The organism is Streptomyces coryli (assembly GCF_011044975.1).
GTDB lineage: Bacteria > Actinomycetota > Actinomycetes > Streptomycetales > Streptomycetaceae > Streptomyces > Streptomyces coryli.
Map to the genome: position 1 here is coordinate 1 of NZ_JAAKZV010000018.1, position 57671 is coordinate 57671.

Sequence of the window (57671 nt, forward strand, 5' to 3'; positions counted from 1 at the left end):
GGGTATTGCGGGCGCTGCGGGTGTTGGGGGTCCTGCGGGCGCACCGGGCGCCCGGAGCGCGCCGGGCGCGACGACCATCCCGCCCGTGCCGTCCGCCCCGCCCGTGATCGGCTTCCTTCAGGGCCCGGCCGGCGACGCCAGCCCCCGTTCGCTGCGCCGTGCGCGGGACTTCGCCGAGGTGGCGCGGTTCGGCGCGGTGCTGGCCGGGCCGATCCTGCGCGCCCTGCACGACGACGCCCGGCCGCTGCCGCCCGGGGCGGCTCCGCAGGTGCTGCGCGACACCGTCGAACTGCCCGTGCGCCCTCGTCCCACCGCCGCCGACGCCGCGCGCGAACTCGCCACCGCCGAGGCCGGGTTCCAGCCCCTGGCCGACACTCCCCAGACGCCGGCCGCACGGATCGCGGCCACCCGGCTGGACGGCGCCCGCCGCCAGGTCCGCATGGCGGAGGCGGAGCTGCCGGACACGCTTGAGCTGCCGATCAGCGTGGTCACCTTCGGCGGCCTCGCCTGGGTGCACCTGCCGGTGGAGCTGACCGCCGCCCTCGCCGAACGCATCCTCAAGGCCGGCGACCCGGCCGCCGGCACGCGCGTGGTGGGCTACAGCGACGGCTATTTCGGTTACGTGACCGAGCCGGAAGCGCACGAGCTGGATACGTACGAGGCCCTGAGCAGTCTCTTCACCCCCGAGGCCGGCGAGCGGCTGGTCGCCGCCGCGACGGCGCTGCTGGAGCGAGCGGTCCGCGACCGGCCGCGGCTAGGATGATCCGCTGCAAGGTCATCGTCGTCCGCTGGAGAGATTCCGCATGGTCACCGTGGGTGTCGTCGGGCCGCACGACCTGACGGCGTCGACCTGCAAGGTTGTGGAGGCCACGCCCGGCGTCACGCCCGTCGCCCTCCCGTACCGCGCGGAGACGCAGGCCGCGGACGTCGTACGCGATGCACCGGCGGATGTGGACGTGTGGCTGTTCACGGGCGTCATGCCGTACGAGGCGGCAGCGGCGGCCGGGCTGCTCGACCGGCCGGCCGCTTACGTCGCCTACTCGGGCGCGACCCTCCTCAACGCGGTCATTCAGCTGATGCGGGACGGTCTCGACCCGTCCTCATTCAGCATCGACATCCTCGAAGCCGCGCAGGTGGAGGAGACCCTGAAGGAGGCGGGCATCGGCACGGCGGGCGTCCGCGTCCTGCCGTATCGCCGCGGGCTGACCGCCGCCGACATCGTGGCGTTCCACCGGGAGTGCGCGGCGGACGGTGCCGGGGCCGCCATCACGTGTCTGCGGTCCGCCTACGGCACGCTGCGGAACGAGACCACGGCGATCCGGCTGGCGCCGTCGATCCACTCGGTCCGCTACGCGCTGCAGCAGCTGCTCGTCGCGGTGGGCGAGGCGCGCTCCGGCGACGCGCAGGTGGCGGTCGGGCTGTGCGAGGCGCCGGCGGGGGCCGAGGAGGATCTGCGGCGCGAGGCGGCCGGGCTCGGCGGGACCGTGGTGCCCGCGGGGGACGGCCGATTCCTGATCTTCACCACCCGGGGGCCGCTGGAGGCCGCGGCCGCGGGCTTCACGGAACTGCCGATGGTCGCGCAACTCGGCGCGGCCCACGGGCGGATCCGGCTCGGCTTCGGGGTCGGGGCTACGGCAGCCGAGGCCGAGACGCTAGCCCGGCGCGCGCTCGGCCGGGCCGGGAGCCTGGAGAGGTCGGCGGCGGTGGTCTCGCTGCGCAACGACATCGACCTCACGCTGTCGGGCGCCGCCGCGCGTTCCCAGAAACGGCCCTCCCTGTCGCTGCTGAGTGAGCGCGCGGGACTGTCGAAGGCCACCCTCGTGCGGCTGCAGGAGATGCTCGCCGCGCAGGACGAACCGACGGTCACCACCCGCTCGGTCGCCGCCGCGCTGGGCGTACAGCAGCGGACCGCGCGCCGGCTGCTCAATCGCCTGGAGCGGGCGGGTGCCGCCCGTCCGACCGGGCGGCAGGGCCTCGAGGGCAGCGGCCGTCCGCTGGTTACGTACCGGCTGCATCTTTAGATCTTGACTTCACTGCGTGCCGCGTGTTGGCTAATTACGGTCCTAGCCGAAATTAAGCGCGAGGGGTGTCGAGTGATCGAAGAGACGACTGCCGCAGCGGACTTGGCCGACACCTATGCCGCGACCGCGCTGGCCCAGCTCGGCCGCGTGGTCGAGCTGCAGCGCGACGCCATCGCCGCCGGGGGAGCGGCCATCGCCGGGGCCCTTGCCTCGGGCGGCATCCTGCATGCGTACGGGACGGGGCACTCGCGCAGCGTGGCACTTGAGCTGGTCGCGCGGGCCGGCGGCCTGATCCCCACCAATCTGCTCGCCATCAAGGACCTGGTGCTGTGGGGCGACCGGCCGCCGGAATCGATCCGCGATCCGAAGCTGGAGCGCGAATCCGGCGTCGCCGAGGCCGTGCTCGGTCTGCACGACGTGCGGGCAGGCGATGTCATGGTCATCGCGTCCAACTCCGGGCTCAACCCCGCCATTGTCGAGATGGCGCGGCTGGTGCGGGACCGGTCGGTGCCGGTGATCGCCATCGGCTCGGTCGAGCACAGCCGGACGATGGCCAGTCGGGATGCTTCGGGGACGTCGCTCTTCGACAATGCGGATGTCGTCGTGGACACCCTCACGCCGGCGGGGGACGCGGTCGTCCCTCTGCCGAGCGGCGGGTACGCCTGCGGTACGTCGACGCTGAGCGCTGTGCTTGCCGCCCAGTTGCTGGTCGCCCGCGCGATCGAGGAGCTCGAGCGGAAGGGCGTGCACATCCCCGTCTACCGCTCGATGAACACCAGCGGCGCCGACGCCCCGAACGCGGAGGCGGAGCGCGCGTGGGCCGGGCGGCTGCGGCCGGTCGAGGCCTGAGCGCTGGTGGACGAAAGGATCGTAGTCGCCGTCGACCAGGGCAAGTCGGGTACGCGCGCCGCTGCTTGCGCAGGTGACGGCGAGCGTCGCCAGGCTGTTGCCGCCGGCGCTGAGCCCGGCACCACCGGGGTCCACGGCGTTGTCGCCGCGGTCGCGGGGCTTCGGCTTCCGCGTCGTCCACCCGACGTGGTGGCCGTCGGCACCACTGCGGCACCCGCGGGTCCTGACGAGCGCGGCGAGCTGGCCCGGCTGCTACGGCACAGGCTGGGCGCGCGCCGGGTCCTCGTCGCCGAGGATTCCGTTACGGCCCATCTCGGCGCCCTCGGCGGGGCGCCCGGGGTCGTGGTGTCCGCCGGGACGGGCGCCGTTGCGATGTGGTCGGACGGCCAACGGTGCGTCCGCGTGGACGGGTTGGGTCCGATTCTGGGGGATCACGGCAGTGGTGCGGACATCGGGCGCGCCGGCCTGCGCGCGGCCTTCTCCGCCGCCGAGGGCCGCGGCCCCGCGACCGCCCTGGTGGAGCCGGCGCGGCAGCACCTAGGCGGGCTCGGCCTGGACGGCGCCCGGCGGCTGCACGCGTCCTCCAGCCCCACCGAACTCGTCTCGGCCTTCGCGATCGCCGTGCTACGCGCCGCCGGGGAAGGCGACGCGGTGGCCGCCGAGATCGCCGCCCGCGCCGCCGACGCTCTCGCCACCAGCGCGGCACTGGCCGCGGAGCCCGGCCTGGCCGCCGACCCCGCACCCGCGCGCCCGCGGTGCTGCGCCGTAGGACGTCTCATGCGCAGCGAGGCGCTCGCCGCCGCCTTCACCCGGCGGGCCACCGAGTTGGGCCTCACCGTGGCCGCCCCCCACGCCGACGCCCTCGCCGGCGCCATGCTGCTCGCCACGAACGGCCCCGGCCCGGCCTTCGCTGACCTCGTGGGGGCGGCCGGCCACTGAACTCCCCCCCCCCCGTCCGGGCGCCGGCGACCCCGGGGTATCGAGGGCTGCCGCGGATGCGCGGGGCCGCCGCCTTCTGCTTCACCGCCGCCGCAGCGCCAGCTAGTACCACTTCACCTCGAGCAGCTTCCCGCCCTGGACGTAGAACTTGTTCGGTCCCGGTGACACGGCCGCGAAGGACGTTTTGTAGTTCGGGCCCGTGTCGGTGAGGGTGTCCGGATCGATGCGCCTCGTCATCCCGTTGGTCGTGTAGATGGCGTTGTCGCCGGGGTCGTACGCCATGTTCACCGCTCGCGGCTGGAAGTTGGTCACGGTGTCCCAGGCGTACGGGAACTGCTCCACCGAGCGGAGCAGTTTCCCGGAGGCCGGGTCCAGCTCGAAGACCGTGCCGTAGGACTGGCCGAAGAGCCGGCCCTGGCCGTCGAAGGTGAGGCCGGCGATGCCCTGCTCCTTCGGGAGTGGCGTGGACCGCCAGCGGACCTCGCCGGATGCCGCGTCCAGGGCGAAGGCCTGGCCGGGGTGCTTGGAGCCGTCGGCGTTGCAGCAGCCGAGGGTGCCGCCGTAGACGGTGCCGTCGCGGTAGGTCAGCGCGGAGATCTGGTTCGCGCCCGTGGCCAGGCCCGAGGTCCAGGTGCGCTTCTCGCCCGTCGCCGGGTCGTAGAGGGTGACCGCGCCGTTGGCCTGGCTGTTCTTGGGGGAGGTGCCCACGGCGACGTAGCGGCCGGCGCTGACGACCGTCCATGGTCGTTCCTGGCCCTCGGACTTGAGGTCAAACAGGAGCTTGGGGTTGGTGGCCCCGTAAGGCTTGGCCGGGTCGTACTCCCAGAGCTGGGCGTTCGGGTAGACCCCGAAGTACATCTTCCCGTCGTGCGCGCCCATCCCCTCGATCTGGTGGGCGTACGGGTGGGTCTGCCACTTGGTGGTCGCCGGGTCGTACACGGCCAGGCCGCCCTGGAAGTAGCCGCCCGCGTAGATCCGCCCGTCCGGGCCCTTCGCGAGGGACCGTGGTGCGGTCGGCGTCCCCCTCAGGCCATCCAGATGGCCGAAGGTGCCGGTCTTCGTCACGGTGTCGTAGCGCCAGAGATCGCCGCCCGACGTGGCGCCGACGATGGTCTCGTGGCCGGTCGCCGGATCGGTCACCCGGCCCAGGCCCTTTCCGGCGCCGAGGCCGCCCTTGTCGGCCTGTTCGGTGCCGCCCTTGAAGCCGGTCCCGGTCAGGACACCGCGCTTCGGGTCGTAGCGCTTCAGCTCGCCCGAGTCGACGAGGTATACCTGGCCCTGATCATCCGCGGAGGTGATCGTCTGGCCGCCGTAGCCCGCGATCTTGTGCTCCCACTCCAGGGTCTTGAGGTTGAGCACCCACCCGACCGAGGCGGAGGTGCCGCCGGAGAAGAGGACGTAGAGATAGCCGCCCTCGTTCTCGAGCTGGTAGGCGTACTTGTCGGTGGGCATGCCCGGTGGCGGCGGGATCTCGACGCGCTTTCCGCTCTTCGGGTCGACCTGCCACAGGGCGGTGTTCGGGCCCAGGCCCGCGTAGATCTTGCCCTCCGCGTGTTCCACGGAGCGTACGTAGCCGTACTTCGCGCCCCAGTCCCCGTAGTCGCGGTACTTCCGGGTGCTCGGGTCCCACGAGAAGAGCTTCCCGCCCGGCAGCGGCGCCGGACCGAAGAACTCGCTGGTCCCGAAGTAGAAGACGCCCTGTTCGTCGGTGTCGCCCTCCCAGGTGAAGCTGGTCCGCGGGGACGGCCGTCCCAGGTCCTCGATCTTCTCTGCCTGCCAGGGCAGCCGGTAGACGTGGCCGAAGCCGTACGAGCTGACGAACACCGTGCCCCGCTTGTCGACGGACACGCCCCACGCGCCCTGGGCGCCGGTGTCCGGCGGCTGCTCGGTCGAGGAGGAGTCGGGGACGTGGAGCGGGATCATGCGCAGGACCTTCGAGGAGAACGTGTCGATCTCCGCGAGATAGGCGGGCTTGCCGCTCACCGTGAGATAGGTCCGCACCGAGCCATCCGGCATCCGGGCGGTCTCGCCGCCCGCCGCGGTGGTGGAGGTGAGCGGGATCTCGCCGCGGTCCCACGTTTCGGGCGCCGCCGCCGAGGCCGGGGGTGGTGCCCCGACGCCGGTGACGGCGAGTGCTGCCACCAGCATCGTCATCACGATGAGCAATCGTCGCCACCGGATCATCGTTCGCTCCATCCTGGAATGAGAAGCCGAAGAAGTCGGAAAACTCAGAAGTCGCCGAGCCCGCGCAGGAAATCGATCCGCTCCATGGCGTGGAGCGCCCCGCCGCCCTCGTGCTCGTTGAAGGGGTAGACCCGGATGTCCGCCGGCCCGGCGTAGTGGTGGTACGCCGCGTACACCGTCGACGGCGGGACCACCGGGTCCATCAGCGCCACCGAGAACAACGCCGGCGCCGTCGCCCGCGCCGCGAAGTTCATGCCGTCGAAATAGCTCAGCGTCCGGAACGTCTCCTCCGCCAACTCCGGCCGCTTGCGCAGGAACTGGGCCACCTCAAGGAACGGCACCCGGTCGGAGACCAGCGCCCCGCGCCGGTGGTCGCACAGGAACGGCACATCGGGGAGCACCGCGTCCAGCCCCGCCACCAGCCCGGACACCGCCAGCGCCAGACCGCCGCCCTGGCTCGGTCCCGCCGCCGCGAGCAGCTCCGCGCCCACCAGGTCGCGGGCCGCGTCCACCGCCCGTACCGCATCGGTGATCAGACGCCGCAGATAGTGCGCCTCCGGATCGTGCGCGCCCTGCGTCATGAACCCGGGCTCGTGCGGCCCGGAGGACACGGGGGAGATGTCCCCCGTGTCCCCGCGGGAGTGCCCGCGCGCGTCGACCACGAAGTGCGCGAGCCCGCAGGCCGCGTACAGCAGATGCTCGTGTACGCGGCCGCGGCCCACGCCGTACCCCTGGAACTCCACCACGCACCAGCGGGCCGCCCGCCCCCGCGGCAGCACCAGCCAGCCCCGGACCGGCTCGCCCGCCCACCCGGCGAAGGTCACGTCGTACGTGTCGACGGCGCGGACGCCTACGTCGACGCGGACGGCCTTCGGCGGGTCGGTGACCGTACGGGCCGCGTCCAGGGTCTTGGCCCAGAACGCGTCGAAGTCCGGCTCGTGGGTGAGCGCGGGACGGTAGCGTTCCAGCTGGTCCAGGGGCAGGTCGAGCATCGGCATCAGCCGCTACGCCACCTTCCACGCCAGCAGTTCGGCGTCCTTGGCGAAGAGCAGCTCGCCCGCGTTGTAGACCATCCGCAGGGCGGGCTGGTCGAACAGCGGCTGCCACTTGCGGCTGTTGGTGTCCACCTTGATCACGTGCTTCCCGCCGACGTGCGCGTACAGCGTGCTGCCGTCGTCGGCCAGGGCGAGCTGGCCGGCGCCGCCGCCGTCGCCCTCGGTGGTGTTGAGGGTGTGCAGCGTGCGGCCCGTCTCCGGGTCGAGCCGCAGCACGTCGCCGTCCACGATCGCCCAGAGGCGGCCGGCCTCGTCCCGGGTGATGGCCGAGATGGTCTTGGCCTTCGCCGACGGGTTGACCTCCCAGAGCTTCTTGCCGGTGGCCACGTCGTAGGCGAAGACGGTGGCCTTGTCCTGGGTGGGCGGGGTGGTCGAGATGCCGCCGGCGACCGTGGTGGTGCCGTAGACGACGCCGTCGCCCGCGGTGAGGGAGGTGATGCCCTCGTCCTTGACGAACTGGTCGAGGACCTTCTCCTGCTTGCCGGTCTTCTCGTCCAGCACGGCGAGGCTGCCGCCCAGGGTGTCGCCGGAGGGGGTGGACCCGGTCACGATCTTCCCCGCGGTCACCGCCAGGCCCTGCAGCCGGCTCTGGGTGTGGGAGTGCAGGTCGAGGAGCTTGGCCGGGTTCTCCGTGCCGCTCGGCGGCTCATCGCTGTACTCCGAGCTGTACCAGGGCTTTGCCGGGTCGTGACGGTAGACCCGGGCGTCGGGGTAGGCGCCGATGAGCAGGCCGTTCGAGGTCGGCAGCAGCGACTCGATCTGGCTGAAGCGCTCGTACGTCGCCTTGCCGTCCGCCGTCGATACGGTCGCGAGGCCGCCCTGCAGGAACCCGCCCGCGTAGACCTTGCCCTTGCCCGCGGAGGCGAGCGCGAGGATCTGGGTCGGCTGCCCTGGCACGCTGCTGCGCACCGTTGCGGACTTCCCGGTCTCTGGGTTGTAGCGGAACATCAGGCCGCGCCACGTCAGCCCGACGATGCTGTCGCCCGGGAAGCCGTCGCCCTCGACCGGCGCCCAGCCGATGCCGCGGGTGTTCACGATCCGGCCGTACGACTTCAGGCCGGTGCGCTGCTGGGCCTGCGTCTCGGGGTTGTAGCCGATGAGCTCCGCGGAGCCCGCCTCGAACTGCCGGTAGAACCAGACCCGTCCGTCCGGGCCCGGCGGGGAGACGTCGAGGCCTGCCGCGCCCTCCACCGTGTCCGTCCAGGCGCCCTTGGTGAGGTCGTAGACCCGCAGCGGTCCTGGGAAGGTGCCTTCGCGGGCGTAGAGGAAGTTGCCGTGGGCGCGCAGGTCGTTGACGATCTTCCCCTTGGGCTCCGTCATCCCGGGCGGCGCGGGCAGCTGGCGCTTCGCGCCGGTGGCCGGGTCGAGTTCGGTGACCTTCCAGGAGGAGTACGCGCCCGCGTAGATCTTGCCGTTCGCGTACGCGATGCTCTTCACATAGGTCTCGCCCGCCGCCATGGCGCCGAAGTCCTTGAACTGCTTCGTCTCCGGGTTCCAGCTGAAGACCTTGCCGCCGGGCGAGGTGCCGCCGTAGACGGTGCCGTCCGGTGCGATGACGATGCCCCACACGTAGGTCTCGCCCGCGATCGGGACGCCCAGGTCCTCGGCCTTGGTGGCGCCCGGCGCCAGCCGGAAGAGCTTGCCGTCGCCGTACGTGCCCGCGTAGACCGTGCCGTCCTTCGCCTGCTCCACGCCGTACGCCCCGGAGGAGCCGGGGAGCGGCACGTTCAGCAGCGGCTTGCCCGAGGTGGGGTCGACCGCGCTGAGGGAAGCGGGGGTGCCGGAGGTGGCCGTCCAGATCACCTTCTTGCCGTCGGCCATCGTGCCGACGGTGCCGCCCAGGTGGAGGACGTCCTTCAGCGGCGTCCCCAGGGAACGCGGGCCTTCGGGGGCCGCGGCGTCGCCGGCGGATGCGGACTGCAGGCCGGTCGCGGCGAGCACGGCGACCAGCGCCGCGATCACCGCCAGGAGCATCGTTCTCGGTTGCCGCACAGGGCTTCCTCTCTCAATGGGGGGGGTACTGGCGTGGGTCAGCTGGGGACGGCGAAGAGATGCGTCATCGCCGAGGTGTGGTTGGGGGTGTCGCCGGACTGGCCGGTGGAGTCGGTGAGCCCGGACGCCGCGCCGCCGACCGAGCCGATGTCGCCGCCGGTGTGGGTGGTCGTCACCTGGGCGTGCACCTTGTCGCAGCCGGGGGCCAGCGTCACGATCGTGTAGAGCGGGATGGCGGCGTGGTTCACGCCGCGGGGCACCGACTCCGTCGTGGTCGCGGCGGGGGCGCTCCCGCAGCCCGTACCGCCCGACGTGGTGGCGGTGAGCGTGAACTTGGCCGCGGAGTAGTTGGCGGTGCACGGCTCCGTGCCCGCGCAGCGGTGGTACTCCACGTCGGCGATGACGGCGAGCTTGGAGTAGCCCGGCGGCAGGGTGCGGTCGAGGACCGGCGCGGTGGTGGTGCCGGTGACCGGGAGGTTGCCCTCGGGGAGGGACTTCTGCAGGGCGAGGCCGCTCGCGTCCTCGCCGACCGAGGTGTCGGCGAAGCGCAGATTGCCCGAGACGGTCTCCTTGGCCACGTAGGCGGAGGTCGACGCGGTGCGCAGGTAGAGCGTGCAGTTCAGGGTGCCTGAACTGGTCGCGGAGACCAGGAAGCGGGTGATGATGTTGATGTCCCGGTGGGCCGGGTCGCCGGTCGACGGGAGTACGTTCTCGCCCATCACGACGTTCGAGCTGCCGGCGCCCGAGCAGCGGACCTCGTTGTCGACGAGGTTGACCTGGTCGGCGGCGTAGGCGCGCAACTCCGAGTACACGTAGGCCGTCTGGCCCGCGGTCACGGTGGTGCTGATGGTCGCCATCGGGACGACCTTCTGGGTCGCGGGCGTCCCCACCGGAGGCGCCTTCGGGATGTCCATGATCACGGTCGGGCCGAAGTCCTGCGAGGTGGCGGCGTCGGCCGTGCCGGTGCCCATCAGGACGCCGGCGAACGCGGCGAGGGCGGCGGTCGAGGCCACCACGAGCCGTCTGAACCGGGCGTGCGTTTTCATGATTCCTCCGGGAGTCTCCGATTTACGGAACGAACACCGCACCCACGCTCTGGTTATTGGCCTCGATCTTGAAGGAGTTGAAGTCCGCGTTCGCCGTGGTCCGGGTGTACGAGACGAAGTCGCGCGAGCCGCAGGACGTGTCGACGGGGACGTCGGTCAGCCAGGTGTTGATGCGGTAGTGATGCACGGTGGTGGTGACGGTGGTCCCGGCCAGCGGACCGTTGGTGGTGGTGCGGCAGACCGAGCCGTCGGCCTTGAGCTGGTTGAGCACCAGCTGCGTGCCTACGTAGGACCGGGTGCCGTCCATCCGGGCGCCCAGGGACCGTGAGCAGAGGCCCTTGTCGGGGCCGTAGCAGACGGTGATGCTGACATCCCCGATCGCCTGGACCTTCGTCGCCGAGGTAGGCGCGGTGAAGGAGACGGGGTTCGCGTTCACCGAGCTGTTGACCAGTTGGCTGGTGCTGAAGGTCTGCTGGACGGCGGCGATGTCGTCGTTGACGTCCTGCAGATACGAGGCCGCCAGCACCGTGATCGCCCCGGCGGCGTCGGCGGCGTGGTTGACGAACTGCGCGTACACGGAGCAGGTCAGCGCCGTGTCGGCGGGCGCGGTGACGAAGCCGCGGGTGAGCATGGCGGTGCGGGTGTTCGCGAGCACGTTCTGGCCGCTGACCAGTTGGGCGTGGTTCGTGGTCTCGCCGGGCCGCCGGCAGTAGATCATGTGCGAGACCTCGGTGACCTGCGCCGCGTCGTCCACGTGCAGCTTGCTGCTCAGATAGCGGGTCGACCCCGCCGGCACCGTGACCTGGCCGCCCAGGGAGCGGGTGGTCTTGGCGCCGGACGGGGTGCTGGACGGGTCGCTCGCGTAGCGGCCGGGCGCCGAGATCGGCACGGCGGCTGCGGCCCGGGCGTCGCCCGGCGCCATCGACATCGATACGGCAAGTGCCAGCGCACCAGCCAGTGAAGCCCTGATCAGTGCCGTCCTCATGTGGGCGCTCCCAGCGTCTTCCACTATTACGGACCGGACCGTAATTCCGAAAGAAAATAGGGTGGCCGGGGGATCACGTCAAGGGAGGCGGGAGACGGGCTTCAGCGCGTGAGGCGCGGGAGCACGTCCTTGCCGAAGGTCTCGATCGCGCGCAGGGCGTCGGCCTGCGGCATGCCCGGCGGCTGGATGCGCAGGATGACGCCGTCCGCGCCCATGTCCGCGTAGCCGCCGAGGCGTTCGGCGCACTCGTCCGGCGAGCCGATCACGCCGCGGGCCTCGATGTCGTCCCACTGCTGGGCATAGCGCGCGGCGTCCGCCGACGTGCGCTTCCAGTCGCCGTACGCGTCGTAGAGCCCGCGCAGCGGCTCCTCCAGGGCCTTACGGGCGTCCTGCGAGGTCGGGGCGGCGTACCCCTCGCGGCAGACGATCACCTCGGCGCCGAGGGTGTCGGGGCCGCGCTCGTAGCCGCGGTACTCGGCGATCTTCTCGGGAAGTTCGGCGTCGAGCTCGTTGAACGAGGTCGTCCAGCCGTCGCACATTCGCGCCGTGCGGGCGAGGGCGGCGGAGACCCGGCCGCCGTTCCAGATCCGCGGGCGCGGGGACTGGGCCGGGCGGGGCGAGAGGAAGGCGTCGGTGAGCGTGGTGAAGCGGCCTTCGTGGCTGACCGACTCCTCGGTCCACAGCCGCTTGACCAGGTCGAGGCACTCCGTGAAGCGGGCGACGCGGTCGCGCGGCTCGGTGCCGTACAGCGCGAACTCCTCCGGGCGGTAGCCCAGCACGAAGCCGGCCGTGAGGCGGCCGCCGGAGAGCACGTCGATGTGGGCGAGGGTCTCGGCCAGCCAGGCCGGGTGGTAGACCGGGGCGATCAGCCCGGCCGTCGCCAGGCCGATGCGGTCGGTGTGGGCCGCCAGCCAGGTGAGCGAGGTCAGCGCCTCGTGGTAGCCGGGGCGGTGCAGGTGGCGCTCGCCGAGCACCACCCAGTCGAAGCCCGCCTCCTCCGCCAGCCTGGCCTGCTCCACCGCGTCGGCCAGCTGGGGTCGGTCGGACTGGTCGGCGTAGAGGTTCACATACAGGCCGAGTCGCATGTGGTGGGCGCCTTTCTCTTTACGGTCCGGGCCGAAAAGGCTAGCGTGCGGGGGGCAGTTGAGGAAGAGCCTTTGGGCGGAGATCGGAAAAGGGACGGGCGCATGGCACAGGAACTGATCAGCCGGCTGCGCGGCACGACGCTGCCCGCGGTGCTCACGCCGATGCGCGCGGACGGCGCCGTCGACTTCGACGCCCTCGACGCGTACGCGGCCGCCCTCGCGGCCAAGCCCATCGGCGGCGTGGCGGTATGGGCGCACACCGGCCGCGGCCTGTACCTGAGCGAGAGCGACCGGGCCACGGTGTTGCGCGCCTGGCGGGCGGCGACCACCCGCCCGGTGATCGCCGGCGTCGGGGTGCCGCGGGACGCGCGGCCGTCCGCGGACTCCGCCGAGTCCGCCATCGAGGAGTCGGTCGAGGCCACGGTGCGGATGGCGGTGTCCGCGGCGGCGCTGGGCGCGGACGCTGTGATGGTCTACCCGCTCGCCTCCTTCACCGCGCTCGCCGACGGCCACGAGCGCGCGGTCGCGCTGCACGAGCGGGTCGCCGCCGAGAGCGGACTGCCGGTGCTGGGCTTCTATCTGCACGGCGAGGCGGGCGGCTACGCGTACCCGCCCGAGCTCATCCACGACCTGCTCACCCTCCCGAGCGCCCTCGGCGTCAAACTCGCCACCCTGGACCGGGCCATGGCCTGCCAGGACGCGATCCGCGCCGCGGAGCCCACCGGGCGCCTCGTCGTGACCGGCGAGGACCGGATGTTCGGCCCGTCGCTGATGTGGGGCGCCGACACCGCGCTGGTCGGCATCGCGGCGGCGCAGGTGGAGCTGACGACGGCGGTGCTGGACGCCTGGACGGCACGCGACGACACCGGCTTCGCACGAGCGTCGAACCGCCTGGACCGCTTCGCGGAGGCCACCTTCTACGCCCCGATCGAGGGCTATGTGCAGCGGATGCTGTGGGCGGCGGTGTGGGAGGGCCTGATCCCGGAGGCGGCGGCGCACGACCCGTACGGCCCGCGCCCCGCGGCGGGGGAGCGGCAGCGGGTGGTGGACGTACTGGAGGAGCTGGCGAAGGAGGCGTGAGGGGTGGCCTCCCGGGGTCAGTCCAGGCAGAATTCGTTGCCCTCGGGGTCGGTCATCCAGATGTGCCCCGCGCCCAGCGGCGGCTCCGGCTCGTAGCGCCGGACCCGCTTCGCGCCCAGGGCGACGAGGCGGTCGCACTCGGCCTCCAGCGCCGCCATCCGCTCCTCGCCCTGCAGGCCGGGGGCGGCGCGGACGTCGAGGTGTACGCGGTTCTTGGCGGTCTTGTCCTCCGGGACCTGCTGGAAGAACAGCCGCGGGCCCTGGCCTTCCGGGTCCTCGACGGCCGAGCGGGTGTTGCGCCGGCCCTCGGGGACGCCCATCTTGGCGAGGAAGTCGTTCCAGGCGGCCAGCGGGTCGGCGCCCTCGGGCAGGTCGACGCCGGGCGGCCCTGGGATGACGTAATCCAGCGCATCGCGCCAGAATCTCGACAGGGCCGCCGGGTCGTGGGCGTCGAAGGTGATCTGGACGTGGCGGCTCATCGGATGCTCCGTTCGCAGCGGGTTTCTGGCCTGGTCTCAGCCTGCCACCGTTTGCGGACAGTCCCGGTCCTCGTTCACTCCGACACGGGCAGCCCGAACAACTCCGCCGCGTTCCGCCACAGCACCCGCTCCAGCTCCGCCGGCGTGAAGTCCGCGTCCCGGACCACGCCCAGCGCCACGCACGGGTCGACCAGCGTCGAGTCCGTGCCGAAGAGCAGCCGCTCCACCGGGACTCCGGCCTTACGGGCGTACGCCACCCGCCCGGCGTCAGCGACCGTGCGGCAGTGCTCCAGATACAGCTGATCGCAGTCCGCCGCCGCGTGCGCCGCCTCCTGCCAGGCGTCGCCGCCCGCGTGGCCGACGATGATCCGCAGCCGCGGCAGGTCCGCGAGCAGGCCTGGCAGCAGCGCCACATCGGTGCCCCACGTGTGCAGCAGCAGCGGCACCCCCGCCTCGTCGAGCATGGCGAAGGCCTCGCGCATCTGCGGTGAGCCGATCGCCCGGCCCGGGTAGGTGGTGTGGATCTTCGCCCCGACGAAGCGTCCCGTGTCCAGGCAGCGCCGCAGGTCCGCCGCGCTCTCCTCGATCCGGTTCGGGTTGACCACCGCGTAGCCACGCAGCCGCGGCTCGCCGGCCAGCACCTCGCGCAGCGCCGCGTTGCCGCCCACCGCGTCGTACGTCACCGCCTCCGAGGCCGACACCACCTGCAGGTCGATGCCGTAGCGGTCCATCAGCTCGAGATTCAGCCGGGCCCCGGCCACGTCCATGTGGAACGGCCACGGGCCCCAGTGCGCGTGCACATCGATGATCGGCATCAGGCGAGCAGCTCCTCGACGTTGCCGCCCGCGATCGCCGCGCGGTCGGCCGCGGAGATACGGGCGTAGCGCAGCCGCAGCGTCTGCGGCGAGATGTCCATGAAGGGCGTACGGGATCCGAAGACCAGGTGCCGCGCGCCCACGCTCTCCACCACGCGCTCCACCGAGTCGGGTGCGGAGAGCATCCGCGTCGTCGCGCGGAAGCCCGGCTCGCGGCGGGCGAGCAGCAGGAAGTCGGCGAGGAAGTAGGCGTGCAGGTCGAGGAAGACCACCTGCGCGCCGCGGTCCGCCAGCGCCGGGCCGTAACGGCGCACATCGCCGTCGTGCAGCAGCACCAGGCCGCGCGCGACGGCCAGCTCGACGACGTGCCGGTAGCCGGGGGAGTCGGGCTCCGGAGCGCCCTGTTCCGCCGTGAACAGCCGCAGGAAGCGCACCCCCGCGGCCGCGAGCGCGTCGAGCTGCGGCTCGGCGGCGAGGGCGTCGCGCAGGTCGACGGTGCCGACGGGGAGCAGGTCCGGGTGGCCGGCGAGGTCCTTGAGCGTCTGCGCGTTGCCCGCGGCCGCGTCGAAGAGGGCGCCGCGGGTGGAGAGGGCGAGGCCGCGCTCGACGGGGGAGTGGGCCAGGCGGTCGCGGACGGCAGCGAGGTCCAGGTCGTACGGGTGGCGGGGCCAGGGGCCGTAGAGGACGTCGACGTCGAAGCGGACGTGCTCCTCGGGGCTCGGTGTGAGCCACGGGTAGGCGGTCATGCGGCGTGCACCCGGCGGATCGCCTCGGCGATGTCCGCCACGTCGTCGGGGGTGTAGGCCTCGTTCCAGGGCAGGACCAGCAGCGTCCGGTCGATCAGCCGCTCGGCCTGCGGGCAGAGCCCGTCCGGGTAGCCGCTGAAGACCGGGTTCGCGTACAGCGGCCGCTCCAGATAGCCCGGCATGGCGGGTACGCCCTCGGCGGCGAGGCCCTTCGCCCAGCGGGCGTTGTCGTCGACCAGGAGCGGGAAGAGCCACCACGCGTGGCCGTCGGGGCGCGGCGGCAGGGTCACGCCGTCCAGGTCGGCCAGGGCGGCGGCGAGCTGTTCGGCGCGCTCACGCCGCACCCGGACCACCTCGGCGACCTTGCCGAGCTGCGCCCGCGCCACCGCCGCGGCGAGCTCGGTGATCCGGTAGTTCAGGCCGGGCTCGCGGTGGATACGGCCCTCGGTGCGGTCCCAGCCCTTGTCGGCGAAGAGCCGCATCCGGCGGGCGAGTTCGGGGTCGTCCGTGATGGCGAGGCCGCCGTCGCCCGCGGTGATGTGCTTGTACTGCTGCAGCGAGAAGCAGGCGATGTCGCCCGTGGTGCCGAGGAGCCGGCCGTCCCCGTCCTCGCCCAGCCACGCCTGCGCGCAGTCCTCGATGAGCAGCAGCCCATGCGCGTCGCAGATCTGCCGCAGCCGGGCGGTGTCCGCGGCGCCGCCGAAGAGGTGCACGGCGATGACGGCGCGGGTGCGTGGGGTGATCGCCGCCTCGACGGCCTCCGGGTCGAGATTGCCGTCCTCCGCCCGTACGTCGGCGAAGACCACCCGGCCACCCTGAGCCAGCACCGGGCCGACCGTGCCGAAGTCCGAGATGGGGGTGGTGATGACCTCGTCGCCGGGGCCGATCCGGGCGGCGGCGACGGCCAGGTGCAGCGCGGCGGTGCCGGAGCTGCACGCCACCGCGGCCTGCCGCCCGTAGAGCTGCGCCATCTCCTCCTCCAGCGCCCGGCCCTCCCCGCCGAACGTGCTGCACAGCACGCCGGAGTCGAGCACCCGGAGCACGGCCGCGCGCTCCTCGGCGCCGATCGTCCGGCCTCCGGGTTCGAGCACCGTGGGCAGTGGCGTGTCCCGTACGGGCATGGCGGCAGGTCCTCTCGACGCGGCGCGATTATGGCCTGGACCGAAAAGTAAGCGCCGTGGTTGCGGACCGTCAAGGTCTCGATCGCCCGTCTCTCGCGTCTCAGCTGCCCAAACCCCGCTTCTTCGCGCCGAGATGAGCATCCGGCCCTTGTTACCGCAGGTTCCGCCAGTTACGGTCTAGGCCGTAACTAGGTCATCGGGCCGGGCTATGCACCCCCGGCCGCAGTGTCAGGAGCCGCGCTTGAGAATCGCCTCGGTCCGTACGCGCGTCGTTTCGGCGCCGTATCTGCGTCCCTTTGTCATCAGCAGCGGCACCAGTCCGCAACTCGTCAGCCTCGTCGTCGAGGTGGAGAGCGCGGACGGCCTCTCGGGTTTCGGCGAGGCCTCGCCGATGACCGCGTTCACCGGCGACACCATGGCCGGGCTGCGGGCGGCCATCGACGACCATCTGGCCCCCGCGCTGACCGGCCTCGACCCCCGCGATCTGGCGGGCGCGCATGCCGCGATGGACGCGGCGATACGCGGCCAGCACCTGGCCAAATCCGCGCTCGACATGGCGCTGCACGACCTGGCCGGACGCAGCACGGGGTGGCCGGTGCACCTGCTGCTCGGCGGACGGGTCAGGGAGAGCGTGCCGACCGCGTGGGTGGTGGGCCTCGGGACGCTGGAGGAGATGACGGCGGAGGCCGTCGAGTACGCGGGCAAGGGCTTCACGCACATCAAGGTGAAGGGCGGTGTGGACCCGGCGCTGGACGTGGAGTTGGTACGGGCCGTACGCGACGGGCTGCCCGCGGGCGTGGAGCTCTCCCTCGACGCCAACGAGGGCTATGACTACGGCACCGCCGCCCGCACCCTTCGGGCGATGGCGGACGCGGGCCTCGACCTGATCGAGCAGCCGCTGCCGCACTGGGACGTGGCCGGCCTCGCCCGGCTGCGCGGCCAGACCGGGGTGCGGGTGATGGCGGACGAGAGCATGCAGTCGCCGCACGACGCGCTGGAGCTCATCCGCCGGGACGCGGTGGACGTCCTGAACATCAAGATCCTCAAGGTCGGCGGCCTCTACCGGGCCCGCCAGATCGCCGCCCTGGCCGAAGCCGCAGGCCTGGCCGTGAAGATCGGCACCATGCCGGAACTGGGCATCGCCACCCTCGCCGCGGTGCACCTCGCGGCCGCCCTCCCGCACGCGACCGTCCCCGCCGACCTGGTGGGCCCGCTGCTGGTGGACCAGGAGCCGCTCGCCCCGACCGCGTTCGCCGCCGCGACCGGCGGGTGGGTGAAGGTGCCGACGGGGGCCGGGCTCGGGCACGAGCTGGGCTAGGGCACGAGCTGGGCTGGGGAGCGATGGCTTTCAGCCACGCGGGTCCGCGGGGGAGCGGTGCCGGCCGCCGCTTCCGGCGCGGGCCGTGCGCTGCTGCCTCCACCTCGCGGTGACGCGGTGGTCGCCGGGCCCTCACCGGCCCCGCCCGGACCGTTCACAAGCCACGTGGCGCAACACCCCATCGACCTGTGCGAGTTCCGCTTGTTTCCATGGTGATCACCGGCGCAGTGATCAGACGAGACAGGGGGAAATTTCGTATGCCCGTGATGAAGCGTGCCCTGGCCACCACCGCGAGCGCGGCGGTGCTGCTGGGCTGGGCAGGGACGGCACCGGCCCAGGCCGACGGCGGCGATACGGACGGGGTGGAGCGCATCGCCGAGCGGATCGAGCGGGTCGCGCCCGAGGCCGGCCAGGACCTCCTCGGGGCCCGTACGGAAGCGGGCCGGGGGCTGGCGGCGCGCGGCGACGGCCTGAACATCGATCTGCCCGACCACAGCCGGGGCACCCTCACGCTCGCCCGCCCGGGGACCGGTGGCGCGAAGCTGGCGCTCGGCATGCCCCAGGAGGCGGAGCAGCGTCCCGCGCAGGTCGCGGACGACGGCACCGTCGCCTACCCCGACGCGCTGCCGCACACCGACCTGGCCGTGCAGCCGATGGAGCGCAGCGCGCGGGTGCAGACGGTGCTCAAGAGCGCTGGGGCGCCCGAGGAGTTCACCTTCCCGGTGGACGTGCCGGACGGCGGCCGGCTCGCCCCCGGCAAGGACGGCAGCGTCGCGGTGCTGGACGCCCGCGGCAAGCCGGTGGGCGGGATCGAGGCGCCGTGGGCCAAGGACGCCGACGGCAAGGCGGTGCCCACCGAATACCGCGTCGAGGGCGACCGGCTGATCCAGACCGTACGGCACCGGGGCGCCGCCTATCCCGTGGTCGCCGACCCGTGGATGGGCCAGGATCTGATCCAGGACGCCAAGCTGGTGTGGGTGCACGCCGTGCAGAAGTTCACGCTGCAGATCACGCCCACCAACTTCATGCGGGCGCAGCAGTCCGACTACTTCATCGCCCAGGCCGCCTGGGAGGAGCTGCTGGCGAAGTACCAGCAGCCGCTCGGCATCCACCGCAACCACGGCGGCCTGTGGGACCAGTTCCTCTGCCACCACCAGTTCGCCGCCTTCGCGGGCAACACCTGGAACATCGAGGACTGGCGCCCCGACATCAGCTACCCGGGCACGATCCTGGCCCAGTGCAACCCGGAGTAGTCAGCCGTCGACCAGCCGCCCGCTCACAGCTGCACGCGATACACCGTCCGCGGGCGGCCGACCGGCTCCTGGCGGGCGCTGCCCACGGGGACGGCGACGCCCGCCCGTTCCAGCCGCTTGAGGATGCGGCGGGCGGTGCGTTGCTGCACCGACAGGTGCTCGGCTACGGCCTGGGCCGTGACTCCGTCCTCGGAGCCGGTGTCCTCGACCAGTTCGCGCAGGCGGCCGAGGGTCTGGGCGTTCAGGCCGACGCGGCGGGCGAGCATCGCGAGGCTTTCGGGGCCCGGCGCCGGGCGGTCGCCCGGGCCGCCGCTCTCCGCCTCGATGACGATGTCGACGTCGTCCTGCATCGACACCACGCCGGCGACGGCGCCGACCGAGCGGGCCCGGTTCACCGCCCGTCGGGCGAGGGACTCGGCCTCCGCGGCCGTACGTCCCAGGCCGAAGCCCACATGCGCGGTGTCGTGCCGGGCGGCGAGCGCGTCGAGCAGCGGCAGCCGGGTGAAGCGTTCGCTGGCGTTCTCCAGCACGCCGCGGGTGGTGACGACCAGCCGCTGGCCGTCCGGGAGGTCGGCGAGGCTGCCGCCCAGCACCGCCAGGTCCGCGGCGAGTTCGGTATCGGCGGCCGGGATGTCGATGATGCCCAGCGCCACCTGCGCGTCGCCGCTGTGCGCGGCCGACGCGGCGAGCACCAGCGCCTGCAGGGTGGCGCGGATGGAGTGCCGGGAGGGCGCGAGGCGCACCGTGTGCATCTCGCTGTCGAGGGTGTGGAAGGCCGAGCCGAGGCAGGTGACCGCCACCTGGGTGCGCTTCTTCTCCCGGGCGCCGCGGTGGAATTCGACCAGATCGTCCCCGGTGAGACCGGGACGGTACGGCTGCACGTGCACATGCTCCGTCGGCAGCTTGGCCTCGGTCAGCGTCTCCATCACCTCGGACCGCAGCAGCGTGTCGATGGAGATGCGGGAGACGTCGTGGCCGAGCCGCAGCAGCTCCACCAGCGCGCGCAGCAAGGTGGCGCCGCTGTACGGGACATACATCGCGGGGCGGTCCAGCAGCCCCTCCGCCGCCGCGCGGGAGTGCGGCACGACGCCGGTGAACAGCAGCGCGTCGGCGTCCGACCTGGCCTTGCGCACCACCTCGACGGCGTCGTCCTCATGCCGGTACGGCCACGGCACCAGCCGCTCCGTGCCGGCGGCCCCGACGGCCAGGACCTTCTGCACGAGGTCCTCGGGACCGACCACCCCCACCGTGAGCACGCTCACCCCTTGATCCCAGACATGACGACGCCTTCCTGAACGTACCGCTGACCGACCAGATAGGCGAAGAAGATGGGCACAAGCGCGACCACGGATCCGGCCAACAGCTGGTTGAGTGGCACCTGTTGCTGGTTCAGCGAGGCGATGCCGGTGGTCAGCGTACGCATGTCCGTGCCCTGCGCGATGACCAGCGGCCACAGGAAGTCGTTCCAGTGCCACAGGAAGACGAAGATCCCGAGGGTGGCGAGGATCGGCTTGGTGAGCGGCAGCACGATGGACACGTAGACCCGCCACTCCGAGCAGCCGTCGAGGCGGGCTGCCTCGAAGAGCTCGTCCGGCAGCGCCTGGATGAACTGCCGCATCAGGAAAACGGCCTGGGCGTTGGCGAGGGTCGGCACGATCAGACCCCAGTACGTGTCCACGCCGCCGGCCTCGGCGATCAGGATGAAGGTGGGCACCAGCGTGACGTGGTACGGCACCATCACCATCGCGATGAAGGACCAGAAGAGCGGCTCCTTGCCGGGGAAGCGCTTCTTGGCGAAGGCATAGCCGGCCATCGAGGCGAGCAGCAGCACCAGCACCACGGAGACCACCGAGTACACGGCGGTGTTCAGCGTCCAGCGCAGGATGTCCTGGGCGCCGAGGATGTCGGAGTACGCGCCGCCGTCCAGGTCCCAGGGGGTGAGGCTGCCCGGGAAGCTGATCGCCTGCGCCGGCTTCAGCGACAGCACGACCATCGCGTAGAAAGGGAAGACGGCGACCAGCGAGCCGAGGGTGAGCAGCACGCCGCGGCCGGTCGTGCGCAGTCGCTTCCCGCGCCGGGCCCGGCGGCGGTCGGCGTCGGCGGAGCTGTCCACGCCCTGCCCGACCGTCGTGGGGCGGGATGCGGTGGTCACGGTCATTTGTCCCTCCCCAGGAGCAGCCGCTGGATGAGCGCCACCACCAGCGTCATGATGAACAGCGCGACGCCGATGGCACCGGCATAGCCGAGGTCGAAGTACTTGAACCCCTGCTCGTAGAGGTCGAATACGAGGGTGAAGCTGGCGTGCGCGGGACCGCCGCCGGTCATCGTGTAGATGGCGTCGAAGGCCTGGAAGGACATCGTCGTCTCGATCACAGCGAGGAAGAACAGCGCCGGGCGCAGCTGCGGCAGCACCACGTGGCGGAAGCGCTGCCAGGCGCCGGCCCCGTCGACGGTGGCGGCCTCCTCCAGCTCGCGCGGCACGTTCTGCAGCGCGGCGAGCAGGATCAGCATGCCGTAGCCGAACCGGGACCAGACCCCGACCAGCGCCAGTGCCGGGATGACCATGGTGGAGCTCTCCAGCCAGGGCGTGCCGCCCAGGCCGATCCAGCCGAGCATGGTGGTCCACGGCCCCTCGGCCGAGAACAGCCAGCGGAAGATCGCGCCGGCCAGCACCAGGCTGGTGATCACCGGCAGGAAGAACACGGACCGGAAGAACCGCACCCCGCGGAAGGCGCGCCGCGTCAGCAGCGCCATGCCGAGCGCGGCGGCGACGGTGACCGGCACCGCGATCAGCGAGTAGACCAGGGTGACCCGGAGGGCCGACCAGAAGACCGGGTCCTCCCACAGCCGGCGGAAGTTGTCGAGGCCCTTCCACTCGGCGGTGCCGCCGATGGTGTAGTCGAAGAACCCGAGCACCCCGCCGGCCACCGCGGGGCCGAAGCGGAAGACGAGGAAGAGCACGAGACACGGCAGTACGAACAGCAGGCCCGCCATGGCGTCGTGGCGGGCGAGCACGGACCGGCGCCGGCGGGGCGGCGCCGATCCGTGCTTGCGTGCGGTGAGCTGGGTGGCCATCAGCCGGTGATCCCCTTCGCGGCCTTCTCCGCGTCCTCGAGGGCCTTCGCCGGCGACTTCTTGCCGGTGAGCGCTGCCTGGATCTCCGGGGAGAGCACGCCCATCACGTCCCGGGCCTTCTCGTACAGCGGGCCGACATTGACCTTGTTCAGGGACTTCTCCATCTGCCCGTTCACCGGGTCGCCGGCGTACAGCTCATTGCCGTCGAGCGGGGAGAAGAAGCCGGACTTCTTGTCGTAGTCGTCCATGGTCTTCTTGGCCGTGACGAAGTTGATCCACTTCGCCGCCGCGTCCTTGTCCCCGGCCTTCTTGAACATCGACAGCGAGCCCACGGTGCCGTACGCCACCTGCTGGTCGTCCTTCAGCGGTCCGACGACGTGAATGTTCTCCTTGCCCCAGAACTTCTCCACCTCGATGGGGACGTGCTGCCAGGTGCAGCCGACCTTGTTCCGGCCGATCCTGGTCTGCTCGATGTTGAGGTTGGCCTTGGTCAGCGCCGACTTCTCGGTGTAGCCGTCGTCGGCGAGCGTGCGCAGGAACTTCAGGGCCTTGACGCCCTGCGGGCTGTTGAACGCGACGGACTTGCCGTCCTTGCTGAAGACGTCCCCGCCCGCCTGCCACAGCAGCGGGTAGTAGGTCATGTTCAGGGTGGCGGTGGCGTCGCCGTTGTACGTGATGATGTCGAAGCCCTTGGCCTTGAACTTCGGCGCCAGCTTCAGCAGGTCGTCCCAGGTGGCGGGGAAGTCCTTCTCGCCCACCGCGTCGAAGACCTTCTTGTTGCAGATCAGCGGGTTGCTGCTCATCAGCAGCGGGGCGCCCATGAGCTGGTCGTCCACGGTGGCCGCCTTGAGGGCGGCGGGGCGGTACGCCTGCTTCGCCTCGGGGGAGATGTGCTCGTCGTACGGCTCGATGTTCGGCGCGTACTTGGGGAGCTGGTCGGGGATCAGATAGCCGACGTCGGGGCCCTTGCCGCCCGCCATCGCGGTGGTCAGCTTCTCATCGCGGTTGGCCCAGGGCAGGATCTCGACCTTGACGTCGACCTTGGGGTTCTCCTTCTCGAACTCCTTCTCCGCCGCGTCCCAGAAGGCGCGGTGCTGCTTCTCGTCGATGATCACCGGATACGTCCACATGGTCACCGTGGACTTGCCCCCGGCTCCTCCGGAGCCACCACACCCGGCCAGCAGGGTGCCCGCAACCGCCAGCGCACCGACGGCTATCACCTTTCTGTGCCACATGTCTGCTTCCTCGCCCTCTCGCGCCGCGACGACCCCGGCGTCCACCGTCCAACGTTTCGGTCTGGACCTTAATTGGCAAGGAGTCTGATGCTGGTCCGTAACTACTGTCAATGGCCTACTTCAATCTGACGGGTCGTCAGTCTTGTAAGTTGCCGGCGCCCCGGTTACGTTCCGCAGCGTCCCGTCGAGAGAGGTGGTCGGTCATGGCCGAAGTCAGTGCCGAAGCACGCATCGAGGCGCCCGCCGAGAAGGTCTGGAGCACGATCACGGACTTCTCCGTGTACGCCGACTGGAGCGTGACGCACACGGGGTTCCCGAAGGGCGTGCCCGCCGACCTGGCGGAGGGCGACACATACGCGGAGAGCATGAAGCTGATGGGCTTCCCCGCGGACGTCGTCTGGACCGTGGCGGAGCTGGTGGAGGGCCGCACCTTCGCGACCACGGGGAAGGGCCCCATGGGCGTCAAGATCAAGAACCGCTACACGCTCACGCCCGACGGCGAGGCCACCACGGTCCGCATCGACGGCGAGTTCAGCGGCGGCACGGTGGCGATGATGGCGGGCAAGCTCAAGGAGTCCGCGACCGCGGCCATGAACGAGTCGCTGACCAAACTGAACGGCCTGGTGGCCTGACGGCCCGAGCCATGTTCCTTTCGCTGGGGCTCCCCACCCACCTGGTCGACGCCGGCGCCGATCTGATCAGTGCCGAGGCGGTCATGGAGATGGCCCGCGCCGCCGAGGCGGCCGGGTTCGACGCGGTGTTCGTCACCGACCACCCCTTCCCCGACGACGGGTGGCTGGCCCACGGCGGGCACCACACCGTGGACCCGCTGGTGTCGCTGTCCTTCGCGGCCGCCGCGACGTCCACGCTGCGGCTGCACACGAACCTGTTCGTGCCCGCGTACCGGAACCCGTTCGCGGCCGCGAAGGCGATCTCGTCGCTCGACGCGCTGTCCGGCGGGCGGGTGATCCTGGGTGTGGGAGCGGGCTATCTGGAGGGGGAGTTCGCGGCGCTCGGCGCGGACTTCGCGGCCCGTAACGACCGGCTCGACGAGGCGCTGCGGGCCATGCGGGCCGCGTGGACCGGCGAGTCCGTGGTGTTCGAGGGGTCCGGATACGCGGCGGCCGGGAACACCATGCTGCCGCGGCCGGCGCAGCCCCGTATCCCCGTCTGGATCGGCGGCAACAGCAAGCGCGCGATCCGCCGCGTGGTCGACCTGGGCGACGGCTGGCTGCCGATGCCGGCGCCCGCCAAGGCGTCCAGGACGCTGAAGACGCCCGGCATCGAGTCGCTGGACGACCTGCGCTCCCGGCTCGACTACCTGCGGGAATACGCTGAATCGGTGGGCCGGACCGACCCCGTCGACGTCACCTTCATGCCGCGCAGCCTGAACATGTTCTCCGGCGCGAGCATCGACGCCGACGCGGTGGTCGAGGACCTCGCGGAGCAGTCCGCCGCCGGCGTCACCGGCGTCACCCTCACGCTCCCCGCCACCACCCGCGCCGCCTTCCTCGACCAGGCCGCCCTCTTCGGCGAAGGCGTCATCCCGCGGCTGAAGTAGCCCGCACCGGCAGCACCACCGCCGACGGATGCTCCGGGTCGTGGAACACCCGCTGGTCGGCCGCGCGCAGCGTGACCGCTGTGGCGCGCGGCTCGCCGGTGCCCGGATTGCGGTTGTAACGGGGAAAGGCGCCGCTGGACACCTGGACCCTGATGCGGTGACCGCGCTTGAAGACATGGGCCGTCGGCCACAGCCGCAGCGAGGCGCGGGTGATCTCGTCGGCGCCGGACAGGCCGACCAGACCGTCGCACACATTGCGCGAGCGGCCCTTGGCGTCCACGTCGCACAGCCGGACGAAGACATCGGCGTACGGCAGGCTGGAGCGGAACCACACCTCGGCCTCGACCTCGCCGATCACCTCCGTGTCCGCATCCAGCACGGCCGTCGTGTACGTCAGCACGTCCGCCCGCGCCTCCAGCCGCGTGTTGACCTTCCGGCCGCCACGGCCCGGGGCGAAGCGCACGCCGCCGACGGCGGGCGTGGGGTCCGCCGGGTCGTAGCGATAGCGGTCCGGGCCTGAAGGGCCGGGCTCGGCGGTGGCGAGCCCGCCGCCCTCCTGGAGGTGGAAGCGCCGCGGGGCGTAACCGGCGGGCGGCCAGCTCTCGAAGCCCCGCCACGCCTCCGCGCCCATCACGTACAGGCGCACCGGCTCGCGCTCCTGTGGCCGCTCGCCGCGCGCGTGCGGCAGCCCGAACTCCAGGGTCTGGCGCGCACCTTCGGCCTGCACGCCCACGGCGGTGTGCGCCCACGGGCCGACCGTCAGCCACGCCTCGCGGCCCGCCGCGCGCAGTGCCCGATAGTCGCGCAGCTGACCGGGCAGAAAGATGTCGAACCAGCCCGCCACCGAGCTCACCGGCACGCTCGCGGCGGCCACCCGCGCCTGCTGGTCGACCCCGTCCCAGTGCGGGTCCTCGGCGCCATGGCTGAGGATGTTCTGGATGTACGGTGAGGGGCTGCCGATCGCCGCCCGGTCGGCTTCCTCGAGCGGCGTGGTGAACTGGGCCCGGTGCGCCCGCCGCGCCCCGAGGAGCTGCCGGAGCAGGGCCCCCTTGCGCTCCTGCCCCGACACCATCACGCCCCAGGCGAACGGCGTTTCCAGCTCGAAGGCGTCCTCGCGCAGGAACGCGAGGGTCAGCGCCGCCTCGGTGACCACCGGGACCATGGCCCTCACCTGCGGGGGCAGTTGGTCGGCGACCGCCCACTGGACGTAGCCGAGGTAACTGCTGCCGGTGAGCACGACCGAGTCGCCGCACCAGGGCTGCTTCACCAGCCAGTCGAGCGTGGCGAGGCCGTCCTCGCGCTCGTTGCGCATCGGCTTGAAGGCGCCGCCGGAGCCGAAGGTGCCGCGGACGCTCTGCACGACCACCTGGAAGCCGCGCTCGGCCAGCGGCAGGGCGGCGAGCGTCGACCGGCGCCCGCGGCCGTACGGCGTGCGGATCAGCGCGGTCGGCAGCCCGTCGCCGCCATGCCGCGGCGCCCACCGCTCGGCGTACAGCACGGTCCCGTCGGGCATCGGCACCGGCAGATGGGGGTGCACCACCACATCCCTGGTCAGCGGCGGGCCGAGCCGCAGCAGCCGCTGGAACAGCCGGCTGCCCCGGCCCACCCGCCGTACCGCCGGGGGCCGGGCGCTGTCATCGGCATCTGACATACCGTCAGGATACCGGTGACAGCTTGCTCGCCACCCCCTTCAGACGGTGGAAGCGTTCCTCGCGCTTCCGGGTCGCCGCGTCCAGGCCGTCCAGCAGGCGCTGGGAGCGGCGCTCCAGGTCGAGTTCGTCGATGATCCGGTCCACCTCCGTGAGCAGCGCGCCGTACAGCTGCCAGTGCGGCGGATGGTCCCTGGCCTGGTCGAGCAGCAGTCCGGCGACCCGGGCGCGGCAGGCGTCGGCCGCGGCCAGCTCCTCGGCGAGCCGGGTCTCGGCGGTCTCGGCGCTGTGCGTGGCGGGGGTGGTCACCAGGAGCGCGAAGTTCTCGATGGCGGCGGCGAGATGCTCGTACAGCTCCCGCTGCTCCGCCGCGAGGTCCGGCGGGAAGAGCGGCTCGGCGCCGCGCTGCCGGGCCAGGTCGGTCATCGTACGGGCGAGGACCCGCAGCACCACCGTGCAGATCTCCAGGGTGTCCAGGCCGGTGCGCAACACGACGCGGTGCAGCAGGCCCTCGCGGACCCGGGGGTTGAGCCGCAGGCTGTCCTCCGCGCGGCGCAGGGCCGCGTCCACGTCGGCGACCTCGTGGTCGAGTTGCCGGGCTTCGTGCAGCCGGGCGGCGGCGTCGGCGACCGGCTGGGGCGCGTCGAGCCCGGCGGCGATCGACCGCAGGAGCGCGCGCATCCGGCCGGCCAGGTCGGTGATGGCGGTGCCGGCGTCGCGGGTCCATACCGGCGGGGCGATGAGGAAGTTGAAGATCAGGCCGACCACGGCGCCGGTGAGCGTCTCCACCACCCGGTTCCACGCGGTGTTGGTCACCTGGCTCACGCCGAGCACCAGCATCGCGCTGATCGCCACCTCCGGCACGAACTCGCTGACCCGGACGTAGTGCCCGACGATCAGTGACGCGAGGATGATCAGCGCGAGGCTCCACCACGTCAGCCCCACCAGCGCGCTGAAGCCGACGGCCAGCAGGACCCCGGCCACCACGGCGTTGACCCTGCGGATGCCGGTGGTCAGCGTCGCGTACAGCGTCACCTGGACCACGAGCAGCGCGGTCAGCGGCGCGGTGAGCGGGGCGGGTCCGGTGGTGAGGTGCAGCGCGATCACGTAGGCGATGACCGCGGCGACGGTGGACCGGAGCGTCTGCACCACCCTCGGCTCGCGACGCCGCAGGAGGACCTCGGCCACCTCCCGTATGCGAGGCACGCACGCCTCCTTCGCCTCAGACTGCTCCCTTCCGGCTCCCCCGTCGCGGGGGAGTCGAAAAGCGGACTGATCCCCGCATTACCGGGAACCCGTCGCACAGAGAGGCCGGACACGGCCGCGAGCACAGAATCGAGGCGCAGCAGTCATGGAACGCAGGCTGATCCGCAAGGGACGGCCGCACATCGAGGAGAGCGACGGCTGGATCCGCTTCCAGCCCGAGGCGGAGCGGGTGTCGGACACCGACGGTCCGATGGGTTACGACCCGCAGATCCCGCACGACGCCACGGATGCGGAGGCGCACATCATCCGCAGCGTCAACTGAGTCCCCGCAGCCGGGCCGCGACCCGTCACCCCGGGGGCGACGGGCCGCGGCACCGTCCGCTACCCGGCCCGGGTGCAGTGGAAGACGCCCCAGGTCAGATGCCCGTTGCGGCCCCCTTCCACCCAGTGTCCGAGGCCCTTCTTCATCTGTGTCAGGTAGTCGGAGCTGACCTTGCGGTTCAGGCCCTCCGCCTCCTGCCGTTCCGTTTCCTCCAGCACCCGCCCGTAATGCGCGACGAGCTGCTCGCGGTGCTCCTCGAAGCCGGCGCCGACGAGCGTGAAGCCGAGCTGCGGCAGCAGGCCGAGGTAGAAGCCGGGCGAGCCCATGTCGTCGAGGTGGATGCGGTCGAGGATCGGCTGCAGCACCCCCGGCGGGCAGTCGTCGGTCGCCATCGGGTCGGTGAAGACCAGGCTGCCGCCGGGCCGCAGCACCCGCGCCGCCTCCCGCAGCACCCGCTCGCGGTCGCCGCTGTGCAGGAAGGCGTCCTGCGACCAGACGACGTCGACGCTGCCGTCCGGATACGGGATCTCCTCGAAGGCCCCGTCCACCACCTCGATACGGTCGGTCAGGCCGCGCGCCGCGTTCAGCTCGCGGTGCCGCCGGTTCTCCACCTCGCTGAGGTTGAGTGCCCGCACCTGGCAGCCGTACGTGCCCGCCAGATGCCGCGCCGCGCCGCCGAAGCCGGCGCCGAGGTCGAGGACCACGCTGTCCTCGGTGAGCTTCAGCCGGGCCGCCATGCGGTCGACGGTGCGCCGGCTGGCGGCGGCGATGGGTTCGTCCGGGCTCTCGTAGATGCCGATGTGGATGTCCTCGCCGCCCCACACGGTGGCGTAGAACGTGTCGGCGTCCGGGGAGTTGTAGTAGCTGCGGGCCGTCCCGGCCGCGCCCGCATGCTGCGTCGACTGATCGGCTTCCATGCGGTACTCCTTCTCGGCGACGTGGACGAAGAAGTCCGGCTGGTCGTCCCGGTAGGTGTGCTGGAAGTCGCCGTACGTGTCGACCCGCTGGAAGCCCACCTCGCGCATCAGCCGGCGGGTGTAGTCCTTGCGCAGCGGATACATGTTGAGGTGGTACACCGACTCGTCCGGGAACCGGTACCGCATCCGGCACAGCCCGTCGTCGACGTACTCGGGCGCCACCGCGACGTCCTCGCCGCAGTAGTAGTACGTGTGCTTGCTGCTGTAGCCGTCGTCCAGGATCGCGTCGTAATTGCGCTGGTCGAGGACCAGGATGCCGTCGTGCTTGAGCATCGCGTAGAACTCGGCGAGCGCCTTGCGGCGGTCGCGTTCGTCGAAGAGGTGCGTGAAGGAGTTGCCGAGGCAGACGATCGCGTCGTACTCGCCGTGCACATCCCGGTTGAGCCAGCGCCAGTCGGCCTGGACGACGCGCAGGATGTGGCCGCCGTGCTGCCGCCCGTTCTCGAAGGCCATCGACAGCATGTTGGCGCTGCCGTCGGCGCTGACGGTCTCGAAGCCCGCCTGAAGTAACTGCACCGAGTGATAGCCGGTGCCGGTCGCGACGTCCAGGACACTGCGGACGCCGCGCTTGCGGAGCAGGTCGATGAAGAAGTTGCCCTCGCTCTCCGCTCTCTTCTCCCAGTCGATGAGGGAGTCCCACTTCTCCACGAAGCTCGGTATGTACTCGTGTGCGTAGTGGTCGGTCTCCCTGACCTCCACGGGGTTGCCCCCGAACCCTTGAGCTGTCTGCGCTGTCTGCGCTGTGATGACGAGCCTCCGATCTGCCGGTGCCAGTGGGGCAATAGCTCTCCGAAGCGGCGCGATGTATGCGTGAACTTCCGTATACAAGTCGTACTGACGGCGATCTTGACGTGGTCATGCCCTCGCGGATACGGTCCGCGGCAGTGCAACGTTAGAAAGCGCTTGCCGGACGTTCGCCAACCCTCTTGGGACAGAGGAGAGAACGGATGCCGAAGCACACCACCGGCCTGGCCGCGGGCCTGGCACTGCTGGTCACCGCCCTGCTGGCGGGACCGGTCCAGGCGGCGGACAGCGCGGGCACGCAGCGCGTGCTGCCCGGGCTGAAGCCGGACCTCGTCGCCCACTACGACTTCGGGCATCCCGTACCGGGAGCCCCCGCCGAGGAGCAGGACCAGGGCTTCTCCGGTACGGACATCCAACTCGTCGGCGGCGGCCCGGCGATGCGCGTGCCCGACGCCGCCCACCCGGGCGCGGGGAACGCGCTGCAGACCGCCCAGATCAACCCCGGCGCCGCCGGGAACGACGACTGGAAGGCCGGTCTCTACGCCCCCGGCGGAGTGCCCACCCTGAACGCCTTCAACGCGGCCAAGGGCACCACCGTCATGGGCTGGTTCAAGATGACCGGCGACAACCCCGCCCCCGACTCCAACACCCCCGACCCCGACGACCGCTACGGCGCCATCGGCCTCACCGGCGTCCTGGCCGGCAACTCCGACGGCCACGGCGTCCGCGCGCTGCTGGAGCTGATCGAGGTCGAGGGCGAGCTCCGTGTGGTGGCCCTCGGCCGCCGCCTCGACGACGGCGCCTCGCAGACCTTCGCCGCCGCCGCCGACTGGCGCAGCGTGCTGCCGCAGGACGAGTGGGTCCACCTCGCCGCGACCTTCGACTACAGCGACGGCTCGATGGCGCTCTTCCGCAACGGCGAGCGCCTGGACGGCTTCTACGCCACGCCCGGCGACCCGTGGGAGGTCGAGGGCCCTGGCGACCACCGCGCCTCGCCCACCGACCCCGCCGGCATCAAGATCGGCGGCAGCTTCCCGCAGAACACCCGCGAGCGGAACCCCTGCAACTGCCGCATGGACGACCTGATGTTCCTGGACCGCGCCGTGTCCGCGGCCGAGGTCCGGCAGCAGCACCGGATGATGACCTCGCAGCAGCCCTGACGGCGGCCCACCCCACCCCCGTCACAGCCCTCGATGAACGGAGTGCCCTCGTGCCCTCACGCCTTGGCGGGAGACTGCGTTCTCTCGTCCTCGCGCTCGCCCTGGCCCTGCCCACGGCCCTGCTGACCGCGCCGCCGGCGCAGGCCGCGGCCGCCGACCCGATCCTGCCGAAGCCCGTCCAGTCGGGCATCGGCCTGGAGGTCGAGGAGTACGCCCAGTTCCCGAAGTCGGAGCCGACGCCCCCGCCGACCGACCCGCGGCTGATGCGGCACGCCCGTATCAACGCGCTGGACGAGCTGCCGGACGGCTCGGGCAGGCTGGCCGTGCCCGATCTGAACGGCAAGCTGTACCTGGTCAAGGACGGCAAGCCGCAACCCTACCTCGACGTCGGCGCGACCTTCGCCCCGGCGTTCTTCTCCGGGCGTGGGCTGGGCCAGGGCTTCGGATACGCGGCCTTCCACCCGGACTTCAAGCAGAACGGCATCTTCTACACGGTGCACACCGAGCTCGCCTCGAAGTCCGGCAAGCAGCCCGATCTGACGCCGCAGAAACCGGACGCCGAGTACCAGGGCATCATCACCGAGTGGACCGCGAAGGACCCCGCCGCGGACACCTTCGACGGCACCCGCCGCGAGCTGCTCAGGATCGGCTTCAACGGCCAGATCCACGGCATCCAGCAGATCGGCTTCAACCCCACCGCCAGGCCCGGCTCCGCCGACCACGGCAAGCTCTACGCGGCTGTCGGCGACGGCGGCATCGGCTACAAGAACACCGACCCGCAGAATCTCGCCCTCCCGCACGGCAAGATCCTCCGCATCGACCCGCGCGGCAGCGACAGCTCGAACGGCAAGTACGGCGTTCCGGCGGACAACCCGTTCACGCAGAAGCCCGGCGCGCTCGGCGAGATCTTCGCGTACGGGATGCGGGACCCGCACCGCTTCAGCTGGGATACGGGCGGGCAGCACCGGATGTTCCTCGGACACATCGGGCAGCACGCGGTGGAGTCGGTGTACGAGGTGCGGGCCGGGGACAACCTCGGCTGGAGCGAGCGGGAGGGCCCGTTCGTCTACGACAAGGCGCCGGCCGACCCTTGCGACACGTACAAGCCGCTGCCGGCCGACGACGAGAAGTACGGCTACACGTATCCGGTCGCCGCGTACGACCACGACCCGCCGCCCGGCTGGGACTGCAAGTCCGACATCGGCCGGGCGATCTCCGGCGGCTTCGTCTACCGCGGCGACAAGGCGCCGGAGCTGCGCGGCAAATACCTCTTCGGCGACCTCGTCGACGGCCGGGTCTTCTACACCGAGTCCGACGAGATGGACCGCGACGCCGCCCCGGAGAAGATGGCGCAGATCCACCAGCTGATGCTCTACGACAAGGCGTCCGGCAAGCGTGTCACCGCCCAGGACCTGGCCGGGGACAAGCGCGTCGACCTGCGCTTCGGCAAGGACGCCGCGGGCGAGCTCTTTCTGATCGCCAAGGCGAACGGGAAGGTATGGCGGGTCACCGGCACCCGCGAGTTCGCCGGCTGCGAGACCGGCGGCACCACGGTCACGGATGTCATGGGCGCTGGGAACTGGGCGCCGGTCACCCCGGCCAAGTGGCAGTTCCCGGGCGACGAGGCCATCCTCGCCGAAGCGGGCGCCGAGCGGCCTGGCCCGCGCCGGCCGTACGAATACGCGGTGCTGACCGCCGGGCCGCGCTTCGGCGCCATGACATGGCGGGGGCAGGTGCGGCTCGATACGCCGGTGGATGTGTCCAACCGGGATGTGGTGGTGATCTTCGGCTATCGCTCGGACACGGAGTTCTATTACGCGCATCTCTCGCAGGACAACACGATCCTGCCGCACAACGGCATCTTCAAGGTCAACAACGCCGACCGGGAGCGCATCGACCACCAGTGGACCGGCTATCACGGCGCGGACCCGGCCATCGACGATGCCGAGTGGCACGACGTGGCGGTGAAGCACTGCGCCGCCACCGGTGAGATCGGGGTGTACGTGGACGGCGCGAAGGATCCGCTGATGACGGCGACGGACACGACGTTCGGGTCCGGCCGGGTGGGCTTCGGCTCGTTCGACAACGTCGGCAGGCTGCGCGGTCTGTCGGTGACGGGGGAGCCCGCCACGAGCTGACGCACGCATGCGACAGGGCCGGTCCGGGGACAACGGACCGGCCCTGCCTCGCATCCCCCTGGCCTACTCCTGGATGATCTTGAAGGTCTCGGTCTTGTTCTCGATGTCCACGGCGTTGTCCGACAGGGTCAGCCCCTTGAAGGTGGCTTCGCCGACCGCCGGGCCCTGGCCCGCCTCGGGCATCGGGTTGGCCCAGATGCCGAAGCCCGACTTCTCGTCGAACTCGTCACCGGACTTCTTCGCCCCGGAGATCGTGACGTTCGACAGGACCGTGTCCTCCACCGGGTTCTCCGGCTGCGAGCCCGTGTACTTCGTCTGGAACATGATCCCGCTGTACGTCGGGTCCTTGATGTCGACGTTGTCCACCCGGATGGCCCGGAACGGCTTGGACGCGGAGAACATCCAGATGCCCGGGAAGGTCTGCGCACCCCAGAAGTGGCCGCCCGCCCGGTCGACGGAGATGTCCGAGAAGTTCGTCTCCCCGGGCCCGAAGCCGTTCATCGGATAGCCGAAGTCCAGCGACGAGATGGTGATGCCCGAGTAGACCAGCGTGTCGGCGATCTTGATGTTACGGAAGGTGTTGGTGTTGCCGCCGTACACCGCGAGCCCCGCCGCCCGCCAGGTGAGCTTGCTGGTCAGGTTCTCGTAGACATTGCCGGTCTGGTCGCCGCCGCCCGAGTCGGTCGCGGAGAAGAGGGCGTACGAGTCGTCGCCGGTGGCGCGGGTCTCGTTGTTGGAGACCAGGTTGTCCGAGGAGCCGTTGGTCATGTTCAGGCCGTCCGCGAAGGTGTTGCGGATGCGGTTGTCCTTGAGCGTCATCTTGTCCGTGTTGGCGCCCCAGTAGAGGCAGAGCATGTGCTCGGCCCAGATGTTCTCGATGGTGATGCCCGAGGTGTTCTGGAAGTCGAAGACCTTGCCGGGGCCGTCGATACGGGAGTTGTAGTTGCCGAAGTAGGCGAAGCCGGAGAAGACCGAGCCGTTGGCGGCCTGGTCGGCGCGGAAGCCGATGTCGGTGTTGGTCTGCCCCGAGGGCGCGTGGAAGCGGGTGAACCACGGGCCCGCGCCGATCACCTTGACCGGCTTGCCGAAGACCTGGAACTTACTGGAGGTCTCGTAGTCGCCCGGCGGCAGGTAGACGCCCTCGACGCCGGCCTCCATGCGGGCCTTGTCCAGGGCGTTCTGGACGTCCTGGTGGGTGGTGCCGGCCGGCTCGACGTACTTCGCCGGGTCCGGGTTGTCCTTGGCCGCGGCCTGCTCGAAGTCGACGAAGTCGATGGCGTACTTCGCGGCGTTGTCGCCGTCCTTCTGCAGCCGGATCTTCGCGCCCGCCGGGACGGTCTTGCCGAGGGCGACGTGCGCCTCGTCGTAGATGTGCCGGGGGTCGCCCGCGCCCGGGTCATTGCCGGGGGAGGCCTCCGCGCCGTACAGCCAGGCGTACTTGGAGGTCAGGTCGAGCGCCTTGGTCTTCTCGCCGTCCACGTAGACATTGAGGGTGGCGTCCGTGCCGTCCGGGATGGAGAACCGGGTCACCAGCGTGTTGGTCTCGACGGGAGTCGTGAACTCCACGTACTGCCCGGTCTCATTGAGCGTGACGGCCTTGCGCCCCGACGCCTCACCCGCGAGATCGCCGATCTTGCGGTTCGGGCCGACCACCTCCGCGCCGCCGCCCGGGTCGCCGGCCTCGGCCTCGACCGTCGTGTACGGCATGGTCGCACCGCGCTCCGCGGCCTTGGTGTCCGCGCTCTTCGCCGCGAGCCGCGCCCCGCTCTTCTTCGGGGTGAAGGCCGCCTCGCCGGAGCCCGCGTCCCCGGCGCGGACGGTACGGGTGACCGCGTCGCTGTCCGCGGACTGGTTGCCGGCCTTGTCCCGGGCCCGTACCGCATAGTCGACCTTCGCGGCGTCCGCGCCGGCGGCCGTGGTGTCCTTCCAGGTCCTGGTCTTCGCGGGCAGGCTGGCCCGGAGCTCGCCGTCGGCGTAGACGTCGTACCCGACGGCGCCCTCGGCGCGGTCCCAGCTGAGCGTGCGGCCCCTGAGCTCCGTGCCGCCCGGTGCCTCGGGCGGGGCGGCGTCGCCGGTGTCGGCCGCGTAGGCGGACAGCTCGCCCACCTTCTCGGCGCCGTTGACGCGCAGATAGCGCACCGGGGCGCCGTCCAGCGGGAAAGTGGCCTTGCCCTTGCGGGACTTGAGGTCCGAGAGCTCGCTGAAGTCCTCGCCGTTCGTCGAGCCCTCGAGGCGTACGGTCTGCGCCGCGCCCGGCAGCCGCACCTCGGCGCGGTCCAGGCGGCGGGTGGCGCCGAGGTCCGCGGTGACCCAGCCCTGCTTGCTGCTGCCGGTGGCGTACGTGGCGGCGTCGCCGTCGTGGGCGCGGTCCGCCCCCTCGCCGGTGATCTCCAGCTCCAGCGCGCCCGAGTCCTCGGCGCCCTGGGCCGTCATCACCTGCAGTCCGGTCAGCAGCATGCCCGCCCCGAGCGTTGCCGCCAGGGCGGGCCGCCACGCCCGGGAGCGGCGGCGATGGGAACGATATGTCGTGCGCATGACAGTCCCTTCTTCGTGGGGGTGCGGTCCGGCCGCCGGCCCATGGGGACCTGCAGTCGGACCGCTTTGTCCTGCGGTGGCGGTGCCGCGGGGATGTATACCGCCGGCCGGCAGGAGTCGAGCGGCGCCCACTCAACCACCGGCCTCATCTGGCCGCAAGATGTTGAGCATTCATTGCAAAAAATCGATTGCCAGGGTGGTTCAAAGGGGCTCAGCTGTTGACACGGCGGTCATCTGCCAGAAATATCCAGGCAGCTTCACGCAAGACGCGAATGATCGCTCCCCAACTTCAGATTGCAGCGGAGGGCTCCGCATGAGCCGCATGAGATGGAAGCAACGCATCAGATCCGGCCTGGTCGGCACCTTGCTGGCCGGCCTGGCGGCGACGGGGCTCACTCCCGGCGTCGCGCAGGCCGCGGCCGAGGATCCGAACCTGGCCCTGGGCAAGCCGGCGAGCGCCAGCGGCTCGCACCCCGGCTACCCGGCCCCCAACATCACGGACGGCAGCCAGCAGACCTACTGGGAAGGCCCGGCGGGTGAGTTCCCGCGCTGGGTGCAGACCGACCTGGGCAGCACCGCGACGGTCGACGAGGTGGTCCTCAAGCTGCCCACCACCTGGGAGGCGCGCACCCAGACCCTGAGCATCCAGGGCAGCACGGACGGCGACACGTTCACCACGCTCTCCGCCGCCGCGGCCCACGAGTTCCGCCCGGACCGCTCCGGCAGCGTCACCATCGGCTTCCCGGCCGCGAAGGCCCGCTATATACGGGTGAACATCACCAAGAACACGGGCTGGAACGCGGCGCAGCTCTCCGAGCTGGAGGTGCGCGGCGAGGGCGGCGGCCCGGGCGATCCGCCGCTGGAGGGTACGAACCTGGCCCGCGGCAAGCCGATCGAGGCCTCGTCCCACACCCAGAACTATGTGGCGGCGGGCGCCAACGACGATGACGTGAAGACCTATTGGGAAGCGGCGGGCCAGTCCGCGAGCCTCACGGTGAAGCTGGGCGCGAGCGCCAGTCTCGAGGGCGTCGTGGTCAAGCTCAACCCCGACCCGGCCTGGTCGGCGCGCACCCAGGAGTTCACGGTCCTCGGCCGCGAGTCGTCCGGCGCCGAGTTCAAGACCATCAAGGCGCGGCAGTCGTACGCCTTCAGCCCGTCCTCGAACCAGAACACCGTGTCCGTACCGGTCAGCGGCGTGTACGAGGACGTGCGGCTGCAGTTCCACGCCAACTCCGGCGCCCCGGGCGGCCAGGTCGCCGAGCTGCAGGTCATCGGCGCCGCGGCGCCCGCGCCCGACCTGACGGTGACCACGCTGGACTGGACGCCGGAGAAGCCCTCGGCGGAGGACGAGATCACGGTGAAGGCGACCGTCCGTAACTCCGGCAACGCCGCCTCGCAGGCCACCGCCATGGAGGCCAGCCTGGGCGGCACGGTCGCCGGCAGCGCCTCCGTACCCGCTCTGGCCGCCGGCGCCACCGCCGACGTCGAGGTGCGCGTCGGCAAACGACCGGCGGGCAGCTACACCGTCTCCGCGGTCGCCGACCCCAACGACACCATCGACGAATCGGACGACACCAACAACAGCCGCACTGCCGACGCCAAGCTCGTCGTGGAGCGCAGTCCCGGCCCCGACCTGGAGCCCACCGGCATCACCACCAGCCCGGAGCACCCGGCCACCGGCACCAAGGTCACCTTCAAGGTGTCCGTACGCAACAACGGCACCAGCCAGGCCGCCGCCGGCACGGTCACCCGCCTCACGGTGAACGGCAGCGCCCTCCAGGGCACCGCCCCGGCCGTCCCCGCCGGCGGGTCCGCCACCGTGGACATCACCGGCGACTGGACCGCCACCAGTGGCGGCGCCACGCTCACCGCGAACGCGGACGCGACCGGCGCGCTCGCCGAGACCGACGAGACCAACAACGTCTTCACCCGCTCCGTCGTCATCGGCCGCGGCGCCGCGGTGCCGTACACCGAGTACGAGGCCGAGGACGGCGACTACAAGGGCACGCTGCTGAAGGCCGACGCCAAGCGCGAGTTCGGGCACACCAACTTCGACACCGAGTCCTCGGGCCGCTCGTCGGTGCGGCTGAACCAGACCGGCGAATATGTGGAGTTCACCTCCAAGGCGTCGGCCAACTCCATCGTCGTCCGCAACTCCATCCCGGACGCCCCGGGCGGCGGCGGCCAGGACGCCACCATCAGCCTGTACGCGGACGGCAAGTTCGTACGGAAGCTGGACCTGTCGTCCAAGCACAGCTGGCTGTACGGCACCACCGACGACCCGGAGGGGCTGACCAACCGGCCCGGCGGCGACGCCCGCCGGCTCTTCGACGAGTCGCACGCGCTGCTCGCCCAGTCGTATCCGGCGGGCACCAAGTTCCGGCTGCAGCGGGACAGCGGCGACACGGCCGCGTTCTACGTCCTCGACCTGGTCGACCTGGAGCAGGTCGCGCCCGCCGCGGCCAAGCCGGACGGCTGCACGTCGATCACCGAGTACGGGGCGGTGCCGAACGACGGCATCGACGACACCGACGCCATCCAGCGGGCGGTGACCGCCGACCAGAACGGCGACATCGGCTGTGTCTGGATCCCGGCGGGTCAGTGGCGGCAGGAGAGGAAGATCCTCACCCAGGACCCGAAGTACCCGGCCAACCCGTACAACCAGGTCGGCATCCGCAATGTCACCGTCAAGGGCGCCGGGATGTGGCACTCCCAGCTCTACACCCTCACCGAGCCGCAGAACGCGGGCACCATCAACCACCCGCACGAGGGCAACTTCGGCTTCGACATCGACGACAACACCCAGATCTCCGACATCGCCATCTTCGGCTCCGGCCGGATCCGCGGCGGCGACGGCAACGCGGAGGGCGGCGTCGGCCTCAGCGGCCGGTTCGGCAAGGACACCAAGATCAAGAATGTCTGGATCGAGCACGCCAACGTCGGCGCCTGGGTCGGCCGCGACTACGGCAACATCCCGGCGCTGTGGGGCCCGGGCGAGAACCTGGAGTTCAGCGGCATGCGCATCCGCAACACATACGCGGACGGCGTGAACTTCACCAACGGCACCCACCACTCGACGGTCTACAACTCGTCGTTCCGCAACACGGGCGACGACGCCCTCGCCGTATGGGCGAGCAAGCACGTCAAGGACACGTCGACGGACATCGGCCGTAACAACAGCTTCAAGAACAACACCGTCCAGCTGCCGTGGCGGGCGAACGGCATCGCGATCTACGGAGGCAAGGACAACTCGATCGAGAACAACCTGATCTCCGACACGATGACCTACCCCGGCATCATGCTGGCCACGGACCACGACCCGGTCCCGTTCTCCGGCCAGACGCTGATCTCGGGCAACGGTCTCTACCGGACCGGCGGCGCCTTCTGGGGTGAGGCGCAGGAGTTCGGCGCCATCACGCTCTTCCCGCAGGGCCCGGACATCCCGGGCGTCACGATCAAGGACACCGAGATCCACGACTCGACGTACGACGGCATCCAGTTCAAGAACGGAGGCGGCGCGGTGCCGGGCGCCAAGATCGAGAACGTCCGCATCGACAAGTGCAACAACGGCGGCGCGGGCATTCTCGCCATGGGCGGCGCCCGCGGCAGCGCCACGCTGTCGAACGTGGACATCACCAACTGCGAGGACGCCGACGGCGTCGTCGTCGAACCCGGTTCGGGCTTCGTGATCAACCGCTCGTAGCGGAGTGACACCCGCCCCCGCCCGGCGCCTCCCACGAGGCGCCGGGCGGGCGCGTACCGCAGACTTGGCGCCATGCATTCCTACGGGCGCCTGCAGGTGCGAACCGACGACCTCAGCCCGGCCAGGTGGCTGATCCGGAGCAGGACGGAGGACGGGTTCGGCACCGTAGCGGGCGTGAGCGCGCCCGGCTTCGACGCCTACGCGCGCGTGCTGCACCCGGCCGCGCTGGACGAGCGGCCGGTGCCGTGGGCGGAGGTGGCGGCCGCGTACGGCAAACCGCTGACGGCCCTCAGTAACTGGCACGAGCTGATCGGCATGGGCCGCGACTACGTCAACGCCCAGCAGTACGGCCTGCCCGGCGTCTGGGACGAGCATCCGGTGGAGGGCCCCACGCCGCCCGCGCTCGCGCGGCAGCTGATGCCGGTACTGGCCCGGCACACCGCTGCCGCCGACCGCTGCTGGTTCGGGGTGTGGCACGGCTACGGCACCTGGGACTTCACCGGCGTGCCCGTCTTCAAGACCCCCGGCCGGGACGAGGTGCTGCTGTCCGGCCCGCTCGCCGACGCCGACTCGCCGGAGGCGCTGCACGCCTCCGGCTGGGTGGAGCTGCCCGATCTGTGGTGGCCGGACGACCGCGCCTGGTGCCTCGGCGGCGATGTGGATCTCGTCAGCACCTATATCGGCGGCACCGAGGCGCTGATTGCCGACCTGCTGGAGACTCGCGGCCTGGAGGCCTTTAAGGTGTGCGCCGACGACCGCGTCGGCTGACAGTCTCCGCAGAAGGGCTGGACCCACCTATGAGCACCCCCAGCGCACCCGCCATCGTCGGTGTGATCGGTGGCGGCCGGATGGGCGCCGGCATCGTGCAGTCCTTCGCCGCCGCCGGATCGCGGGTCACCGTCGTGGAGAGCGACAAGGACGCCGCGGCGGCCGCGGTCGAGCGGGTCGCCACCGGCCTTTCGCGAGCCCGGGAGCGGGGGAATCTCGCGGAGCCGGCCGAGGACATCCTCGCCCGCATCGACACCGTCGACTCCCCGCAGGGCCTGCCCACCGACGCCGACCTGGTCGTCGAGGCCGTGCCCGAGGACGCCGCGCTCAAGGCCCGGGTGCTCGCCGCGGCGGAGGCGGCCGTCGGCGACGCGACCGTGCTCGCCACCAACACCAGCTCCCTGTCCGTCAGCGACCTCGCCGCCGCACTGCGCCGGCCCGCCCGCTTCGTCGGCATGCACTTCTTCAATCCGGTCCCGGTCTCCGAGCTCGTCGAGATCGTCGTCGCGCCGGAGACCGCCGACGAGACCGTACGGGCCGCGCTGGACTACACCCACGCGCTCGGCAAGAAGGACGTCGTCGTCAAGGACTCCCCGGGCTTCGCCAGCAGCCGGCTCGGCGTCGCGCTCGGACTCGAGGCCATCCGCATGGTCGAGGAGGGCGTCGCCGAGGCCGAGGCGATCGACGACGCCATGCGGCTCGGGTACAAGCACCCCATGGGCCCGCTGCGCCTGACCGACCTCGTCGGGCTCGATGTGCGCCTCGCCATCGCCGAGCATCTGCGGGTCACGCTCGGCGAACGCTTCGCCCCGCCGCAGCTGCTGCGCGACAAGGTGGCCAGGGGAGAGCTGGGGCGGAAGAGCGGGCAGGGGTTCTACGCCTGGGAGTGAGCGCGCGCGACCGTTGACGCGGGCGTGAGCGGCCTCTTACGTTCAACATCATTCCGTGCGGTGAACGGAGGGGTGTTGAAGGCAGCTTCGGACGTCGTGGTCGTCGGGGCGGGCGTCATCGGCGCCGCCTGCGCCGAGGCGCTCACGGCCGCCGGCGTCTCCGTCACCGTCCTCGACCGCGGCGCCCCCGCGAGCGGCACCACGGCCGCGGGCGAGGGCAACGTCCTCGTATCCGACAAGGCTCCAGGACCCGAACTGCGGCTCGCCCAGGCCTCCCGCCGCCGCTGGCCCGAGCTGCTCGACGCGCTGCGCGCGGAGCTCGGCCCGCGCCGCGCCGAGGCGGAGTGGGAGCCGAAGGGCGGCCTCGTGGTCGTCACCGGCGTGGACGGGATACGTCCGCTCCGGGAGTTCGCCGCCGCCCAGCGCGCCGCCGGCGTCACCGCCCGCGAACTCGGCCCGGCCGCGGCCGCCGAGCTCGAGCCGCACCTCACCAAGGACGTCGCCGGCGCGGTCCACTACCCCGAGGACGCCCAGCTGCAGCCCGTGCTCGCCGCGACCACGCTGCTGGCGGCGGTACGGGCCCGTGGTGGGCAAGTGCGGGCCGGTGTCACCGCCCTAGGTGTGACGAGAGGGACCAGTGGCGCCGTCACCGGCGTCCGCACCGACCGCGGCACCCTGCCCTGCGCCGCCGTCGTCAACGCCTGCGGCCCCTGGTCCGGCGACTTCGCCAGGCGCGCCGGCGCGCCCGTCGCCGTGCAGCCGCGCCGGGGCATGGTGCTGGTCACCGGCCCGCTGCCGGCCGGGACCGTACGGCACAAGGTCTACGACGGCGACTACGTCGGCGCGGTCGCCGGCGGCGGCGCGGGCCTGCAGACCTCCGCCGTCGTGGAGTCGACCCGGGCGGGCACCGTGCTCATCGGCTCCAGCCGGGAGCGGGTCGGCTTCGACGAGGCGCTGCGCGTCCGCGTGCTGCGCGAGCTGGCGCGCAAAGCCGCCGCGCTGTTCCCGGTGTTGACGCACGTCCCCGTGATGCGCGCCTACGGCGGCTTCCGGCCGTACGCGCCCGACCACCTCCCGGTGATCGGCGCCGATCCGCGGCTGCCAGGACTGTGGCACGCAACGGGCCACGAGGGCGCCGGAATCGGGCTCGCCGCGGCCACCGGGCGGCTGCTCGCCGACCTGTACACCGGCCGGGCCCGCGAGGTCGATCCGGAGCCGTTCCGGGTGGACCGGCCCGGCATCGTTCCCGGGGAGGCGGCCGCGTGAGGGTGCGGATCGACGGCGTCGCCGTGCTGGCGGAGCCGGGGCGGACGGTGGCCGGGCTGCTGCTGGCGCAGGGGCGCAATGCGTGGCGTACGACGCGCGAGGGCGGGCGTCCGCGCGGGGTGTTCTGCGGGATCGGGGTCTGTTACGACTGCCTCGTGGTGGTCAACGGCGTCCCCGATGTCCGCGCCTGCCAGCGGCTGGTGTGCGACGGCGACGACATCCGTACCCAGCACGGGGCGGAGCTGCCGTCGTGAGCCCGGCCGGCGCGCACCCCGTCGTCGTGGTCGGCGGCGGGCCCGCCGGCATGGCGGCGGCGCGGGCCGCGGCCGCGGCGGGTGCGGCCGTGCTGCTGGTCGACTCCGGAGCGGCCCTCGGCGGTCAGTACCACCGACAGAACTCCCTCCACGGCGGCCGGGAGTTCACGCTCCCGGCCGGCGTCGAGCACCTGGCCGAGTCCCAGGTGTGGGCGCTCGAGCCGGTGCCGGGCGGCCACCGGCTGCACATCCGCACCGGCCCCGCCGACAGCCCGGAGCGCGCGGGCCGCACCGTCGACACAGCGGCCCTGGTGCTGGCCACCGGGGCCTACGACCGGGCGCTGCCGTTCCCCGGCTGGGACCTGCCCGGCGTCTTCACCGCGGGGGCCGCGCAGGCGCTCGCCAAGGGGCAGGGCGTGGCGGTGGGGGAGCGGGTGGTGCTGGCCGGGACCGGGCCGTTCCTGCTGCCCGTGGCCGAGTCGCTGATCGCGGTCGGCTCCCGGGTCGCCGCCATCCTGGAGGCAGGGGACCCGGTGACCGGCTGGCTCGCGGCGCCGGGCGGCGTCGTCGCCGGCCGCCGACGGCTCGCCGAACTGGCCCGCTATACCGCGCTGCTCGCCCGCCGGCGCATTCCGTACCACCACCGCAGCACGGTCATCGAGACGCACGGCACCGGCCGGGTCGAGGCGGTGACCGTCGCGCGGCTCGACGCGCGCTGGCGCGTGCTGCCCGGCAGCGAGCGGCGGGTGGCTGCCGACGCGGTCTGCGTGGGCTTCGGCTTCACCCCGCAGCTCGAACTCGCGGTCGCGGCCCGGTGCGCGCTCGCCGGGGGCTTCGTCGCCGTCGACATCGCCCAGGCCACATCCGTTCCCGGCGTGTACGCCGCCGGCGAGCTCACCGGCATCGGAGGCGCGGAACTCGCCGCCGCCGAGGGCGAGCTCGCGGGTGCTGCGGCCGCCGCCCGACTGCTCGGCGCGCGCCTCCCGGCGCCGGTCCGGGCGCTGCGGCGGGTGCGCGAGGGGCGGCGGTTCGCGGCGGCGCTCGAGCGGGCGTATCCCGTACGGGACGGCTGGCGGACCTGGCCGCGCGACGACACCGTCGTGTGCCGCTGCGAGGAGGTCACCTGCGGCGAGCTGCGCCGCGCGGTCGCCGAGCGGGACGCGGTCGGCGTGCGCTCGGTGAAGCTCGTCAGCCGGGCCGGGCTCGGGCTCTGCCAGGGCCGCGTATGCGGCCGCGCCGTGGCCGAACTCGCAGGCCTGGACGACCCGGGAGCGGCATTCGCCCGCCGCCCGATCGCCGCCCCCGTACGCCTCGGCGAACTGGCCGAAGCGCCACCGGACGAGCCCGCCGAGCCCTCGCCCGGTCCGCAGCAACACCCCACCCGTCTCGAGAGGGAGCAGCCATGACGCACCAGAAGCCCGAGGTGCTCGACGGAGTCGTAGTCGCCACCGCGCTGCCCTACGCGGAGGACCCGGCCGCGCCCGCCGGGCTGCGCGTCGACCTCGACCGCTATGCCGAGCACTGCCGCTGGCTGATCGACAACGGCTGCCGCGGCGTCGGCCCCAACGGCTCGCTCGGCGAGTACTCCTCCCTCACCGACGACGAGCGCCGGACCGTGGCCCGTACCGCGATCGAGGCGGTCGGGGACGACGGGATCGTCGTCGTCGGCGTGCACGGCGTCGGGGCGCACCAGGCCCGCGCCTGGGCGGAACGGGCGGCGGAGGACGGCGCGGACGGCGTGCTGTGCCTGCCGCCGACGATGTACCGGGCCAACGCCGCCGAAGTGGTGCACCACTTCGAGCAGGTGGCGGCCGCGGGGCTGCCGGTGATGGCGTACAACAACCCGCTCGACACGAAGGTCGACCTGACGCCTGAACTGCTCGACGAGATCGCGGAGATCGACAACATCGTGGCGGTGAAGGAGTTCTCCGGGGATGTCCGCCGGGTGACCGAGATACGGGAGCGGGCCCCCGGGCTGACCATCGTCGCCGGCGCCGACGACGTCGTGCTGGAGTCGCTGCTGATGGGCGCCATGGGCTGGTTCGCCGGCTTCCCGAACGTCTTCCCCGCCGCCTCGGTCCGCCTCTTCGAGTTGGCGCGCGCCGGGAAGGTGGACGAGGCGCGGGCCCTGTACGAGCCGCTGGTCGCGGCCTTCCGCTGGGACTCGCGCACCGAGTTCGTGCAGGCGATCAAGCGCGGCATGGACGCCGTCGGCCGCTACGGCGGGCCCTGCCGCCCGCCGCGCGGCCCGCTCGGCAGCGAGCAGCTCGCCGCCCTGGACGCCGACCTGCGCCGGGCCGTCGACCACCTGGCGGGTGCCTGAGATGCGCGCCTCCCGCTACTTCTCCGCGGTCGACTCGCACACCGAGGGCATGCCGACCCGCGTCATCACCGGCGGCATCGGCACCGTCCCCGGGGCGACGATGGCCGAGCGGCGCACCTACTTCGCCGAACACCTCGACCACATCCGGCAGTTCCTGGTCAACGAACCGCGCGGCCACCCCGCCATGAGCGGCGCGATCCTGCAGCCGCCGACCCGTGCCGACGCCGACTACGGCGTGCTGTTCATCGAGGTCTCCGGGCTGCTGCCGATGTGCGGACACGGCACCATCGGGGTCGCCACCGTGCTGGTGGAGACCGGCATGGTCGAGGTGCGCGAGCCGGTCACCGAGGTCCGCCTCGACACCCCGGCCGGGCTGGTGACCGCCGAGGTCGCGGTGGCGGACGGCCGCGCGCGGACGGTGACGATCCGCAATGTGCCGTCCTTCGCGCTCGAGCTCGACGCCAAGGTGGACGTCCCCGGCATCGGCACGGTCACGTACGACATGGCCTATGGCGGCAACTTCTACGCCATCCTGCCGATCGCAGACCTCGGCATCCCCTTCGACCGTACGGACAAGGCGGCCAAGGAACGGATGATCGGCGAGGGCCTCGCCATCATGGCGGCGATCAACGAGCAGCGCCGCCCGGTGCACCCGGCAGACCCCGGCATCGCCGGCTGCAAGCACGTCCAGCTGACCGCCCCGGGCACGGACGGCAGCGACGCCCGCAACGCGATGGTCATCCACCCCGGCTGGTTCGACCGCTCGCCCTGCGGCACCGGCACCTCCGCCCGGCTGGCGCAGCTGCACGCGCGCGGCGAACTGGCCCTCGACACGGACTTCGTGCACGAGTCACTGCTGGGGACCCGCTTCACGGGACGACTGGTCGCGGAGACGACGGTCGGCGGCGTCCCGGCCCAGGTGCCGACCGTGACCGGCAGCGCCTGGATCACCGGGATGGGGCAGTACCTGCTGGACCCCGCGGACCCGTTCCCGAGTGGGTTCACCCTGTAGTCACTGCGCCGCGTTCATCAGGTCCAGCGCGCTCTGCTGCCGGGCCGCGTCCGTGCGGTCCAGCGGGCCGTACCAGCGCAGGCCGTAGCGGTCGTTCGCGTCGCGGTCGTCGGCGTAGGCGCGGTCCGCCTGGCGGCGGAGGTAGTCCGTGTACGGGTGGTCCGGCAGCGCCGCGTTGAGCTTCGCCAGGCCGCGGACGTGGGCGCCCTTGAACGACGGGCCGTCGGCGCCGCAGTCGCCGTCCTCGCACGGCTCGCGCAGGATGCCGTCGGCCGTGTGCAGGCCGGGGGCGGTCGTCGCGGCGTCGGCGATCTCGCGGGCGGTGGCCAGCTGGGCGTCGTCGCCGGTGGCGCGGTGCAGTTCGGTGAGGGCGCCGAGGAGCATGCCCTGGTTGTACGTCCAGGCCGTGTCGCCGTTGTTGCGGCAGGTGGACAGGTCGATGCCGTCGTTGACCAGGTGATCGCTGTTGATCATGCCGGTGCCCTGGAACCATGACCAGCCGTCCCGCGCCCGCCCGAGATACGTCTCGTCGCCCTCGATGCGGTTGTGCAGTGCCGCGTTGAGCTGGATGTAGAGCGAGTTGGGGATGGCGTTCTTGTACGTCTTCTCCGTGCTCCACCACACCCCGCCGCCGCACGTGTCGTCCCAGTAGGCCGCCATGTGGTCGGCGTCCGCGCGGGCCGTGTCCAGGTAGCGCCGGTCGCCGGTCAGGTCGTACGCGGCGATCCAGGCCAGGCCCCACCAGCCGGTGTCGTCGAGGTACTCGTTGCGGAACTGGCCGTCCTTGGCGTCGAGTTGCTTCTCGTGCGTGGTGGCGATGGCGTGCCGGTGGTCGTCCTTGCCCGTGGTGCGGATGGTGTCGATCACCGCGGTGAGGGCATTGGCGGAGTTCCACCAGCCGGTGGTGGTGAAGAGGCCGGTGTCGTTGTCGTAGAACGACATCTGGGCGGTGGCGGCGGCCTCGCTGCGCTCCGGGGCCGCCGCGTGCGGGACGGCCTGCGACGTCGCCGCGGGGACGGCCAGTTGGCAGGCCGCGAGCGCGGCGGCCGCAAGGAGAATCCGGAAACACCTCATGCTGACAACGTTGCCTACGTGTCATGTAGGCGTCAATATGCTCTGCAACGTTGGAAGGCATCAAGGCCCGAAGGGATCCGCGATGATCGCCCGCTCCCTGCGTCTCCTGCTCGCCGCCGCACTCCTGGCCACCGGCCTGGTCCCGCTGACCGCGGCACCCGCCGCCGCTGCCGACCCGGTGTGCGCGCTGCACTGCGACACCCTCGACCCGTCGCAGGCGCAGCAGGACACCTTCCCGGTGCCGGAGAAGAACCTCAACGGCCGGGTGATCAGGCTGCACGTATCCCAGCCGGACACCATGGCCTGGGCCTCCATCGACGACGCCACCAGCGGCAACGCGGTCTGGCTCGACCGCAGCTGGGACGCCGGGGCGACGTGGGAGCCGGTGCTGGGCAAGGCCACCGTCCCGGATTCCCGGACCGGCACCCGCACCCTCATGTACAACATCACCGACCCGCGCACCCACCGCCGCGGCTGGATCCGCGCCTGCGGCGACGCGGCCGGGGTGGGCTGCACCGCCTGGTTCCGCCCCGGGGTGTGCGACGAGCTGTGCGACGGCGCCGATCCGGCGGACGCGGCCGGCGACGACCAACCGGTCCCCGCCACCACGCTCTTCGGCCGCACGATCCGCCTCCACGCCGACCACGCGAACGCCATGGCATGGGCCTCGATCGAGGACGGCGGACAGGGCGACGAGGTCTGGCTCGACCGCTCCTGGAACAAGGGCTCCTCCTGGCCCGACGGTTCGTCGCTCGGCCGTACGTCCGTCGCGGCCGGCGCCACCGCGGCCCGTTCGACCATGCACGCCACCCGTGACCCCGCCGGACTGCTCTACGGCGGCGCGGTGCGCGCCTGCGGCAAGGAGGCGAGCCACCAGGAGGGCAGCTGCACGGCGTGGGTGCGACCGGTGCCGACCCGGGCGCGGGCCGCGGCGGACGCGCTGATGTGGTCGTACGACCCCCGCGACGCCTGGTGGCCGCGCAGCTGGTGGAACAGCGCGGCGACGCTGACCGCGCTGACCGAGTTCGCACGGCGCACCGGCACCCAGGACTATGACTGGGCCATCGCCCGCACCTTCGAGGTCAACCGCGGCACCTTCGCGCCCGGCGAGCGCAGCACGGACGCGGTCGAGGGCCACTTCCGCAGCCGCGCCATCGACGACACCGCCTGGTGGGGCCTGACCTGGCTGGCGGCGTACGACCACACCGGCGAACGCCGCTACCTGGACGAGGCGGTGACGATCGCCGAGTACGTGCACGGGTACTGGGATCCGGGCAGCTGTGGCGGCGGGGTCTGGTGGGACCGCGAGCGGACCTACAAGAACGCCGTCACCAGCGGGCTCTACCTGCGGCTCACCGCCGAGCTGCACCGGCGGCTCGACGGCGACGCGGTGTGGGGCGAGCGGGCGCGGACGGCGGGGGAGTGGTTCCTGTCCAGCGGCATGATCAATGCGGCCGGGCTGGTCAATGACGGGCTGACGGGCGACTGCCGCAACAATGGGCAGACCGTCTGGAGCTACAACCAGGGCCTCGCCATCGGCGGCCTGCTGGAGCTGTGGCGCGGCACCGGCGAGACCCGCATGCTCGACGCCGCGAAGCGGCTCGCGGACGCTGCGCTGGCCCGTCCGGAGCTGACCCGCGACGGCGTCCTCACGGAATCCTGCGATACGGGGACCCGCACCTGCGACGACAACCAGAAGCAGTTCAAGGGCGTCTTCATGCGCTACTTCGCCGACCTCGCCGCGGCCACCGGCTCCACCACGTATCGCGACTACGCCGACCGCCAGGCCGACTCCCTCTGGACCACCGACCGCGACCACCTGAACGACCTCGGCCAGCGCTGGGCGGGCACCGCGCCCAACCAGCAGGACTGGCGCACCCAGGCCAGCGCGCTGGAGGCGCTAACCGCCGCTGCGCGGTGAGTCCTGCGCCCGCAGCGCGGCGACCTCCGCGCGCAGGGCGGCGATCTCGGTGGTGAGCTGCTTGAGGGTCTCCGTCTGCTCCACCTCGTACGTGTTGTCCTCCTCGAACCTGGCGATGAACCAGGCCGCGATGTTCGCGGTCACCAGACCGAGGAGGGCGATGCCGGAGATCATCAGCGAGACGGCGAGGAGGCGCCCGAGGCCGGTGGTCGGGGCCAGATCCCCGTAGCCGACCGTGGTCATCGTGGTGAACGCCCACCACATCGCGTCGCCCAGGGTGCGGATCGAGGCGCCCTCCGCGTTCCGCTCCACCTCCAGCACCGCGAGCGAGCCGAACACGAGGAGCGCCACCACGGCGCCGCCGACGTACGTGGTCACCCGCACCTGCGCGGTGGCGCGCACCCGGCGGCCGGTGAGGATCAGCGCGGCGACCAGGCGCAGCAGCCGCAGCGGCTGGATGAGCGGGAGCAGCACCACGATCAGATCGAGCAGATGGCTGCGGATGAACTGCAGCCGCTCCTCGGCGAGAAAGACGCGGATCGCGTAATCGGCGGCGAAAGTGGCCCATACCGCCCACTCGATGGCATGGCAGGCCGACCGCAGCGACGCGTCGGCGCCCGGATCGACGATCGGGACCGCGTACGCCACGGCGAAGACGAGGGCAAGCGCGAGCAGCAGGCGCTGGGTGCGCTGCTCCCAGCGGACAAGGCGGGTGGGTATCGCGGGCGGCTGGTCCATGGCGCACATGCTACGAAGCGTGTGGTCCGAGGTGCGCCCTTAGGTGAGGGCGAACGGTGTCACCTGAGGGCATCGACCAGGTCGGCGTCCGCCAGGTTGGCGCAACTGATACCAGCTAGTCCCTTTTGATGTTAAGGAAGTAGCCATTGCCGGATTCCGGGTACTGGGCGATCCAGGCGGTCACCTGCCTCTTTCCCTGGAGCCAGTCGAGAACACCGATCTTGGCGACGCCGCTCAGGTCATCGGTCGCCCATCGGTCGGACCCATTCCAGTAGAGCTCCCCGACCTTCTCCAGGCTGCCGGGCTCCACGCCCTGATCGCCCGCTTCGATCGGGTTCGAGATAACTCGGAAAAGCGGCGATCCTCCGAATTCCTTCGGCTCGAACATGAAGGCCTGACCGTCGATCCGATTGCCGATCATCACCATCCCGGAGTTGTTGAATCTAGCGTTGGACTCCCACGCCGGGAGATAGGCATCGCCCAGTGCTTCGCCGGCCGCATCGAGTTCCTGCGCGGCCGCGATCGGCGCGTACAGGGACGCCGCCGCTCCGGCGATCGTTCCGACCGTGCCGACAACCTTGAGCGTGCTGGCGAGGGACCGACTCGGCATGGGAGGTGGTTCGAACGCGGCACCGGCCTGCTTGATCACCTGGCCGCGACCGAGGCTGGTGCTATGGCGCGTGGCAAAGAGCGCCGGATCCTCCGCCGCGTGGCTCTTGTTGAGGATGTGGCCCAGCCGCTGGCCGGGTTTCTGCCTGAAGTTCTGTTTCTCGACCTGACGGGCAACACGGTTAAGGACCTTCTCTTCCTGACTCCGCAGCGCTTCCAATTGCGCGCTGAGACGGGTTCCGCTGCCGGAGGCCTTCACGTTGAGATTGGCCTTGGTCTCCCACGTTGTGCCTTTCGCATTCAGGTCTTGCATGAGTTCCCACCAGGGGTGTCGCGGCTGAAGGCGACTCTGAAGGTCCACGGCGGAACCGATGTAGTGGAAGTCCACGTCATCCACGGGCAATATGAAGTGGTAGACGTACCCGACCGGCTGCGGTGCGCGCCCAGTCGGGTCGTGGGCGATCACGGGATTGCAACGGCAGTAGAGGTAGAGGGCTAGATCGACGGAAAGCTCCGCCGGGTCACAGCTCACCCAACGGCTGAGCCACGGCGCGTAGTAACGGGCACCGTGATAAGTGAACCCGGTTTCCTCGTCGCGTTCCTTGTCGCTGTACCGATAGCGTTTCGGGGCCTCGGTCCGGCCGCTCGACGCCTGGTATGTCGTGCTGCCGTAGGGGCTGTGCTCCTCGTACGAGATGATCTGGGCGGCCGCGTCCAGTTCGAGGTGGCTTGACCCCAGGTGGTTGCCTATCTGGTACCGGAGCAGCTGGCGGGGGCTGGTGTCCTTGCCCGCCAGGTCGACGGTGCGGGTTTCCACCAGGGCGATGCGGCGCTCGTCGTCGGAGAGGTGCAGGGTCTCGCGTTCGAAGCGCAGCGTCCCCTGGCCGTCCCGGCTGCGGAAGACCTCGAACTCACCGGCGTAGATGCGCTCCTCGATCAGTCCGGGCGCCTTCTCCCACACCTTCCGCACGCGCCGGCCGGCCGAATCGTACGTGTAGTACGCCGTGCCGCCGCCCAGGTCGGCCTGGTGCAGTTGGTCGCTGTGGTCCCAGTGCAGGTTCGCGGACGGGTCGGAGCCGCCCAGGTGGGGGATGCGGGTGAGGTTGCCGTGGGCGTCGTGGCGGTACCGCTCGACCGGCGGGTTCGTTCCGTTCAGCGTCGTCGTGTCCAGGCGGTTGGTGCCCGCTTGGCAGGCGTAGGTGCGCTGCCAGCCGGCGTTCGCCGGATCGGAGCCGGAGTGGTGCAGCAGGGAGATGTTGCCGACGGCGTCGTAGGTGTAGCTCTCCGCGTACGTGCCCATCGCCGGGCCGTCGTTGGGATGCAGGGCGCCGAATCTGGCGGAGTCGTCGCTGGTGTACGGCGTCGGGGCGCCCGCCTGTCCCAGGTGCTCCCGGCCGGTTGCCCCGATCAGGCGGTAGACGGCGTCGTAGGTGTACCGGGAGCTGGGTTCGACGCGCTTGTTGCGGAAGAACACGGCCTGCTGGGCGGTGTCGACGATGTGGGTGATGTTGCCTGTCGGGTCGTACGTGTACTGCAGGTCCTGTATCCGGCAACCGGGCCAGCCGGCTACCGGCGGCGCCGGGCAGTCGTTGGGGAACGCGGCCGGGTCGCGGCGGGTGGTGAGCTTCGTCAGGCGGAAGGTGCGGCGGTCGTAGGTGTAGGTGGTGGTGACGCCTTCGCGGCCGGCGGTGGCGCCGCTTCCGTAGGCGATCCGGGTGCGCCGGCCCTTGGCGTCGTAGTCGATGTCCGTGACGAAGGGCGACCAGACGGGGTCACCGGACCCGTCGCGCAGGCCCTGGAGGTTGGCGTCGAGCCGGTCGAGCAGATTCGCCTCGTTGTAGCCGGGCCGGATGACGCTCGCATCGGGCGCCTCGATCGTCACGGCGCGGTTGAGGGCGTCATACGTGGTGGCGCCGGCGAAGGTCTCGGCCTCGACGAGTGTGGCGAGCGCGGCCGACAGCCGCGCCGGGTCGAATACCGTGCCGGCGGGCGGAATCGCGGCGTCGACCGCCTCCCATCCCACGGCCTCGCGGTAGCCGGTCGCGACCCGGCGCACCGAGGTCATCGCGTTGCCCTTGAAGTCGTACTGCTCGGTGGCGATCACGCCGGCCTGATCACACTGGAGGCAGACCCTTCCGCGCAGGTTGCCGGTAGTACGCCCAGGGTGCTGCTCACCGTAGACGAGGAGGTCGGTCAGCGTCTCCACCGCCGGGTCGCCGGGGTCCAGGCCCGCGGTGAAGGACCGGACGGGACGCCGCAGCGCGTCGTATTCGGTGCGGAAGCCGTGGCCGCGGCCGTTCCAGGCACGGATCGGTTTGCCGGTGGCGTCGTTCAGTGTCCAGCGCTGTCCGGCGTCGACGCTGTTCTGGTGGATCTGATTGCCGAGCAGGTCCTGGTCGTAGGTCATGATCGTGCGGTCGAGCGGGTCGCGTACCGACCGCTGGTTGCCCTCGATGTCGAGCACGATGCAGGTGGGGTACGCCTCGTCGACCCTGGCTCCGGCGCGGATGAAGCGATTGCGCGCGACGGTGAGGAACGGGCGTCCCAGCGGGTCCAGGTGGACGGTGGTCGGCGTGTTGGCGTGGACGACGGCCGCGGTCGCGGCCTCCTGTTCAGTGACGCCGAGCGCAGTGCCCAGCCGCTCTGCGCGCCACGTCTGCCAGGTGGGCGGCCGGCCGGAGAAGTACGCCGCCACGTACCCGCCGATATCCGGGTCGGTTCGCGGGTCGCCGGTCTCGTCACCGTCTGCAGCGACTGTGTCGTTGACGTCGAACGCCACCTGCTGCCAGGCGTCGAAGACGGCCTTCTCGTAGGTGTGGTTGGGGTGCAGCGTGGCGACGACGCGGTCGAGCGGGTCGTAGAAGACAACGGGGCTGACGCCCACCCGCACCCCGAACTCGAACCGGTGCGTGTCGCTGAAGAAGGGCTCGTACTTCCGCACGGGCTTGCCCTTGTTGTTGAAGACGGTCCAACCGGTGCCGACCCACCGGGGTGACACATCGGCAGTCGTCATGACGGGCAGGCCCTCGGCGTCCAGAATTATCTCGCCGGCGGCGTCACGACGTGGCACGGGGCCGGACTCGGCCCGGCCCTTCAGCTGGATCTGCCGGCCGAATCCGTCGGAGTAGGCGAACGACTGCTGCACGGGCGGCTGCCGGCCGCCGGGGTCGCTGTGGTGGGTCTCGCGTGCCATGGTGCAGGCCACCGCGGGCCGGGTTCCGGTGCGCTCGAAAGCGGTGAGGTCGTAGAGGAGCCGGGTGCTCGCGCCGCCCAGGACGGCGAGCGGATCGGCGAGGGGATCGTCGAGGTGGCCGAGCACCGTCGCCTCGGGCAGGTCGGCCACGAAACCCACGAGCGTGTCGCCGCGGGTCTCCTCGGGCTTGCCGAGCACCGCGGTGCCGACGACCATCCCGAGGGTGTCGAAGGCGACTTGGGCGCGATTGCGGTCGGGGTCCATCACCGCCGCCGGCTGGAGCACCCGGTAGTCGTTACCCGGCTTGGTGGTGTCGATGTCGCCGGTGGGCGCGCGTTCGCCGACCGTGATCCGGTTGCCGAGAGGGTCGCGGGTCTCCCGCGTCAGCAGGTCGTGATCGTCGAAGGTGATGGTCGTGGTGCGGCCGAACGGGTCGCGGAACCGCTGGTCGAGGAAGAAGTGCTGCCGGGCGTGGGCGAGTTCCTGTGCGGCGCTGTCGCCGGTGGCGGGGGAGTGGAAGACGCGGCCGCTCGGGATCCACCAGCGGCCGTCGCCGTCCAGGTCGACGTATCCGCCGTCCTGGCCGAGCGTCGTCTCCGGGTCGGGGACGAGTTTCTCGGCCGGCCGCCCGGGGCGCGGCCGTTCGTAGACCGTCTCGATCAGGTCGGCGGTGTACGCCAGCCGGTAGGCCTCGCCGGGCAGCGCCCGCGGCTCGAGCGCGCCGAGGCCGAGCAGCCCAGTGAGGTCGTCGGCCCGGTAGTGCGTGCGGACCTGCTCGATGAGGCGACGCTGCCGGCCGGTGCCGGGCGGCTCGGTGTAGCCGCGGTCGCTGTCGAAACGGTGCCGCAACCGCCCGGGGTGGCCGGGGTCGGGGACGACGACGAAGTCCGGCGGCCGGAACCTCGGGCCCGACGGCGGGTAACCGGTCAGCTCGTAGGTGCGGATCTCGGCCGGCAGCGGTGTGCGGTGATCGTCACCCGTCACCGGGTTGGTGAAAGCGTTCTCGGTGTAGGTGACGAGCGTGGTGGTCTGCCGGTCGCGGTCGTCCTTGCGCGCCAGCGGCGACGTGGTGCGCCCGTACGCGACGCTCGCCTCTTTGAGGACATTGCCGAACGGGTCGACCTCAAGGGTGAGGGTGTGCGAGACCCGCGGATCTGCGGTGTTCCGCTCGTAGTGGTGGGCAAGGGTCTCGCACATGTGGGTCAGGAAGACCGCGTGTTGGTTACGGTGCCGGGGCTGCAGCATCCGCACGGTGTAGGCCTGCTCGGTGACGAGGTACGGCGTGCCGGCCCGGCTCGTGCCGTCGTCGGCGTATACCTCCTGACGCAGCATCGACCCCTTGAGCGCGCGAAACGCCTCCCGCCGCTCCTGGTCGGTGAGTCCTGCCGGCAGGTCCGGAACGGCCAGGTCGCCGGCGAACAAGGGCGGCAGCGGGTCGGGGGCGCCGACGTGGAACCACGTCTTCGTATGCACCGGGGGGACGTGGCTCGCCGCGTCGGCGTTGTCCCCGGCCGGCAGCGCGCCGTCGGTGCTGAACGACGCGAAGCTCTCGGTGTTCCACGACTCCACCATGGCGAAGCCGCGCGGCTCGCGTTCGACCCCGTCGAAGTAGGGGTGGTGGTAGGCGTACTGGGTGACGAACCGGTTCCGGCTGATGTGGTCATAGGTCTCGACCCGGTCGATCACGTGAACGGGGAACGGGAGCCGGGTAATCCACGGGTTCCCGTCGTGCTTGTCCTGGAGGTAGAAGCGCGTCGAGGGCGCGTAGGACACGCGCGTCTCGGCACCGAAGTTGTTGGCCGTGCGAATCAGCAGGTGCGGCTTGGTGCCGCCCATCAGGTCGAGGTAGCGCAGCTGCCGGCCGCTGTCGTGCGGCCGCGGTGACGACCACACGAGACAGGCGGTGCCGTTCCCGAGCAGATCGGTGACGGCGACACTGGTGAGGTTGTCGACGTCCGGGAACTGGCCGAGCGGGCGGGCGCCGCTCCACGAGTTGCCCGCTTGGTTGACGTAGAGCCTTACGCCGTCGCGGCCGAGATAGAACAGGTCCACGTGGCCGGACCCGTCGACGTCGCCGCTGCGTATCCGCTGCGGGTCGAACTGGTCAGGCGTGTCGAACACCGGCGGGTTGTCCATCGCGACCTTGGCTCCGAAGCGGCCGTAACCGAGGTTCGGCCAATAGCAGATCTCGCCGCTGCGCACCCGGACAAGATCGGTCAGGCCGTCGCCGCTCATGTCGGCGAGGAGGATCTGCTGCCGGCTGTCGGAGTGCACCAGGCGCGGACCGCGCTCCTCGTCGGACGGCTGCGGCACCCGTACGGCCTCGCCGAATCCGTCCTCGCCCAGCGAACGATGCCAGGTCGAGTCGTCGTCGCCCAGGCGGAACAGGTCGGCGTGACCGTCGCCGTCGAGGTCGATGAAGCTCAGGTCCGGATCGTCCCAGTCGAGATTCGGCAACGACCGGAACGGCCGGAACGGCGCCCAGTCGCGATCGGCCGTGCGTTCGTGGAATCCGGGCAGCGGGGGAGCGAACTGGACCAAATCCATCGAACCGTCACCGGCCAGGTCGAGGAACTGCCGGCGGTCGGCACCCAGGTCGGCCGTCGACGGGCGCCGCGCCACGACCTGCACCGGTCCGAGCCGGGCGTCGCCGTCGTTGGCCCAGTAGTACCAGGCGCCGGCCTGCCGACTGATGACGCCCGGCATGGCCTCGCTGTCCAGATCGACCCAGCTGTACGTGGTGCCGTCGACGCCCACCGGCAGGTTCTCCAGCGTGCCGGCATCCACCTCGTGGACGCTGTCGTCGATCGTTGCCTCGCTGTAGCTGAACTCCAGCACGGGCAGGGACCGTTTCAGGTAGCCGCCACCGGCACGCCGGTACCCGCTCTGCGTGACGGAGGTGACGAACGACGCGACCGCGGTCTCCCGGTACGTCAGGTCCGTCGACCGGACGAGGCAGCCGAGCCCGACGCCGGGCTCGTCCTCGAAGTGATGGAACATCAGGATGCGTCGGCAGAGGCGGTAGGTGCGGACCTCGAACCCCGGCCGGTAGGACGAGAACGGGTCCAGTCGGCTCGGCCGGTGGCTGCCCGGAGCCGGCAGCGGAGCGGGCACGTCCTGGTCGTGGTCGCCGTAGTCGAATACCACCTCGAAGCACCAGTCCGCGGCGTCGAACTCGGCGTCGCTCACGAACCGTGGCCGCCGCCCGGCGCCGACGCCGGAGGTGGTCAGCAGCGGCACCCGGTTGCCGTAGCGGATGTTTCTGAGATAGCCGTTGGTGCCCCGTATCGCCTCGGTGCGGTTATGTTCGTGGGCGGCACCCACGTCGACACCGGACCCGTCCTCCGGCGTGTAGCCGAAGACGATGGCGTTGCCCTTGTCGTCGCGCGACTCGCTGATGCGCCAGCTGAAGATGCGGCGCGGGTCGTCCGGGTCGGTGACGCGCGAGGTGGCGTCCCGGCCGTACACGGTCAGCACGTTGTCACGGGACAGCGATCGCCAATGTACGTCCTCGGGGTGCGGGATGCTGGTCCACCGCTCGATCCGGGCGAACAGGCCCTCGGTCCGCGGCCGGTAGGCATGGATGCGGTATCCGGGCGCGGTGTCGGTGTCCTCGACGCGGTCGCCGTCGGCGTCGAGAAGCGGCACCAGGTCCTCGGCCCCGGAGAGCAGGAACACATCGGACTCGTCGTCGTGATAGCGCGGCATACCGAGGTCGGCCCTGCGGGTGATGGCGGACGTCGACAGCGCCCAGCCGTATCCGAAGGGGCCGTTGCCGGCGCCGGAGTCGTACGACAGGGCGAGTTGGGGACCGAAGCCGGACCGCCCCGGGCTGGTGACGACAGGGACGGACAACGTCCCCGTGCCGTTGACGGGGTTGGCGGCGAACTTTTCCCCGATGCCGCGCACCGCACCGCCGCCCTTGGGCAGCGTCACCGCCGGCGGAACCGAGGGACTGGCCCGGCCACCGACACCGTCATCACCGGAGCCGGCACCCCGCACGCCGGTATCTCCCCGCAGCGACGTGCCTTGCTGTAAGTCAGCCATCACCGGGCCCCCCAAGGTAGGAACAGTATGGCGGCGGCTCGGTGAATTTGCCCTGATCGCGTCGCTCTTGCCCCAAGACGGCGGTCCTGGGCGTGATGGGCGTGGCGCCTGCGGAGCGAGTAGCGTCTTTTCCGCAGGCGCACCGCAATTGCGAGGGAGGGCGGACATGTCCCGTACGAGCCGATCCGCAATAGTCGCAGCCGGCCTGGGCGGCCTGGCGCTGCCGGCGCTGTATGCCGCCGGGGTACGGGCGATGCTGCAGCACAGCGCCCGGCGGCTGCGCGAGGGCGACATCGAGCCGAC

41 protein-coding genes and 3 pseudogenes (1 of these 44 running past the window's edge) are annotated in these 57671 nt (G+C 71.5%); 22 read left to right on the plus strand and 22 right to left on the minus strand.

Going from position 1 to position 57671, the window contains the following annotated elements:
• Positions 1-85: 85 nt before the first annotated feature.
• The 4 genes from G5C51_RS06815 to G5C51_RS42885 all read left to right on the plus strand — a co-directional run bounded on the left by G5C51_RS06815 (position 86) and on the right by G5C51_RS42885 (position 3809).
• A complete protein-coding gene (locus G5C51_RS06815; protein WP_165233345.1) occupies positions 86-763 on the plus strand; it encodes a hypothetical protein in 678 nt (225 codons plus the stop codon).
• A 40-nt stretch (positions 764-803) separates the two neighbouring features.
• A complete protein-coding gene (locus G5C51_RS06820; RefSeq protein ID WP_165233348.1) occupies positions 804-2021 on the plus strand; it encodes a hypothetical protein in 1218 nt (405 codons plus the stop codon).
• Between the two features lie 72 nt (positions 2022-2093).
• Positions 2094-2870 carry a sugar isomerase domain-containing protein gene (locus G5C51_RS06825; protein WP_165233351.1) on the plus strand — a complete coding sequence of 259 codons (777 nt, stop codon included), beginning with the start codon at positions 2094-2096 and terminating at the stop codon, positions 2868-2870.
• A gap of 6 nt (positions 2871-2876) precedes the next feature.
• Entirely contained in the window at positions 2877-3809 is a 933-nt protein-coding gene (locus tag G5C51_RS42885) for a BadF/BadG/BcrA/BcrD ATPase family protein (RefSeq protein ID WP_165233354.1), read from the plus strand.
• 102 nt (positions 3810-3911) lie between these two features.
• Here G5C51_RS42885 and G5C51_RS06835 read toward each other — a convergent pair whose 3' ends face one another.
• From G5C51_RS06835 to G5C51_RS06860, 6 genes are all read right to left on the minus strand, one after another.
• Positions 3912-5993, minus strand: a complete 2082-nt coding sequence (locus tag G5C51_RS06835) for an outer membrane protein assembly factor BamB family protein (protein ID WP_165233357.1) — start codon at positions 5991-5993, stop codon at positions 3912-3914.
• A 44-nt stretch (positions 5994-6037) separates the two neighbouring features.
• Complete coding sequence (locus tag G5C51_RS06840) at positions 6038-6991, minus strand: acetylxylan esterase (RefSeq protein WP_165233360.1); 954 nt, start codon at positions 6989-6991, stop codon at positions 6038-6040.
• A 6-nt stretch (positions 6992-6997) separates the two neighbouring features.
• Positions 6998-9040 (minus strand): outer membrane protein assembly factor BamB family protein, encoded by a 2043-nt coding sequence (locus G5C51_RS43995; RefSeq protein WP_165233363.1) that lies wholly within the window; start codon positions 9038-9040, stop codon positions 6998-7000.
• 38 nt (positions 9041-9078) lie between these two features.
• Positions 9079-10086 (minus strand): hypothetical protein, encoded by a 1008-nt coding sequence (locus tag G5C51_RS06850; RefSeq protein ID WP_165233365.1) that lies wholly within the window; start codon positions 10084-10086, stop codon positions 9079-9081.
• A gap of 22 nt (positions 10087-10108) precedes the next feature.
• The gene (locus tag G5C51_RS06855) at positions 10109-11071 is read right to left on the minus strand and encodes a hypothetical protein (RefSeq protein ID WP_165233369.1); all 963 of its coding nucleotides are present in this window, start codon (positions 11069-11071) and stop codon (positions 10109-10111) included.
• Between the two features lie 101 nt (positions 11072-11172).
• Positions 11173-12156 carry an LLM class flavin-dependent oxidoreductase gene (locus G5C51_RS06860; protein WP_165233372.1) on the minus strand — a complete coding sequence of 328 codons (984 nt, stop codon included), beginning with the start codon at positions 12154-12156 and terminating at the stop codon, positions 11173-11175.
• A gap of 102 nt (positions 12157-12258) precedes the next feature.
• Here G5C51_RS06860 and G5C51_RS06865 point away from each other — a divergent pair, with 102 nt between their 5' ends.
• Positions 12259-13236, plus strand: a complete 978-nt coding sequence (locus G5C51_RS06865) for a dihydrodipicolinate synthase family protein (protein WP_165233375.1) — start codon at positions 12259-12261, stop codon at positions 13234-13236.
• A gap of 17 nt (positions 13237-13253) precedes the next feature.
• Here the strand turns inward: G5C51_RS06865 and G5C51_RS06870 are convergent, their stop codons facing one another.
• The 4 genes from G5C51_RS06870 to G5C51_RS06885 all read right to left on the minus strand — a co-directional run bounded on the left by G5C51_RS06870 (position 13254) and on the right by G5C51_RS06885 (position 16397).
• Positions 13254-13715, minus strand: a complete 462-nt coding sequence (locus tag G5C51_RS06870) for a VOC family protein (RefSeq protein ID WP_165233378.1) — start codon at positions 13713-13715, stop codon at positions 13254-13256.
• Between the two features lie 74 nt (positions 13716-13789).
• Positions 13790-14530, minus strand: a complete 741-nt coding sequence (locus G5C51_RS06875; RefSeq protein WP_165233381.1) for an amidohydrolase family protein — start codon at positions 14528-14530, stop codon at positions 13790-13792.
• Positions 14530-15276: an amidohydrolase family protein gene (locus tag G5C51_RS06880; RefSeq protein ID WP_165233384.1), complete on the minus strand. Its 747-nt coding sequence runs from the start codon at positions 15274-15276 to the stop codon at positions 14530-14532. Before G5C51_RS06880 ends, G5C51_RS06875 begins: the two co-directional genes overlap by 1 nt.
• Positions 15273-16397 carry a DegT/DnrJ/EryC1/StrS family aminotransferase gene (locus G5C51_RS06885; protein WP_165233387.1) on the minus strand — a complete coding sequence of 375 codons (1125 nt, stop codon included), beginning with the start codon at positions 16395-16397 and terminating at the stop codon, positions 15273-15275. Before G5C51_RS06885 ends, G5C51_RS06880 begins: the two co-directional genes overlap by 4 nt.
• Positions 16398-16638: 241 nt before the next feature.
• Between G5C51_RS06885 and G5C51_RS06890 the strand changes: the two genes are divergently transcribed.
• Positions 16639-17715: a mandelate racemase/muconate lactonizing enzyme family protein gene (locus G5C51_RS06890; RefSeq protein WP_165233390.1), complete on the plus strand. Its 1077-nt coding sequence runs from the start codon at positions 16639-16641 to the stop codon at positions 17713-17715.
• A gap of 266 nt (positions 17716-17981) precedes the next feature.
• Positions 17982-18968: a DUF2599 domain-containing protein gene (locus G5C51_RS06895; RefSeq protein ID WP_165233393.1), complete on the plus strand. Its 987-nt coding sequence runs from the start codon at positions 17982-17984 to the stop codon at positions 18966-18968.
• Between the two features lie 23 nt (positions 18969-18991).
• Here the strand turns inward: G5C51_RS06895 and G5C51_RS06900 are convergent, their stop codons facing one another.
• From G5C51_RS06900 to G5C51_RS06915, 4 genes are read right to left on the minus strand one after another with little or no spacing between them, the layout of a single operon-like run.
• A complete protein-coding gene (locus G5C51_RS06900; RefSeq protein ID WP_338118035.1) occupies positions 18992-20230 on the minus strand; it encodes a hypothetical protein in 1239 nt (412 codons plus the stop codon).
• Positions 20227-21126, minus strand: a complete 900-nt coding sequence (locus G5C51_RS06905) for a carbohydrate ABC transporter permease (RefSeq protein WP_165233396.1) — start codon at positions 21124-21126, stop codon at positions 20227-20229. The genes G5C51_RS06900 and G5C51_RS06905 overlap by 4 nt, the downstream gene beginning before the upstream one ends.
• On the minus strand, positions 21123-22043 hold the full coding sequence (locus G5C51_RS06910; protein ID WP_165233399.1) for a carbohydrate ABC transporter permease: 921 nt from the start codon (positions 22041-22043) through the stop codon (positions 21123-21125). Before G5C51_RS06910 ends, G5C51_RS06905 begins: the two co-directional genes overlap by 4 nt.
• Positions 22043-23278, minus strand: a complete 1236-nt coding sequence (locus G5C51_RS06915) for an ABC transporter substrate-binding protein (protein ID WP_165233402.1) — start codon at positions 23276-23278, stop codon at positions 22043-22045. Before G5C51_RS06915 ends, G5C51_RS06910 begins: the two co-directional genes overlap by 1 nt.
• 203 nt (positions 23279-23481) lie before the next feature.
• Here G5C51_RS06915 and G5C51_RS06920 point away from each other — a divergent pair, with 203 nt between their 5' ends.
• Both G5C51_RS06920 and G5C51_RS06925 read left to right on the plus strand, forming a co-directional pair.
• Positions 23482-23910, plus strand: coding sequence for a type II toxin-antitoxin system Rv0910 family toxin (locus G5C51_RS06920; RefSeq protein ID WP_165233406.1), 429 nt, complete (start codon positions 23482-23484; stop codon positions 23908-23910).
• Positions 23911-23921: 11 nt separating this feature from the next.
• Entirely contained in the window at positions 23922-24839 is a 918-nt protein-coding gene (locus G5C51_RS06925; RefSeq protein WP_165233409.1) for an LLM class F420-dependent oxidoreductase, read from the plus strand.
• Here G5C51_RS06925 and G5C51_RS06930 read toward each other — a convergent pair.
• Complete coding sequence (locus G5C51_RS06930) at positions 24820-26490, minus strand: CocE/NonD family hydrolase (RefSeq protein ID WP_206313534.1); 1671 nt, start codon at positions 26488-26490, stop codon at positions 24820-24822. The two genes, G5C51_RS06925 and G5C51_RS06930, sit on opposite strands and share 20 nt — an antisense overlap.
• Positions 26491-26494: 4 nt before the next feature.
• Complete coding sequence (locus tag G5C51_RS06935; protein WP_165233412.1) at positions 26495-27694, minus strand: aromatic acid exporter family protein; 1200 nt, start codon at positions 27692-27694, stop codon at positions 26495-26497.
• A 145-nt stretch (positions 27695-27839) separates the two neighbouring features.
• Here G5C51_RS06935 and G5C51_RS06940 point away from each other — a divergent pair, with 145 nt between their 5' ends.
• The gene (locus G5C51_RS06940) at positions 27840-28016 is read left to right on the plus strand and encodes a hypothetical protein (RefSeq protein ID WP_165233415.1); all 177 of its coding nucleotides are present in this window, start codon (positions 27840-27842) and stop codon (positions 28014-28016) included.
• Between the two features lie 59 nt (positions 28017-28075).
• Here G5C51_RS06940 and G5C51_RS06945 read toward each other — a convergent pair whose 3' ends face one another.
• Complete coding sequence (locus G5C51_RS06945) at positions 28076-29776, minus strand: glycine/sarcosine N-methyltransferase (protein WP_476715130.1); 1701 nt, start codon at positions 29774-29776, stop codon at positions 28076-28078.
• A 164-nt stretch (positions 29777-29940) separates the two neighbouring features.
• Here G5C51_RS06945 and G5C51_RS06950 point away from each other — a divergent pair, with 164 nt between their 5' ends.
• A complete protein-coding gene (locus tag G5C51_RS06950) occupies positions 29941-30897 on the plus strand; it encodes a LamG domain-containing protein (protein ID WP_165233418.1) in 957 nt (318 codons plus the stop codon).
• A 50-nt stretch (positions 30898-30947) separates the two neighbouring features.
• The gene (locus G5C51_RS06955) at positions 30948-33035 is read left to right on the plus strand and encodes a PQQ-dependent sugar dehydrogenase (protein ID WP_338118037.1); all 2088 of its coding nucleotides are present in this window, start codon (positions 30948-30950) and stop codon (positions 33033-33035) included.
• Between the two features lie 63 nt (positions 33036-33098).
• On the opposite strand, the pseudogene G5C51_RS06960 reads toward G5C51_RS06955, so the two are convergent.
• A pseudogene (locus tag G5C51_RS06960) lies at positions 33099-34754 on the minus strand (glycosyl hydrolase); the annotation flags it as partial.
• A 414-nt stretch (positions 34755-35168) separates the two neighbouring features.
• Positions 35169-35570: pseudogene (locus tag G5C51_RS44240) on the minus strand (discoidin domain-containing protein); the annotation flags it as partial.
• A gap of 322 nt (positions 35571-35892) precedes the next feature.
• Here G5C51_RS44240 and G5C51_RS06965 point away from each other — a divergent pair.
• The 8 genes from G5C51_RS06965 to G5C51_RS07000 all read left to right on the plus strand — a co-directional run bounded on the left by G5C51_RS06965 (position 35893) and on the right by G5C51_RS07000 (position 45786).
• On the plus strand, positions 35893-39273 hold the full coding sequence (locus tag G5C51_RS06965) for a CARDB domain-containing protein (protein WP_165233479.1): 3381 nt from the start codon (positions 35893-35895) through the stop codon (positions 39271-39273).
• A 72-nt stretch (positions 39274-39345) separates the two neighbouring features.
• A complete protein-coding gene (locus tag G5C51_RS06970; RefSeq protein WP_165233424.1) occupies positions 39346-40041 on the plus strand; it encodes a hypothetical protein in 696 nt (231 codons plus the stop codon).
• Between the two features lie 29 nt (positions 40042-40070).
• A complete protein-coding gene (locus tag G5C51_RS06975) occupies positions 40071-40931 on the plus strand; it encodes a 3-hydroxyacyl-CoA dehydrogenase family protein (RefSeq protein WP_165233427.1) in 861 nt (286 codons plus the stop codon).
• Between the two features lie 75 nt (positions 40932-41006).
• Positions 41007-42197, plus strand: coding sequence for an NAD(P)/FAD-dependent oxidoreductase (locus G5C51_RS06980; RefSeq protein ID WP_206313535.1), 1191 nt, complete (start codon positions 41007-41009; stop codon positions 42195-42197).
• Positions 42194-42451 (plus strand): (2Fe-2S)-binding protein, encoded by a 258-nt coding sequence (locus G5C51_RS06985; RefSeq protein WP_165233430.1) that lies wholly within the window; start codon positions 42194-42196, stop codon positions 42449-42451. Before G5C51_RS06980 ends, G5C51_RS06985 begins: the two co-directional genes overlap by 4 nt.
• Positions 42448-43857 carry an FAD/NAD(P)-dependent oxidoreductase gene (locus G5C51_RS06990; RefSeq protein ID WP_338118038.1) on the plus strand — a complete coding sequence of 470 codons (1410 nt, stop codon included), beginning with the start codon at positions 42448-42450 and terminating at the stop codon, positions 43855-43857. Before G5C51_RS06985 ends, G5C51_RS06990 begins: the two co-directional genes overlap by 4 nt.
• Entirely contained in the window at positions 43854-44774 is a 921-nt protein-coding gene (locus G5C51_RS06995) for a dihydrodipicolinate synthase family protein (protein WP_165233433.1), read from the plus strand. The genes G5C51_RS06990 and G5C51_RS06995 overlap by 4 nt, the downstream gene beginning before the upstream one ends.
• Position 44775: 1 nt before the next feature.
• Positions 44776-45786 (plus strand): proline racemase family protein, encoded by a 1011-nt coding sequence (locus G5C51_RS07000; protein WP_165233488.1) that lies wholly within the window; start codon positions 44776-44778, stop codon positions 45784-45786.
• On the opposite strand, the pseudogene G5C51_RS07005 reads toward G5C51_RS07000, so the two are convergent.
• Positions 45787-46827, minus strand: a pseudogene (locus tag G5C51_RS07005) (glycoside hydrolase family 76 protein); the annotation flags it as partial. It lies immediately after the preceding gene.
• A 115-nt stretch (positions 46828-46942) separates the two neighbouring features.
• On the opposite strand from G5C51_RS07005, the gene G5C51_RS07010 reads away from it, so the two are divergent.
• Positions 46943-48781, plus strand: coding sequence for a glycoside hydrolase family 76 protein (locus G5C51_RS07010; RefSeq protein ID WP_165233437.1), 1839 nt, complete (start codon positions 46943-46945; stop codon positions 48779-48781).
• Here G5C51_RS07010 and G5C51_RS07015 read toward each other — a convergent pair.
• Positions 48761-49519, minus strand: coding sequence for a potassium channel family protein (locus G5C51_RS07015; RefSeq protein ID WP_165233440.1), 759 nt, complete (start codon positions 49517-49519; stop codon positions 48761-48763). The two genes, G5C51_RS07010 and G5C51_RS07015, sit on opposite strands and share 21 nt — an antisense overlap.
• 115 nt (positions 49520-49634) lie before the next feature.
• Positions 49635-57257: a SpvB/TcaC N-terminal domain-containing protein gene (locus G5C51_RS07020; RefSeq protein WP_206313536.1), complete on the minus strand. Its 7623-nt coding sequence runs from the start codon at positions 57255-57257 to the stop codon at positions 49635-49637.
• A gap of 277 nt (positions 57258-57534) precedes the next feature.
• Between G5C51_RS07020 and G5C51_RS07025 the strand changes: the two genes are divergently transcribed.
• On the plus strand, positions 57535-57671 hold the 5' portion of the coding sequence (locus tag G5C51_RS07025; RefSeq protein ID WP_165233446.1) for a nuclear transport factor 2 family protein. It continues 346 nt past the right edge of the window; the window shows 137 of its 483 coding nt (coding positions 1-137); its start codon is at positions 57535-57537; the stop codon falls past the right edge of the window.

Excerpts from the sequence above, each read along its gene's own strand:
- G5C51_RS06885 (WP_165233387.1), bottom strand. The coding sequence starts at position 16,397 with ATGCCCGTACGGGACACGCCACTGCCCACGGTGCTCGAACCCGGAGGC.
- G5C51_RS06950 (WP_165233418.1), top strand. The coding sequence starts at position 29,941 with ATGCCGAAGCACACCACCGGCCTGGCCGCGGGCCTGGCACTGCTGGTC.
- G5C51_RS06910 (WP_165233399.1), bottom strand. The coding sequence starts at position 22,043 with ATGGCCACCCAGCTCACCGCACGCAAGCACGGATCGGCGCCGCCCCGC.
- G5C51_RS06970 (WP_165233424.1), top strand. The coding sequence starts at position 39,346 with ATGCATTCCTACGGGCGCCTGCAGGTGCGAACCGACGACCTCAGCCCG.
- G5C51_RS06860 (WP_165233372.1), bottom strand. The coding sequence starts at position 12,156 with ATGCGACTCGGCCTGTATGTGAACCTCTACGCCGACCAGTCCGACCGA.
- G5C51_RS06875 (WP_165233381.1), bottom strand. The coding sequence starts at position 14,530 with ATGCCGATCATCGATGTGCACGCGCACTGGGGCCCGTGGCCGTTCCAC.
- G5C51_RS06880 (WP_165233384.1), bottom strand. The coding sequence starts at position 15,276 with ATGACCGCCTACCCGTGGCTCACACCGAGCCCCGAGGAGCACGTCCGC.
- G5C51_RS06915 (WP_165233402.1), bottom strand. The coding sequence starts at position 23,278 with ATGTGGCACAGAAAGGTGATAGCCGTCGGTGCGCTGGCGGTTGCGGGC.
- G5C51_RS06835 (WP_165233357.1), bottom strand. The coding sequence starts at position 5,993 with ATGATCCGGTGGCGACGATTGCTCATCGTGATGACGATGCTGGTGGCA.
- G5C51_RS06940 (WP_165233415.1), top strand. The coding sequence starts at position 27,840 with ATGGAACGCAGGCTGATCCGCAAGGGACGGCCGCACATCGAGGAGAGC.
- G5C51_RS06965 (WP_165233479.1), top strand. The coding sequence starts at position 35,893 with ATGAGATGGAAGCAACGCATCAGATCCGGCCTGGTCGGCACCTTGCTG.
- G5C51_RS06850 (WP_165233365.1), bottom strand. The coding sequence starts at position 10,086 with ATGAAAACGCACGCCCGGTTCAGACGGCTCGTGGTGGCCTCGACCGCC.
- G5C51_RS06925 (WP_165233409.1), top strand. The coding sequence starts at position 23,922 with ATGTTCCTTTCGCTGGGGCTCCCCACCCACCTGGTCGACGCCGGCGCC.
- G5C51_RS06865 (WP_165233375.1), top strand. The coding sequence starts at position 12,259 with ATGGCACAGGAACTGATCAGCCGGCTGCGCGGCACGACGCTGCCCGCG.
- G5C51_RS06905 (WP_165233396.1), bottom strand. The coding sequence starts at position 21,126 with ATGACCGTGACCACCGCATCCCGCCCCACGACGGTCGGGCAGGGCGTG.
- G5C51_RS07015 (WP_165233440.1), bottom strand. The coding sequence starts at position 49,519 with ATGGACCAGCCGCCCGCGATACCCACCCGCCTTGTCCGCTGGGAGCAG.
- G5C51_RS06855 (WP_165233369.1), bottom strand. The coding sequence starts at position 11,071 with ATGAGGACGGCACTGATCAGGGCTTCACTGGCTGGTGCGCTGGCACTT.
- G5C51_RS06820 (WP_165233348.1), top strand. The coding sequence starts at position 804 with ATGGTCACCGTGGGTGTCGTCGGGCCGCACGACCTGACGGCGTCGACC.
- G5C51_RS06995 (WP_165233433.1), top strand. The coding sequence starts at position 43,854 with ATGACGCACCAGAAGCCCGAGGTGCTCGACGGAGTCGTAGTCGCCACC.
- G5C51_RS06895 (WP_165233393.1), top strand. The coding sequence starts at position 17,982 with ATGAAGCGTGCCCTGGCCACCACCGCGAGCGCGGCGGTGCTGCTGGGC.
- G5C51_RS06975 (WP_165233427.1), top strand. The coding sequence starts at position 40,071 with ATGAGCACCCCCAGCGCACCCGCCATCGTCGGTGTGATCGGTGGCGGC.
- G5C51_RS06870 (WP_165233378.1), bottom strand. The coding sequence starts at position 13,715 with ATGAGCCGCCACGTCCAGATCACCTTCGACGCCCACGACCCGGCGGCC.
- G5C51_RS06930 (WP_206313534.1), bottom strand. The coding sequence starts at position 26,490 with ATGTCAGATGCCGATGACAGCGCCCGGCCCCCGGCGGTACGGCGGGTG.
- G5C51_RS06840 (WP_165233360.1), bottom strand. The coding sequence starts at position 6,991 with ATGCCGATGCTCGACCTGCCCCTGGACCAGCTGGAACGCTACCGTCCC.
- G5C51_RS07000 (WP_165233488.1), top strand. The coding sequence starts at position 44,776 with ATGCGCGCCTCCCGCTACTTCTCCGCGGTCGACTCGCACACCGAGGGC.
- G5C51_RS06920 (WP_165233406.1), top strand. The coding sequence starts at position 23,482 with ATGGCCGAAGTCAGTGCCGAAGCACGCATCGAGGCGCCCGCCGAGAAG.
- G5C51_RS07010 (WP_165233437.1), top strand. The coding sequence starts at position 46,943 with ATGATCGCCCGCTCCCTGCGTCTCCTGCTCGCCGCCGCACTCCTGGCC.